This window comes from Methylomonas sp. EFPC3 (genome assembly GCF_029643245.1).
GTDB lineage: Bacteria > Pseudomonadota > Gammaproteobacteria > Methylococcales > Methylomonadaceae > Methylomonas > Methylomonas koyamae_B.
The window spans coordinates 173,015-230,236 of record NZ_CP116398.1 but is presented as its reverse complement, the minus strand read 5'-3'; the positions used below and the strand labels follow the sequence as shown (position 1 = coordinate 230,236).

Annotated in this window: 54 protein-coding genes (2 of these 54 only partly in view); 19 read left to right on the top strand and 35 right to left on the bottom strand. The window is 57.1% G+C overall.

What is annotated here, in order from left to right; all coding sequences use genetic code 11:
* From pseB to PL263_RS01015, 7 genes are all read right to left on the bottom strand, one after another.
* Positions 1–278: the 5' portion of a UDP-N-acetylglucosamine 4,6-dehydratase (inverting) gene (gene pseB, locus PL263_RS01045; protein WP_278211284.1), read on the bottom strand. The gene continues 721 nt to the left of window position 1, outside the view; the window shows 278 of its 999 coding nt (coding positions 1–278); it begins with the start codon at positions 276–278; the stop codon falls past the left edge of the window.
* Between the two features lie 43 nt (positions 279–321).
* Positions 322–870, bottom strand: a complete 549-nt coding sequence (gene rfbC, locus PL263_RS01040; RefSeq protein ID WP_278211283.1) for a dTDP-4-dehydrorhamnose 3,5-epimerase — start codon at positions 868–870, stop codon at positions 322–324.
* Positions 871–1,038: 168 nt separating this feature from the next.
* The gene (rfbA, locus tag PL263_RS01035) at positions 1,039–1,923 is read right to left on the bottom strand and encodes a glucose-1-phosphate thymidylyltransferase RfbA (RefSeq protein WP_278211282.1); all 885 of its coding nucleotides are present in this window, start codon (positions 1,921–1,923) and stop codon (positions 1,039–1,041) included.
* 2 nt (positions 1,924–1,925) lie between these two features.
* The gene (gene rfbD, locus PL263_RS01030) at positions 1,926–2,822 is read right to left on the bottom strand and encodes a dTDP-4-dehydrorhamnose reductase (protein ID WP_278211281.1); all 897 of its coding nucleotides are present in this window, start codon (positions 2,820–2,822) and stop codon (positions 1,926–1,928) included.
* Positions 2,819–3,889 carry a dTDP-glucose 4,6-dehydratase gene (gene rfbB, locus PL263_RS01025; RefSeq protein ID WP_278211280.1) on the bottom strand — a complete coding sequence of 357 codons (1,071 nt, stop codon included), beginning with the start codon at positions 3,887–3,889 and terminating at the stop codon, positions 2,819–2,821. The genes rfbD and rfbB overlap by 4 nt, the downstream gene beginning before the upstream one ends.
* Before the next feature lie 88 nt (positions 3,890–3,977).
* A complete protein-coding gene (locus PL263_RS01020) occupies positions 3,978–4,661 on the bottom strand; it encodes a HAMP domain-containing sensor histidine kinase (RefSeq protein ID WP_278211279.1) in 684 nt (227 codons plus the stop codon).
* A 2-nt stretch (positions 4,662–4,663) separates the two neighbouring features.
* Positions 4,664–6,292 (bottom strand): tetratricopeptide repeat-containing response regulator, encoded by a 1,629-nt coding sequence (locus tag PL263_RS01015; protein ID WP_278211278.1) that lies wholly within the window; start codon positions 6,290–6,292, stop codon positions 4,664–4,666.
* 125 nt (positions 6,293–6,417) lie between these two features.
* On the opposite strand from PL263_RS01015, the gene htpG reads away from it, so the two are divergent.
* The 5 genes from htpG to PL263_RS00990 all read left to right on the top strand — a co-directional run bounded on the left by htpG (position 6,418) and on the right by PL263_RS00990 (position 9,829).
* A complete protein-coding gene (gene htpG / locus PL263_RS01010; RefSeq protein WP_278211277.1) occupies positions 6,418–8,355 on the top strand; it encodes a molecular chaperone HtpG in 1,938 nt (645 codons plus the stop codon).
* A gap of 152 nt (positions 8,356–8,507) precedes the next feature.
* Positions 8,508–8,771, top strand: a complete 264-nt coding sequence (locus PL263_RS01005; protein ID WP_278211276.1) for a BrnT family toxin — start codon at positions 8,508–8,510, stop codon at positions 8,769–8,771.
* A complete protein-coding gene (locus PL263_RS01000; RefSeq protein ID WP_278211275.1) occupies positions 8,761–9,000 on the top strand; it encodes a CopG family antitoxin in 240 nt (79 codons plus the stop codon). Before PL263_RS01005 ends, PL263_RS01000 begins: the two co-directional genes overlap by 11 nt.
* A gap of 34 nt (positions 9,001–9,034) precedes the next feature.
* On the top strand, positions 9,035–9,409 hold the full coding sequence (locus tag PL263_RS00995) for a hypothetical protein (RefSeq protein WP_278211274.1): 375 nt from the start codon (positions 9,035–9,037) through the stop codon (positions 9,407–9,409).
* 69 nt (positions 9,410–9,478) lie between these two features.
* Positions 9,479–9,829, top strand: a complete 351-nt coding sequence (locus tag PL263_RS00990) for a hypothetical protein (RefSeq protein ID WP_278211273.1) — start codon at positions 9,479–9,481, stop codon at positions 9,827–9,829.
* 102 nt (positions 9,830–9,931) lie between these two features.
* Here the strand turns inward: PL263_RS00990 and PL263_RS00985 are convergent, their stop codons facing one another.
* Together PL263_RS00985 and PL263_RS00980 are read right to left on the bottom strand one after the other, a co-directional pair.
* On the bottom strand, positions 9,932–10,459 hold the full coding sequence (locus PL263_RS00985) for a GGDEF domain-containing protein (RefSeq protein ID WP_278211272.1): 528 nt from the start codon (positions 10,457–10,459) through the stop codon (positions 9,932–9,934).
* 580 nt (positions 10,460–11,039) lie between these two features.
* Positions 11,040–11,699, bottom strand: a complete 660-nt coding sequence (locus PL263_RS00980; protein WP_278211271.1) for a hypothetical protein — start codon at positions 11,697–11,699, stop codon at positions 11,040–11,042.
* Between the two features lie 417 nt (positions 11,700–12,116).
* Here PL263_RS00980 and PL263_RS00975 point away from each other — a divergent pair, with 417 nt between their 5' ends.
* Positions 12,117–13,742: a PASTA domain-containing protein gene (locus tag PL263_RS00975; protein WP_278211270.1), complete on the top strand. Its 1,626-nt coding sequence runs from the start codon at positions 12,117–12,119 to the stop codon at positions 13,740–13,742.
* Between the two features lie 106 nt (positions 13,743–13,848).
* On the opposite strand, the gene PL263_RS00970 is transcribed toward PL263_RS00975, so the two are convergent.
* Positions 13,849–15,210 carry a diguanylate cyclase gene (locus tag PL263_RS00970; protein WP_278212843.1) on the bottom strand — a complete coding sequence of 454 codons (1,362 nt, stop codon included), beginning with the start codon at positions 15,208–15,210 and terminating at the stop codon, positions 13,849–13,851.
* Positions 15,211–15,331: 121 nt separating this feature from the next.
* Positions 15,332–15,982 (bottom strand): LuxR C-terminal-related transcriptional regulator, encoded by a 651-nt coding sequence (locus tag PL263_RS00965; RefSeq protein WP_278211269.1) that lies wholly within the window; start codon positions 15,980–15,982, stop codon positions 15,332–15,334.
* 203 nt (positions 15,983–16,185) lie between these two features.
* Between PL263_RS00965 and PL263_RS00960 the strand changes: the two genes are divergently transcribed.
* Both PL263_RS00960 and recN read left to right on the top strand, forming a co-directional pair.
* Entirely contained in the window at positions 16,186–17,067 is an 882-nt protein-coding gene (locus PL263_RS00960) for an NAD(+) kinase (RefSeq protein ID WP_278211268.1), read from the top strand.
* Between the two features lie 4 nt (positions 17,068–17,071).
* Entirely contained in the window at positions 17,072–18,760 is a 1,689-nt protein-coding gene (gene recN / locus PL263_RS00955) for a DNA repair protein RecN (RefSeq protein ID WP_278211267.1), read from the top strand.
* A 15-nt stretch (positions 18,761–18,775) separates the two neighbouring features.
* Here the strand turns inward: recN and PL263_RS00950 are convergent, their stop codons facing one another.
* The gene (locus tag PL263_RS00950) at positions 18,776–19,687 is read right to left on the bottom strand and encodes a DMT family transporter (protein ID WP_278211266.1); all 912 of its coding nucleotides are present in this window, start codon (positions 19,685–19,687) and stop codon (positions 18,776–18,778) included.
* A 676-nt stretch (positions 19,688–20,363) separates the two neighbouring features.
* Between PL263_RS00950 and PL263_RS00945 the strand changes: the two genes are divergently transcribed.
* Complete coding sequence (locus PL263_RS00945) at positions 20,364–20,957, top strand: hypothetical protein (RefSeq protein WP_278211265.1); 594 nt, start codon at positions 20,364–20,366, stop codon at positions 20,955–20,957.
* Positions 20,958–21,095: 138 nt separating this feature from the next.
* Here PL263_RS00945 and PL263_RS00940 read toward each other — a convergent pair whose 3' ends face one another.
* From PL263_RS00940 to PL263_RS00930, 3 genes are all read right to left on the bottom strand, one after another.
* The gene (locus PL263_RS00940; RefSeq protein ID WP_278211264.1) at positions 21,096–24,413 is read right to left on the bottom strand and encodes an NAD-glutamate dehydrogenase domain-containing protein; all 3,318 of its coding nucleotides are present in this window, start codon (positions 24,411–24,413) and stop codon (positions 21,096–21,098) included.
* Positions 24,414–24,520: 107 nt separating this feature from the next.
* A complete protein-coding gene (locus PL263_RS00935; RefSeq protein ID WP_278211263.1) occupies positions 24,521–24,946 on the bottom strand; it encodes an ATP-binding protein in 426 nt (141 codons plus the stop codon).
* A gap of 15 nt (positions 24,947–24,961) precedes the next feature.
* The gene (locus PL263_RS00930; protein WP_140911161.1) at positions 24,962–25,294 is read right to left on the bottom strand and encodes an STAS domain-containing protein; all 333 of its coding nucleotides are present in this window, start codon (positions 25,292–25,294) and stop codon (positions 24,962–24,964) included.
* Positions 25,295–25,473: 179 nt separating this feature from the next.
* Between PL263_RS00930 and PL263_RS00925 the strand changes: the two genes are divergently transcribed.
* The 3 genes from PL263_RS00925 to PL263_RS00915 are packed head-to-tail and all read left to right on the top strand — an operon-like array spanning position 25,474 to position 29,613.
* Positions 25,474–27,114, top strand: a complete 1,641-nt coding sequence (locus tag PL263_RS00925; protein ID WP_278211262.1) for a thiamine pyrophosphate-binding protein — start codon at positions 25,474–25,476, stop codon at positions 27,112–27,114.
* A 23-nt stretch (positions 27,115–27,137) separates the two neighbouring features.
* On the top strand, positions 27,138–29,384 hold the full coding sequence (locus PL263_RS00920; protein WP_278211261.1) for a PAS domain S-box protein: 2,247 nt from the start codon (positions 27,138–27,140) through the stop codon (positions 29,382–29,384).
* A gap of 55 nt (positions 29,385–29,439) precedes the next feature.
* Positions 29,440–29,613 (top strand): hypothetical protein, encoded by a 174-nt coding sequence (locus PL263_RS00915; RefSeq protein WP_278211260.1) that lies wholly within the window; start codon positions 29,440–29,442, stop codon positions 29,611–29,613.
* Between the two features lie 24 nt (positions 29,614–29,637).
* Here PL263_RS00915 and PL263_RS00910 read toward each other — a convergent pair whose 3' ends face one another.
* From PL263_RS00910 to PL263_RS00885, 6 genes are all read right to left on the bottom strand, one after another.
* Complete coding sequence (locus PL263_RS00910; RefSeq protein ID WP_278211259.1) at positions 29,638–29,988, bottom strand: DUF4186 domain-containing protein; 351 nt, start codon at positions 29,986–29,988, stop codon at positions 29,638–29,640.
* A 7-nt stretch (positions 29,989–29,995) separates the two neighbouring features.
* Positions 29,996–31,009 (bottom strand): dihydroorotate dehydrogenase-like protein, encoded by a 1,014-nt coding sequence (locus PL263_RS00905; protein ID WP_278211258.1) that lies wholly within the window; start codon positions 31,007–31,009, stop codon positions 29,996–29,998.
* Positions 31,002–34,634 (bottom strand): pyruvate:ferredoxin (flavodoxin) oxidoreductase, encoded by a 3,633-nt coding sequence (gene nifJ / locus PL263_RS00900; protein ID WP_278211257.1) that lies wholly within the window; start codon positions 34,632–34,634, stop codon positions 31,002–31,004. Before nifJ ends, PL263_RS00905 begins: the two co-directional genes overlap by 8 nt.
* 316 nt (positions 34,635–34,950) lie before the next feature.
* Entirely contained in the window at positions 34,951–35,484 is a 534-nt protein-coding gene (locus PL263_RS00895) for a hypothetical protein (RefSeq protein WP_278211256.1), read from the bottom strand.
* 71 nt (positions 35,485–35,555) lie between these two features.
* Positions 35,556–36,032 (bottom strand): SRPBCC family protein, encoded by a 477-nt coding sequence (locus PL263_RS00890; protein WP_140911154.1) that lies wholly within the window; start codon positions 36,030–36,032, stop codon positions 35,556–35,558.
* 238 nt (positions 36,033–36,270) lie between these two features.
* On the bottom strand, positions 36,271–38,037 hold the full coding sequence (locus tag PL263_RS00885; protein WP_278211255.1) for a L,D-transpeptidase family protein: 1,767 nt from the start codon (positions 38,035–38,037) through the stop codon (positions 36,271–36,273).
* A gap of 159 nt (positions 38,038–38,196) precedes the next feature.
* On the opposite strand from PL263_RS00885, the gene PL263_RS00880 reads away from it, so the two are divergent.
* Positions 38,197–39,486 carry a hypothetical protein gene (locus PL263_RS00880; RefSeq protein WP_278211254.1) on the top strand — a complete coding sequence of 430 codons (1,290 nt, stop codon included), beginning with the start codon at positions 38,197–38,199 and terminating at the stop codon, positions 39,484–39,486.
* Here PL263_RS00880 and PL263_RS00875 read toward each other — a convergent pair.
* The 3 genes from PL263_RS00875 to PL263_RS00865 form a co-directional block, all read right to left on the bottom strand.
* Positions 39,483–39,998, bottom strand: coding sequence for an O-acetyl-ADP-ribose deacetylase (locus tag PL263_RS00875; protein ID WP_278211253.1), 516 nt, complete (start codon positions 39,996–39,998; stop codon positions 39,483–39,485). The genes PL263_RS00880 and PL263_RS00875 overlap by 4 nt on opposite strands.
* A 163-nt stretch (positions 39,999–40,161) precedes the next feature.
* Positions 40,162–40,329, bottom strand: coding sequence for a hypothetical protein (locus PL263_RS00870; RefSeq protein WP_278211252.1), 168 nt, complete (start codon positions 40,327–40,329; stop codon positions 40,162–40,164).
* A 97-nt stretch (positions 40,330–40,426) separates the two neighbouring features.
* Positions 40,427–41,131: a DUF4145 domain-containing protein gene (locus PL263_RS00865; protein WP_278211251.1), complete on the bottom strand. Its 705-nt coding sequence runs from the start codon at positions 41,129–41,131 to the stop codon at positions 40,427–40,429.
* A gap of 429 nt (positions 41,132–41,560) precedes the next feature.
* On the opposite strand from PL263_RS00865, the gene PL263_RS00860 reads away from it, so the two are divergent.
* The 3 genes from PL263_RS00860 to PL263_RS00850 are packed head-to-tail and all read left to right on the top strand — an operon-like array spanning position 41,561 to position 42,479.
* Positions 41,561–41,776: a DUF2905 domain-containing protein gene (locus PL263_RS00860; protein WP_278211250.1), complete on the top strand. Its 216-nt coding sequence runs from the start codon at positions 41,561–41,563 to the stop codon at positions 41,774–41,776.
* Positions 41,777–41,786: 10 nt separating this feature from the next.
* The gene (locus tag PL263_RS00855) at positions 41,787–42,290 is read left to right on the top strand and encodes a YqiA/YcfP family alpha/beta fold hydrolase (protein ID WP_278211249.1); all 504 of its coding nucleotides are present in this window, start codon (positions 41,787–41,789) and stop codon (positions 42,288–42,290) included.
* A gap of 15 nt (positions 42,291–42,305) precedes the next feature.
* Positions 42,306–42,479 carry a rubredoxin gene (locus PL263_RS00850; protein WP_278211248.1) on the top strand — a complete coding sequence of 58 codons (174 nt, stop codon included), beginning with the start codon at positions 42,306–42,308 and terminating at the stop codon, positions 42,477–42,479.
* A 39-nt stretch (positions 42,480–42,518) separates the two neighbouring features.
* Here PL263_RS00850 and PL263_RS00845 read toward each other — a convergent pair whose 3' ends face one another.
* The 4 genes from PL263_RS00845 to PL263_RS00830 form a co-directional block, all read right to left on the bottom strand.
* The gene (locus PL263_RS00845; protein WP_278211247.1) at positions 42,519–42,887 is read right to left on the bottom strand and encodes a hypothetical protein; all 369 of its coding nucleotides are present in this window, start codon (positions 42,885–42,887) and stop codon (positions 42,519–42,521) included.
* Positions 42,888–42,983: 96 nt separating this feature from the next.
* The gene (gene hflC / locus PL263_RS00840; RefSeq protein ID WP_278211246.1) at positions 42,984–43,949 is read right to left on the bottom strand and encodes a protease modulator HflC; all 966 of its coding nucleotides are present in this window, start codon (positions 43,947–43,949) and stop codon (positions 42,984–42,986) included.
* Entirely contained in the window at positions 43,946–44,932 is a 987-nt protein-coding gene (hflK, locus tag PL263_RS00835) for an FtsH protease activity modulator HflK (protein ID WP_278211245.1), read from the bottom strand. The genes hflC and hflK overlap by 4 nt, the downstream gene beginning before the upstream one ends.
* Positions 44,933–44,983: 51 nt before the next feature.
* Positions 44,984–48,133 carry an EAL domain-containing protein gene (locus tag PL263_RS00830; RefSeq protein ID WP_278211244.1) on the bottom strand — a complete coding sequence of 1,050 codons (3,150 nt, stop codon included), beginning with the start codon at positions 48,131–48,133 and terminating at the stop codon, positions 44,984–44,986.
* 242 nt (positions 48,134–48,375) lie between these two features.
* Here PL263_RS00830 and PL263_RS00825 point away from each other — a divergent pair, with 242 nt between their 5' ends.
* Positions 48,376–48,906, top strand: a complete 531-nt coding sequence (locus PL263_RS00825; protein WP_278211243.1) for a peroxiredoxin — start codon at positions 48,376–48,378, stop codon at positions 48,904–48,906.
* A 39-nt stretch (positions 48,907–48,945) separates the two neighbouring features.
* Here PL263_RS00825 and PL263_RS00820 read toward each other — a convergent pair whose 3' ends face one another.
* Positions 48,946–49,347 (bottom strand): hypothetical protein, encoded by a 402-nt coding sequence (locus PL263_RS00820; protein ID WP_278211242.1) that lies wholly within the window; start codon positions 49,345–49,347, stop codon positions 48,946–48,948.
* A 347-nt stretch (positions 49,348–49,694) separates the two neighbouring features.
* Between PL263_RS00820 and PL263_RS00815 the strand changes: the two genes are divergently transcribed.
* Positions 49,695–50,381 carry a hypothetical protein gene (locus PL263_RS00815; RefSeq protein ID WP_278211241.1) on the top strand — a complete coding sequence of 229 codons (687 nt, stop codon included), beginning with the start codon at positions 49,695–49,697 and terminating at the stop codon, positions 50,379–50,381.
* 447 nt (positions 50,382–50,828) lie between these two features.
* Here the strand turns inward: PL263_RS00815 and PL263_RS00810 are convergent, their stop codons facing one another.
* Positions 50,829–52,364 (bottom strand): cation:proton antiporter family protein, encoded by a 1,536-nt coding sequence (locus PL263_RS00810; protein WP_278211240.1) that lies wholly within the window; start codon positions 52,362–52,364, stop codon positions 50,829–50,831.
* A 213-nt stretch (positions 52,365–52,577) separates the two neighbouring features.
* Here PL263_RS00810 and PL263_RS00805 point away from each other — a divergent pair, with 213 nt between their 5' ends.
* Complete coding sequence (locus PL263_RS00805; RefSeq protein ID WP_278211239.1) at positions 52,578–53,711, top strand: aminotransferase class V-fold PLP-dependent enzyme; 1,134 nt, start codon at positions 52,578–52,580, stop codon at positions 53,709–53,711.
* A gap of 3 nt (positions 53,712–53,714) precedes the next feature.
* Here the strand turns inward: PL263_RS00805 and PL263_RS00800 are convergent, their stop codons facing one another.
* The 5 genes from PL263_RS00800 to PL263_RS00780 form a co-directional block, all read right to left on the bottom strand.
* Complete coding sequence (locus PL263_RS00800) at positions 53,715–54,641, bottom strand: vWA domain-containing protein (protein WP_278211238.1); 927 nt, start codon at positions 54,639–54,641, stop codon at positions 53,715–53,717.
* A 71-nt stretch (positions 54,642–54,712) separates the two neighbouring features.
* Entirely contained in the window at positions 54,713–55,279 is a 567-nt protein-coding gene (locus PL263_RS00795; RefSeq protein ID WP_278211237.1) for an MxaK protein, read from the bottom strand.
* Positions 55,273–56,256, bottom strand: a complete 984-nt coding sequence (locus tag PL263_RS00790) for a vWA domain-containing protein (protein ID WP_278211236.1) — start codon at positions 56,254–56,256, stop codon at positions 55,273–55,275. The genes PL263_RS00795 and PL263_RS00790 overlap by 7 nt, the downstream gene beginning before the upstream one ends.
* On the bottom strand, positions 56,253–57,167 hold the full coding sequence (locus PL263_RS00785) for a nonribosomal peptide synthetase MxaA (protein ID WP_278211235.1): 915 nt from the start codon (positions 57,165–57,167) through the stop codon (positions 56,253–56,255). The genes PL263_RS00790 and PL263_RS00785 overlap by 4 nt, the downstream gene beginning before the upstream one ends.
* Positions 57,164–57,222, bottom strand: partial view of an MxaS protein gene (locus PL263_RS00780; RefSeq protein ID WP_278211234.1) — the 3' end only. Its footprint extends 796 nt past the window's final position; only the last 59 of its 855 coding nucleotides appear in the window; its start codon lies beyond the right edge, outside the window; the stop codon is at positions 57,164–57,166. The genes PL263_RS00785 and PL263_RS00780 overlap by 4 nt, the downstream gene beginning before the upstream one ends.

Genomic DNA, 57,222 nt, shown 5'->3' with positions numbered 1-57,222 from the left:
TATTCCGCAGTCGGCACGATTTTGGTCGCCGCGGCGTGTACGACGTATTCGATACCGTTCAACGCGCGGGCCAGACGGTCTTTATCGCGCACGTCGCCGATGAAAAAGCGGACGCGCGGATCGTCGCCGTACAGCTTCGCCATTTCCCACTGTTTCATTTCATCGCGGGAGAAAATCACCAGGCGGCGCGGATTGTATTTGGCCAAAGTCAACGGCACGAAGGTGTGGCCGAAGGAACCGGTACCACCGGTAATCAGTATGGTTTTGTCGTGAAGCATATTAATCAAGAAAGAATTTTATAGCGCCGGCCGTCGAGCGGGTTCAAGCAAACAGTTCAGCCTCGGCTAACGACACGCCGGCTTGGTCTTTTCCGGAGAGAACCGGTTCGCCGGCATACGGCCAATTGACTTGCAGACTCTTGTCGTTCCAGGCAATACAGCGCTCGTGGTGCGGCGCATAGTAATTCGTGGTTTTGTACAGAAATTCCGCCGTATCGGACAGCGTCACGAAACCGTGGGCGAAGCCTTCCGGTATCCACATTTGCCGCTTGTTATCGGCCGACAATATTTCGCCGACCCATTGGCCGAAAGTTGGCGAGCTTTTGCGAATGTCCACCGCGACGTCGAATACTTCGCCCTGTACAACCCGGACCAGCTTGCCTTGGGCCATCGGCGGCATTTGGTAATGCAAGCCGCGTAACACGCCTTTTTGCGATTTCGAGTGGTTATCCTGCACGAAGTTGACGTCGACGCCGGTCAATTCCCTGAACAATTTTTCGTTGAAACTTTCGAAAAAAAAGCCGCGCTCGTCGCCGAACACTTTAGGGGTGAATAATACGACATCGGGAATGGAAAGACGGCTGGCTTGCATGGCTTACCTAAAATCTAAACGAAAGTGACTGCGGCTGAGCGATAGCAATTTAACGCAAGTCGCAAAACGGCTAGCCTCTATGCCACAGGATATATGAACACCAAATTTATTCGGATTTGATGTCAGTTTTGTGGGCGACCAAAAATCGCATGCGACCAGTTCGGCCAATCAAAATACTTGCTTATTCAACAATGTTAACAAATATTGACCGTAACCGTTCTTTGCCAGCGGTTTGGCCAATTTTTCGATCTGCTCGTCGCCGATCCAGCCGCTACGCCAGGCAACTTCCTCCGGGCAGGAAATTTTCAGACCCTGGCGAGACTCGATGGTCTCGATGAAGTTGCTGGCTTCGATCAGACTGGCGTGGGTACCGGTATCCAGCCAAGCATAGCCACGGCCCATGATCTCAACGCTAAGTTGTTGACGCTCAAGATAGATCCGGTTGACGTCGGTAATTTCCAACTCGCCGCGCGGCGAAGGTTGCAAATTGGCGGCGATATCGACCACTTGATTATCGTAAAAATATAAGCCGGTCACGGCGTAATGGCTCTTCGGCTGGGCCGGCTTTTCCTCCAGCGACAAGGCCCTGCCCTCCGCGTCGAAGCTGACCACGCCGTAACGCTCCGGGTCCTGTACGTGGTAGGCGAAAACCGTCGCGCCCGAGCTGCGGTCGTTTGCTGTTCGCAATTGCTGATACAAATCGTGGCCGTAGAAAATATTGTCGCCCAACACCAAGGCGCTGGGATCGGCTCCGACAAAATCGCGACCGATGATGAAGGCCTGCGCCAAGCCGTCGGGGCTGGGTTGTACCGCGTACTGCAAATTCAAGCCCCAATCGCTGCCGTCGCCGAGCAACTGTTGAAACAAGGGCGTATCCTGCGGTGTGGAAATGATCAGAATGTCGCGAATGCCGGCCAGCATCAAGGTGCTGAGCGGATAATAAATCATCGGCTTGTCGTAAATCGGCAGCAATTGCTTGGAAACCGCTTTGGTGACCGGGTACAAGCGGGTACCGGAACCGCCTGCCAGAATAATGCCTTTACGTTGACTCATGGTTACCTTCCATACAACTCGGACAACACGCGCTCGACCCCTGCCTGCCATGGCGGCAAGCGTAAATCGAATGCGGCCTGCAATTTTTCGGTATTCAAGCGCGAATTCAACGGCCGTTTGGCCGGTGTCTGATACGCGCTGGTCGGGATCGCGGTGACCGCCTGCTTCGGCGTATTCAACGCGACGCCGGCCTGGCGGGCGAAATCCAGCGCAAAGTGGGCGTATTCGTACCAAGAAGTCTCGCCGGCCGCCGTCAGATGATAGATCCCGGCGACATCCGGCGAGCGCAATGCGGCGCGGATGGCGTGAGCCGCAACATCGGCCAACAACTCGGCCCCGGTCGGCGCGCCGATCTGGTCGTCGATCACCGACAACTGCTGCCGCTCCTGCGCCAGCCGCAACATGGTCTTGGCAAAATTGTTCCCGCGCGCGGCGTACACCCAACTGGTGCGAAAGATCAAATGCCGGCAGCCGCTGGCTTGAATCGCACGTTCGCCGGCCAATTTAGTCTGGCCGTAGACATTTAGCGGCCCGGTCGCATCATCTTCCCGCCAAGCTTGATTGCCGCTGCCATTAAAAACGTAGTCGGTGGAATAATGCAGCAGCCAAGCGCCGCATTCCGCCGCTGTGTCCGCCATCGCCCGCGGCGCAGCACAATTGATGGTATTGGCCAGCTCGATTTCGGTTTCGGCCTTATCGACCGCCGTGTAAGCGGCGGCGTTGACAATTACATTGGGGCGTAGAGCCCGTATTGTAGCCGCGATGCCTTCCGGATTGCTCAAGTCACCGCAGTGCTGCCGATCCTGGCGATCCAAGGCCAGCAATTCGCCTAGCGGCGCCAGACTGCGCTGCAGTTCCCAGCCGACCTGGCCGTTCTTGCCGAACAGTAAGATCTTCACCCGGCCCGCCCGGCGTAATTTTTATCCAGCCAAGCCTGGTAATCGCCGGACAAGACATTGTTGACCCAGGCCTGGTTATCCAGGTACCACTGCACGGTCTTGCGTATCCCGGTCTCGAAGGTTTCCGCCGGTTTCCAGCCCAATTCCCGCTCCAGTTTGGTCGCATCGATCGCATAGCGGCGGTCGTGGCCGGGTCGGTCTTTGACATAGGTAATTTGCTCGGCATACGACTTGCCGTCGGCACGCGGCTGCAGTTCGTCGAGTATCGCGCACAGCGTATTTACCACATCCAGATTAGCCTTTTCGTTCCAGCCGCCAACGTTGTAGACCTCGCCCAGCTTGCCGGCAGCCAATACGCGCCGAATCGCGCTGCAATGGTCTTTGACGTACAACCAGTCGCGGATTTGCTGGCCGTCGCCGTAAATCGGCAGCGGCTTGCCGGACAAGGCGTTTTGGATGCAGAGCGGGATCAACTTTTCCGGGAAATGGTAAGGGCCGTAATTGTTCGAACAATTGGTAGTCAGCACCGGCAAACCGTAAGTATGGTGGTAAGCGCGAACCAGATGGTCGCTGGCGGCCTTGCTGGCAGAATACGGGCTGTTGGGCTGGTATTGGTTGGTTTCGGCGAACGGTGGATCGGTTTTTTCCAGCGACCCGTAAACTTCGTCGGTGGAGACATGCAGAAAGCGGAACGCCTGTTGCTCGGCAGGTTGCAGATTGTTCCAATATTCCCTAGCCGCTTCCAACAAACGAAAACTACCGACGATATTGGTCTGGATAAAGTCTTCCGGGCCATGTATCGAACGATCGACATGGGACTCGGCGGCGAAATTGACCACGGCGCGCACTTGGTGCTGCTTCAGTAGGCCCAGCACCAAATCGTAATCGCCGATATCGCCGTGCACGAACACGTGGCGGGCATCGGCTTGCAGCGCGGCCAGATTTTGCGGGTTGCCGGCATAGGTCAGCTTATCCAGATTGACGACGGTTTCGTCGCTCTGCGCCAGCCAATCCAGAACGAAATTGCTGCCGATAAAGCCGGCGCCGCCGGTAACTAAAATGCTCATATGCAACCGATATTATTGTTGTGTGTTCCTGGCGGTCTTCATCCCTCTACGCCGCCGCGGCGCTTATTGTAACTTAGTAACGGCCAAATCAAGGCAAAAACAGCCGAAACCGGGCTCCGCCCAGCCGGCTGGCATTGTCGATCTTGACGTAACCGCAGCGGCCGGCGTTTTTGTGCAACCCGGCGATCACCGACACGAAATAGAGGCCCAGACCGGTATTGCCGTTGACCCAATCCAGCTCGGCGGCGTTGGTCAAATCGGCCTGCAGAAAATGCGGCGGATAACCGGCGCCGTCGTCCTCGATCGCGATCTGCAAATAGTCGCCGTCCTGCTCGGCCGACACCAACACCGTGTGCCGAGTATAGCGTAAGGCGTTATTCAACACCGCCGCCAAGGCATTGGCGATATTGTCGAAATCGCAATAGGCTTGCAACTCGTCGGTGCAATCCAGCCGCAGCTCGACCTCGTGCAAGGTAGACAGCCGCGCTTGCTGATCCACCGCTTCCTGCAGCAAATCGAGCACCGCACATTGGTCGATGTCCAAACTGAATTTGTGAGCCCCAACCTTATATAACACGAGCAGTTGCATCAGACTATGGTTAATCCGCACCGCCTCGAATTCCAGCAGTCCCAAATCGCCGGCTTCGGTTTGGCGTTTGGCGGAGAACTGGCGGATCAACTCCAGCAAGGTGCCCAACGAATTTTTGATGTCGTGCACCGTAAATGCCAACAGCGTCGGAAACAGCGCATCGCGCTCCAAGCGGCCGGACACAGTTAGACCTTGGCAACGGCGGCGCGCTGCAATTTGCCGAATTCCAGCTGCAACACCCCCAGTTTGTGCTGCTCCACACCCAGTAACTTGGCTTTCTTGAGCAGCGTTTTGGCGCGACGCTCCTTATCTTCGTCGAACGGATTTACTTTCAAGTCGTGAATAATAATTTTCAGCATGTTTAAGATGATGGTCTTGTTTTCCGGCATCGCCGAAAATGCCTGCTCGAACAAATCCAGCGCTTCATTGAATTTACCCTGCTTGTATAGCGCCACACCTTTATTGTTGGTGGCAACCAAAACTTGTTTGGTTTTTTGAATCAGGACTTCCGAGTGGTTATGCATGCCGATCCCGCTTTGCATGGCGCGCAGATTGTTCAGAAATGGCTCGTCGTCGATATGGTTATGAATCAATCCGTGCAGGATGGCCTCGGCTTTGCCGATCTGCTCGTTCAAAAAGCACGAACGCGCCACCTCCAACTGCAACTCGCGCGGCGCTTTGCTACCCAAGCGAGCGCAAAGTTCCAAAGCTTTCTCCAAAGCCTGCTGCGCCGCGTCCTCGTCGCCCTGCGCCCGGAACAGATCGGCCTCCAAGGTCGCCGCCCGTAGTTCGGCCTCCGGCAGGTTGCCGTATTCCTGGCGCATTTCATTCAGTGTCTTTAAAGCCTCCTCGCCGGCATTGGTCTTGGCGTATAACTTGGCCAGACCGGCGTAGTCGCTACAGGAGCCGTGAACCGAATGCTTGCCCAGTTTGACTGCCGCCTTATAAGCTTTTTCGGCCGCTTCCAGATTGCCGTTTTTATCGGCCGTCTCGGCAAACTTCTTCTGCCGCAGGATCGATTGCGGCGACAATTCCAAAGCCTGCGCCAACACCTGTTCAACCTCCTGATGCCGTTCCAGCGCTTCGTAGGCTCGGGTCAGCCAGTCGTAACCCTCCATCAGCATCGGGTTGTCCGCCACCAGGCTCTGCAGGCCGGCGATGGCTTGCTCGATATCGTTGGTTTGAAAGTCGATCACAGCCAAGCCCAGACGTGCCCAGGGCAGCTCGCGATGCTGCAATACTTCACCGTAAATCTGCCGCGCGGTTTCGAAATCGCCGGCAGAGGTTGCCAACTCGGCGCGCATTTTCAGCAGATGCAGGCGCATCGTCCCGTCGCCACTTTCCAGTAAGGTGTCGCAGTGCCGGATCGCCTGCGCCAAATCGCCTTTCGCCATCGCCTTTTCGATCGCAGCCAAATACTCGCGGCGCGCAAAGTGCCGCTGCAAGCGGCTGATCAATTGCTGGGCATTGAACGGCTTGGTCAGGTATTCGTCCGGCTTGCTGTCCATTGCGCCCAGCACGGCGCCGGTGGATTGTTCGGAACTGATTAAAATGAAAATGCTGCGGTAATCGATCAATTTGCGATGCCGCGCTTCCTCCAACACTTGCTGGCCGTTCTTGCCCGGCCCCAGGTTGTAGTCGCACAACACGATCTCGAACGTGGTTTTCGCCATGGCGTTGACGGCGGCGACACCGCTGTCGGCCTCGACAATCGCATCGGCATTCAAGCCGTACAACATGTCGCGTATCGACTTACGAATCACAGGCTTGTCTTCGACAAGCAAAATCGGTTTGCCGGCTAAACTCAATTTCATAAGCGAGATTCAACTAACGAGACCATAAAACCCGCTTGCCCCGACTGCCGCGACCGCGGCCTTGAAAAATTTAACGGTCATCCCCAACTTGCCCAAGTCCACTTTACAACCAAAAGAGTATAGACATGACTGTTGAGGCAAACAAACAAACCCTAGGTTTTCAAACCGAAGTCAAACATTTGCTGCACTTGATGATTCACTCCTTGTACAGCAACAAGGAAATCTTTTTGCGCGAGCTGATCTCCAACGGTTCCGACGCCGCCGACAAACTGCGCTTCGAAGCCTTGGCCAACGACAGCTTGTACGAAGGCGACAGCGAGCTGAAAATCCGTGTTGATTTCGACGAAGCCAAAAAGACCATCACCATCACCGATAACGGCATCGGCATGAGCCGCGAGGAAGTGCAGGACCACATCGGCACTATTGCCAAATCAGGCACCAAACAATTCTTCGAACGTCTGACCGGCGACCAAGCCAAGGACAGCGAATTGATCGGTCAGTTTGGCGTCGGCTTTTACTCGGCCTTCATCGTCGCCGATAAAGTGACATTGACCACCCGCAAGGCCGGGGCGCCGGTTAGCGAAGGCGTGCGCTGGGAGTCCGACGGCCTGGGCGAATACAGCATCGAATCGGTCGATAAAGCCAGCCGCGGCACCGAAATCGTACTGCATCTGAAAGAAGGCGAAGATGAGTTCTTGAGCGCCTGGAAACTACGTTCCATCATCAAAAAATACTCGGACCACATTTCCCTGCCCATCATCATGAGCCAGGAAATCCCGGCCGAGAAAGACGATGACGGCAACGAAACCGCACCGGCCCGCATCGAAGACGAAACCGTCAACAGCGCGTCGGCGTTGTGGACCAAATCCAAGGACGACATCACCGAAGAACAGTACAACGAGTTCTACAAACATGTCGGCCACGACTTCCAGGACCCGCTGGCCCACGTCCACAGCAAGGTGGAAGGCACCAACGAATACACCTTGTTACTGTACGTACCAGGCCGCGCCCCCTTCGATTTGTGGGATCGCGACGCCAAACACGGCGTCAAGCTGTACATCAAAAAAGTCTTCATCACCGACGACGCCGAACAACTGATGCCGCGCTACCTGCGCTTCATCCGCGGCGTGATCGATACCGATAGCCTGCCATTGAACGTATCGCGCGAGATCCTGCAACAAAGCAAACAGATCAGCACCATCAAGGGCGGCGCCGTGAAAAAGGTATTGGGCCTGCTGGAAGATCTGGCCGAGAACGACGCCGAGAAATACCAAAAATTCTGGGAGCAATTCGGTAACGTCATTAAGGAAGGCCCGATCGAAGACCACAAAAACAAGGACCGCGTCGCCGGCCTGCTGCGTTTTTCTTCGACCCACACCGACGACAAGACCCAGAACGTGTCGCTGGCCGACTACGTCAGCCGGATGAAGGAAGGCCAGGAAAAAATCTACTTCATCACCGCCGACAGCTTCGCCGCCGCCAAAAGCAGCCCGCATTTGGAAGTGTTCCGCAAGAAAGGCATCGAAGTGTTATTGCTCACCGATCGTATCGACGAATGGCTGGTGTCCAGCTTGACCGAGTTCGAAGGCAAGCACATGCAATCGATTGCCAAAGGCGAACTGGACCTGGACAAGTTCGACACCGAAGAAGAGAAAAAACACCAAGAAGAAGTCAGCAAGGACTTCGAATCGGTGGTCAAGCAACTCAAGGACGTGCTCAGCGACAAAGTCAGCGAAGTCAAAATCAGCCACCGTCTGACCGACTCCCCGGCCTGTTTGGTGACCGGCGCTTACGACATGAGCCTGCACATGGAAAGGCTCATGAAGGAAGCCGGCCACGCCGGCGGCATGTTCGGCATGGGCGGCAACAGCAAACCGATCTTCGAAATCAACCCGGACCACGCCATCGTCCAGGCCCTGAAAAACGAGCAAGACGACGCGCGCTTTGCCGACATCAGCCATATTTTGTTCGACCAAGCCATCCTCAGCGAAGGCGGCCAGTTGGACGATCCGGCAGCGTTTGTGCATAAGTTGAATGGGTTGTTGCAAAACCTATTGAAGTAGGTTGGGTTTACCCCAAGGGCATAAAAGGCACTAGCCGTAACCCAACTCGTTGGCTTTCGATAGGGTTGGGCTTTTGAGCTAACCAGCAAGTAGTCACTTAAAAAGGCCGGGAAACCGGCCTTTTTACGTTTTAATGGTATAGTTTTTATATCATGTTTAAATTTGAATTCGACGAAGCTAAAAGCCGAAGCAATTTGGAAAAGCATGGTATCGATTTCATTGACGCCCAAGTGTTATGGAACGATTCCCGGCTGCTACAAATTCCGGCAAAAACGGAGGACGAGCCGCGCTTCTTAGTAATCGGCGTCATCAAGCGCAAACATTGGTCCGCAGTAATCACATATCGCGGCAACCGTATCCGCATCATTTCTGTTCGTCGTTCACGTGCCGAAGAGGTAAAATTGTATGAAAGCTGAAGAGTTCGAGAAACAATTCGACGACGACATCGACATCAGCGATTCGCTGGATTTGTCGCAAGCTCAACGCATTATGCAAACCCAAAAGCGGGTCAACGTCGATTTCCCAGCCTGGATGATCGATTCGTTAGACCGCGAAGCGGGAAGACTCGGCGTTACCCGGCAATCCGTTATCAAAATGTGGCTGGCCGAGCGGCTGGAAAAATCGTCTCTTTCAACTAACTCGTAAAGTCGGCTCCGGTTAGCGAAGCGTAATCGGAGGAATGCAAATACCCAGACAAATTCGAATATCACGTATTGTTTCCGCTATCGCGAAGCCTATTTCAATGACGGTTCTCGGACCGACAGCCGAGACACTTTCGCTACAAAACGAGCCACATCCCGACCGGCTCCCCTGCGGGTATTTTCTCGCCACTCTCTCCGGTGCCGGGCGCGGCAGCAGGGAAGAAAATCCGCACCAGTCCTCCCCCAAGACCACAATCGCGCTGTGGAACGGAGGCAATGCAAAAATATTTTGGTATCGAATCGATGTTTTATTACAATCTTGCCGAATCCGTTGCGACATTTCTCCCCCCAAGGGAATGTCGGCGGATTTTCCGCTGATGGCGGGCTTTGCGCCTGCCATCACGGTCGAGTAAACTGCGGCGGCTGGCCGGAGCTGCCGGCGATGGAAACGATGCAGTATCACTGTTTAAAGAGGCACTGGCATGATTAGGCAACATCTGGATTTAATAGCCGTAGCCGGCGTCGGAGCCGGTTTGGCAATGTACGATTTGACCATCGATCTGGTTTTCAGCGTCGCCCACTTCCTGTTCGAAATGCTGCATCTGGCATTCGAATGGTTCGAACTTGGCATCGAACATGCCGTGGAGCATACCTTTCACACCACCCGCCACGGCAGCCAGATCATCACTTTTTACATCTTGTTGGCACTTGGCGGTTCTGCGCTTTACGCGCTGTGGAAAGCATTACCGCTAATACGGCGCCGGCTGCAGCAGGCACTGATGAATGCCTGGGTGCGGCGGAAAACCGAGGCGAGCTTTATTGGCAATCGCTGACTTTGCAAAACAAACTCGGCTTGCTGTCCACGTTGCTGGGTGCGGTTTACCTGAGTACGTTTTTCGTGATGTGACGGCTTCCGGGCGGCCGCTTCAGGTCAATTAAGCTGCGTCGGCATCGGCGACGACGCAATTGCGACCGTTGCGCTTGGCGCGATACAAGGCCTGATCGACCCGCTCGAAGAACGCCTGCTCGGTTTCCGTCATCGTAAACTCGCCGGCGCCGATACTGACGGTCGTCCGAATTTGGCGCGGGAAAACCAGATTGGCGATCGTCTGGCGGACTCGTTCCGCAAATTCGACGGCATTATCGACCGGCGTATGCGGCAACAAAATCGCAAATTCTTCGCCGCCCCAGCAAGTAGCCTCGATGCAATCGAGGATTCGAAGGCCAACGTCTTTCCATTTTCCGATGATGCCCTTCTGGTTTGAATCCGACGCCCCCGATTCCGCTGACGCTCCATCGAGGCTACACTTGGCTTGTCTCAAATTGATTGTGGAAGTGTCATGGTGGCATATCGGCGTAATTCCTGACTGGGGGGAACGTACTTTTTCACGGTGACGCTGCGCGACCGCCGGGCACGCTTTCTGGTTGATTATGTCGATGAATTGCGCGCTGCTTTTGCGCAATCGCGCGCCCGCAAAGCGTTTTTAATTGAGGCGATGGTAGTTTTGCCCGACCAATTACATACCATCTGGCGTTTGCCGGATCACGACACCGATTAGCCTGGACGCTGAAAATCGATTACATCCCTATTTACCCAATCGCTGGACGGCCTGTATGTTGGTAAACGCCGCGACGGCAGCGCCTCCATTTGGCGACGGCGTTGCGAGCATACCATTCGTGACGAACAGGATTGGCAACATCATATCGATTACATTCACTTCAATCCGATGAAACACGCTTGGGTACAACGGATTCGGGATTTGCCGTTTTCATCATTTCACCGTCATGTTCGGAGTGGAATATTGCCCTTATTGATTGGGCTGGCGACGGCATTCGGAAATGGAGCCTAAAAGCCACAGAATAAACTAGATAGCCGACGTTGCGTCCCGATAAGAAGCGGTGACGGCGACAGATTTTGCAATTAAGCACATCAAAAAGTGCTTTGCGATATTTCAAGACTCCGCGTATGTGCCATTTGCGTTTTGAGCCTGACGTAAGGCCGGGATCGCTGACAGAATAAGCTGACATAAATTATCTATCCCGCTACCTATTGCCTCGTAGCCTGACACTAACCAAACCGAAAATGACAAAACCGAACAAAAATCCGCTCGCAGGCACCGGCACCGAGGCTAATTCACGTGTCCAGTTACCCGGATTACCGGTTACCGAACCGGTAAAACTGTACATTAGTTCTCCTGCATCCAAAGAACTTACGCCATTGCTAACAGAGCTTATCGACACGCCGCCAAGTAGTCCTGGCCGGCCGTATTCATGTCTGTTTAGGGCCGCATTCCAATTGCCAGTGAGATGCCCATCGGCGTCGGTATCAAATTCTATCCGCGCACTTCTTTCGTAATATGTCGAAAAATGCGGATCGACCCCGTTATTATTTGGGGTTGTGTAAAATTCCGTGGTATCGATTTTATAGTACTTTCCCAGCCCAAAGATGAAGGTAAACGGGATCCGCCCGCTGGTATAGTCGTCAACATCAAGAATAGCCCGACCCGATTTGGGCAACAAGGTTTCTTCAACGACGAAGCTGATGTTCACGCCGATATCTCCAACCCCCAGTGGGAATACGTCGGTAAAGGTGTTGCCGGTATAGGTATACCGAACCAACGCCGCTGTCGCGGGTAAGCTGCTCAAGACGAAAAACGATAATAATGCAACTATCAACGCCAAATATCGAACGAAGGTATTCATGAGATTTACCCGCATGACTGGTTGTTGGAAGACGAACACTATTGATAATACTCTCACAAACTCTAGCGTTCAAGCCAATCCGCCAGACAGCATAAATCTAGCTCATCGCTTTTATCCCAAGACTCAGATACGGGGCCAGCCCGCGTAGCGCAGCATCAAAGGGGGGCGACCGGGTTCCGACGGGACATTCGTTGTCAATTCCCCCGACCCAAGCGAAGATTACGCCGCGTCGTCAAACTACCTCAGCCCTTTGTAGGCGGTAGAGCCAACCGCACCGAGCCAGGTTTCATTTCTATTCGTTGTTATGCGTCCAAATTTCGACATGTGGTAGTTTCGCACCAGGCTCCGTAGGCAAACTTCACTCGTTTTACGAGGTAAACACGCGATCATCCTAACTTTATTTAGGAGATCATCCACATGATTCCAACCAACCGAACTTACCTACACACTATTAGTTTCGTCCTGCCGTTAATGTCGTCGGTGCTTGCAGCCGCCACGGCGGCGGCCGAGACTTCGTCGAGTTTCATCGAAATTCCGCTGGCGGCGGATATTCGATTCGATGCCACTAAGCTCCCGCGCCCCGGCACCGAGTTCCATTACGGCGAATACGAAATTCTGGCTCATGATTTTATTCTGGAAGCCGGCGAGAAACGCCGGGTCACCGGGCGGACGCAGATCAGCTTGGGTACCGCGAGCCCCAGCGAATATGGCGTAATTCCGTACCGCTGGGCGGAAGTCAACCACACAGTGCGGTGCTCCTATTACGACGCAGCGGCCGGTACCTGGAGCCAATACAGCGATCAGATCAGCGCCGGCACCAACCAGAGCGGCCTGCCCGATCAGCGTCTTACCTTCTCCAATAGCTTGCTGCTGGAAGCGGCCAACGACAAACCCGGCTTGTATCGCTGCGCGTTACTCGATTACGCGAGCCATAGCCGAACCGACGACTTCTACGCAACGGCATACGCGCAAGATACGTTTCTGGAAATCAGTGCCGCCCACGAAGAAGGCGCCACCCAGTTTACCCACAAAACCTGCAATTCCCAAGGCAACTCCGACTGCGAATATTTGGCCAACTACACCGTCGTGGAAGGCGAAGATCCTCCGGCCGGCCGATTCAGCGCAAATCAACCGTCGGGCGATCCACGAGAGATTTTGATTACTTCGGACAAACCCAAAAAGCCGGAAAACGAACCCAACCCCGACTGGATCTGGTCAGCTTCCGACGATGCAACGGCTCTGGAAGTGATGGGCACGTATCAAATCACTTCCTGCCCGTATAAAACCCGCTCCTGTAGCGCGTGGTACTGGGGACCGCGTTCGAGCTGGGGCGATTGGTCCGGCGAAGACCACGCGAATATTGTCACCCGTTTGCATTTGGATCAATTAAATCCGGATGGCAGCGTATGCCAAGCCAATCAGACTCAGCCCGCCTACTACGATATTTCCAACGACATTCACCATCAGCCGGTTAATTATCGGTTGGCAGCGCCCGTTTCGCCGACCTGCCAGGGCTCGCGAAATTTCCGGCTTGCCGTGGAGGTGCGTTGGGAATCCGGCAACCCAGTCAAAATTGACGGTGGAACGATCACCGTAATCAACTTGCAACGCAACGACACGACGACAGTACCCAATGTTTTGGGAGTTGGACAGGAACAGGCGAACACCGCTCTGCAGGCCGCCGGCCTGATTCCGGAATACATCGGGATCATCGACCCCTCTGCACCCGGCACGGTACTGAGCCGAAACGCACCGGCGGCCACCGTAGAACCGGTCGGATCGAAAGTGTCTCTGACCGTATCGCTTGGCAGTGCCACGATACCCGACGTCGTCGGCTCTTTGGAAAGCGCGGCAATCCGTAGTTTACTCGCGGCGAAAGTGACTGTCGGCAGCATCTATCGGCCGAATTCGTGCGTCGATCCCGGCTTCGTACAAAGCCAGTCCGTCGACCCCGGATCGATGGTGGCGATCAACACGCCGGTGTCGCTGACCGTGCCGACATGCAAACGTCGCGGCGGCGGTAACACGCCCTTACCTCAGTAGCTCCGGCCCGTATTCGCCACTGTCCGCAAGCCAACCGCACCCATCTCGTTCGGACTTCCGATAGCGAGACTGTTGCGGTAGTGGGCTAAGTCGTCGCCCGGCCGCTTCAGGTCAATTCGGCGGCGTCGGCATCGGCATCGGCAACGACGCAATTGCGACCGTTGCGCTTGGCGCGATACAAGGCCTGATCGACCCGCTCGAAGAACGCCTGCTCGGTTTCCGTCATCGTAAACTCGCCGGCGCCGATACTGACGGTCGTCCGAATTTGGCGCGGGAAGACCAGATTGGCAATCGTCTGGCGGACTCGTTCCGCAAATTCGACGGCATTATCGACCGGCGTATGCGGCAACAAAATCGCAAATTCTTCGCCGCCCCAGCGCGTTACGTCGTCAACGGCCCGGACCAGGCCGCGCAGAGCGGATGCCAGCACTTTCAAGACTTCGTCGCCCACCATGTGGCCGTGGCTGTCGTTGACGTTTTTGAAATGGTCGATGTCGATCAGCAACAACGAAAACGGCGTCGACCGGTAACGCCGCATGCGCTGAATTTCTTCTTCCAGCCGTTTCTGCAGCATGCGCCGGTTACCGATACCGGTCAACGGATCGCTAAGCGCCGTTTTTTCCAATCCCGTTGCTTTCGATTCCAGAAAACTGACCAATTCCTTCAGTTCGCTGGCATGGTGTTTGACCAAATCGATCCAGGTGCCGTAGGCAAATCCGACCAGCTCGCTTTGAGTGACGACGCCGACCAAACGCCGGTTTTCGTCCACGACGACCGAGCGTTTGATCTTTAAGGTCTTCAATTGCATCAAGGCGTCGTGGATGGTTGCCCCGGTGTCGGTGGTTGCGACCGGGCTGGTCATGTATTCCGTCAACGGCAAATCGGTAGCGCTGCCAGACGACAAAATCCGGAAAATGTCTTTGGTGGTGATGATGCCGACCGGGATCCCGGCGTCGATCACGATAATCGAATCTTCCAGTTTCCGCAGGTGACTCAGTACGTCTTCCAGGATCCAGTCCGGCGAAAACGTGACCGGCTCGGTGCGGGAAATCAGTTCGCCTATGGTTTTCTTTTGCACCAATACCGTCGGATCGACCGCCGAGAGGATATCGGTATAGGTCAAGATGCCTACCAGCTCGCCGCCGGCCCCTACCGCCCCCAGATAACGGTCGCCGCTATTTTCCAGCACCTCCAGCCCCACCAATATATGTTCGCTCTCGTCCAGACAGGCGATTTTGCGAATCGGCAGCTCGCCGAGGGTCACGCCGCTCCGGCCGCCTGAATGGACGTGTTGCAACAGATTTTCGACCGAAAACACGTAGTGGCCGTCCGCCTGCTCGATGACGACGCTGCTGACATTGTTCCGGCTCAGCAACTCGGAGACCTCGCGCACACTCATATCGAGCGAGGCTCGCAAGATTTGGCGCTGGGCAATAGCGCCGATAGTAGGAAACAGAGTCAATTCCATCAAAGGGTAATTCGGTTAGCAGTTGAAGTTAAACCGGTATCGCAAAAAGGATTGGCCGGACGTTTATCGGCCGGGACTCAGGCCGCCCAGTCCACTGCAGCCGCTCCGGGATAACGAGGCTTCACGCCCCCACGGAGAATTTTTTCACAAGACTCGGTACGCCGTTGATCTTGACCATAAATTCGTCGTAACCGCGCAGCAATTCGGTCACGGATTTAGCCCGCACTTTGCGCATCAAATTGGCCCGGTGAACTTTGACCGTTTTGATGGAAATATCCAGCTGTTCCGCTATTTCCCGGTTCGTCAGGCCGCTCACCACCATTTGGCAGGTCTGCAATTCTCGGCGGGTTAAACTTTTGAAGTCGCTGAGCCGGCGTCTATCGCGCTCGTGCGATGCCAACGAATTTTCCAACACCTGCTGCATCTGCTCCAGCCGAAACGGTTTCTCGATAAAATCGAACAGGCCGGAATTGATCGCCTGCACCGCCCTGGACAAACGCCCGCTACGGCTGATACAAATCCGCGGGCATTGGCCGAACAATTCGTCGAACGGGCCGTTGTCGAAGATGTCCAGAAACTCGGGATCGAACACCACGCTGGAAGCCAACTTGCCCGGATCGAAACTGTCACGGTTCTCGACAGTCCACCGACTCAATTCGTGACGACAGGCAAAATGCACCACCTCGGCCGCCAGCGGTTCGGCCATCCGCAAAATGCCCTTGTAGGAAGAGATGTCTTCGTCGACAACCAGGATTACTCGGTCGAATTTCATGGGTTGGGATCAAGCAAAATAAACTGGGGCAAATCAAATATGCCTTTAAAAATTTCCGGATTCTAGCCACATCCATTGTTTTGTCTATAGGCCCAAATAACTAGACAAGAAGCTGCTGCGCGCGACCCCGGCGCAACTTGCGCCAAGACTTTCCGCCGACCTGTTTGTATAATCCGGGCAACATTCTCAACCAACCCTATGCCATGCCAAGCCCATTCCAGCGTATCGGCCTCGTCGGCAAGTTCGGCGACCCCGGAATCGCGCCGACGCTGAACCAACTCTACCGCTATCTGCTGCGCCGGGGTTTTCAAGTGGCGGTGGAAAGCCAAAGCGCCGAATTGATCGAGAACGCCGACGTCACCGGCGTCTACATCGAGCGTTTGCCGGAGCATTGCGATCTGATGATGGCCTTGGGTGGCGACGGCACCTTCCTGGCCGCGGCGCGGGCGGTGGCCGATTTCGACGTGCCGTTGCTGGGCGTCAATCTGGGCCGGCTCGGATTTCTGGCGGATATCTCGCCGGAACAACTCTCCGGCAGCCTGGAACAGATTCTGGCGGGCAACTACAAAACCGAGCAACGCCACTTATTGAATGCAGCCATCATCCGCGACGGCACGCTGATCCACCAGCAAACCGCGGTCAACGAAGTGGTGGTGCACCGCTGGGTCACGCCAAGCATGATCGAGATTGTCACCAGCATCGACGGCGTCTATCTCAACACACAACGCTCGGACGGCTTGATCGTCGCCACCCCGACCGGTTCCACCGCCTATTCGCTGTCCGCCGGCGGTCCCATCCTGCATCCTGCGTTGCACGCCCTGGTCTTGGTGCCGCTGAATCCGCATACCTTGTCCAACCGGCCGATCGTGATCGACGACAACGTCACCATCGAAGTCCGCTTCAGCCGCGCCAAACAAATCAATGCGCTGGTGACTTGCGACCATCTGGAAATTCCGGACGTCCGCATCAACGACAAGATCGTCATCAAGAAGGCCGAGAAACCGATTACAATTCTGCACCCGGCAGATCACGATTTTTTCCATATCCTGAGAAGCAAACTCAACTGGAGCGGCTACCCCGCCTGAACCCATGCTGCTGAACCTGAACATTCTCGACCTGGCCGTGGTCGACGCCCTGGATCTGGACCTCGACCCCGGCATGTCGGTATTGACCGGCGAAACCGGCGCCGGCAAATCCATCCTGTTGACCGCGCTGGGCCTGGCGCTCGGTGACCGCGCCGATTCCGGCTACGTCCGTCCCGGCAGCAAGCGGGCCGAGATCAATATCGAATTCGATTTGAGCAAAGCCCCGCTGGTCAAACAATGGCTGGCCGACCAAGAGTTGGACGACGACAGCCAGTGCCTGATCCGGCGCACGGTCAGCGAGGACGGCCGCTCCAAAGCTTATATCAACAACCGTCCGGTCAATCTGCAGACCCTGCAGGCCCTGAGCCGGCAATTGGTGGAAATCCACGGTCAACACGCCCATTTGACCTTGCTGGACGGCGAAGAGCAGCGCCGGCTGCTGGACGGTTTCGCCAACAACCAGGCCTTATTGGAACAACTCAACGCGTTTTACCAAAACTGGCGTCAGGCGCACAAGGAATTGCAGCAACTGCTAAAAGCCGGCAGCGACCAGGCCGAGCGCGAGGAATTGCTGCGCTACCAACTGGAAGAACTGCAGCAACTGGACCTGGAAAACTTCGATTACCAGGCTCTGGCCGACGAACACCACAAACTGGCCAACCTCGGTAAAATTCTCGGCGTCGGCCAACAACAACTCGAGATTTTGTACGACAACGACCAGCAATCGGTCGCCGACATGCTGGGCCACGTCATCCACGCACTACAAGAGCTGAGCCAATACGCGGCCGAACTGAACGGCGTGGCGGAACTGCTCGGCGACGCCGAAATCCAGATCGGCGAGGCCACCCAACAATTGCGCCGCTTCCTGGAAAACCAGGAGGCCGATCCGCAACAGCTGGCTTGGCTGGAAACCCAAATCGGCGTGATCCAGTCGCTCAGCCGCAAACACAAAGTCCAGCCGGAAGAACTGCCGGCCCTGGCCGCGGGCTTGAGCGAAGAATTGCACAATCTCAGCCACAGCAGCGAACGCATCGAAGCGCTGCACGCCGATTGCGAACGTTTGCTGAACCAGTACCGCAAACTGGCCGCCGAATTGTCAGCCAACCGGCGCCAGGCCGGCGCCGAACTGCAGCAACGGATTTCAGACGCGATCAAGGAACTGGGCATGCCGCACGGCGAATTCATCGTCAAATTGCAGACGCCGGAACAGGCCGAACCGCAGCGTAACGGCCTGGACCAGATCGAATTCCTGGTCAGCACCAATCCCGGCCTGCCGGCCAAACCTTTGGCTAAAGTTGCCTCCGGCGGCGAATTGTCGCGCATCAGTCTGGCGATCCAGGTCACGACCAGCACCGACAAAACCACGCCGACCATGATCTTCGACGAGGTCGATTCCGGTATCGGCGGCGGCATCGCCGAAATCGTCGGTCAGAAACTGCGCCGGCTCAGCCGCAACCGCCAGGTGCTGTGCGTGACTCACCTGCCGCAGGTCGCGGCTCAAGCTCACCAGCACCTGTTCGTCGCCAAAAACCAGAAGGCCGCCGTCACCTCGTCCAGCGTCCGCCGGCTCAGCGAGGAGGAACGGGTGCACGAAGTGGCGCGGATGCTGGGCGGCGTCACCATCACCGAAAACACGCTGGCCCATGCCAGGGAAATGCTGGCCTCGAGCGGATCGGCCGACGACCGGCACTAAGGCCTGCGCCGCGGTTCATTTTCGCGACAGGCTCAACACCCCGGCCAACACCAGCGCCGCGCCGGCCATTTGCAAGGTGCTCAGTTGTTCGTCGAGAAACACATTCGCTAAAAACAGCGTCGCCACCGGCCCCAACGCGCCGATCAGCGAGGCATGGCTGGAGCCTATAATCCGGATCGCGGCCGACAGCATGAATACCGGCAGCACGGTCGACACAATCGCCATCCACAAACTCAATTGATAGACCCGAGCCGAGACCAGCAGCGCCTGCGGCGGATGGGTCAACAGGAATTGGATCAGTGTTGCCGCACACGCCACCAGCATCGCGTAGGCGGTAAAGCGCGACGCGCCTATCCTGGCCACCGTCTCGCCGGTGCCAATCAGATACGCCGCGTAAGTCAACGTGCTGGCAAACACAAAACCGGCACCCAACCACAAATGTTCGGCCTGCAACGTCACCTGATCGCTGAACACCACGCCGATCCCGGCGTAACTGAGCAGCAAGGCGACAATCTCTTTGCGGCCGAACGGTTTATGCAACAACAACGCTGACAACACCACGACCAAGGTCGGGTACAAAAACAGAATCAAGCGCTCCAAACCGGCAGAGATATATTGCAGGCCGATGAAGTCGAACAGACTGGACAGGTAGTAACCCAGCAGGCCCAATAACAACAACGCCGCGTAATCTCGCCGGCTCAAGGCCTGCGCCGGTTTTTGCCAGGCATGGCGCAAGGCCACGATCAGGAAAAACGGCGCCGAAAACAGCATCCGCAACGCCAACAAAGTCACGGCATCGACCGCTTCGCCATAAGCCAGTTTGACGAAAATGGCTTTGCCGGAAAAACCGATCGCGGCCAAAGTCGCCAAACCGAAGCCGAGCAAACGGCGGTGTTGAAATGAATGGGTGGAAACGGTTGTAGCCATTGGGCCTCCTGAATCGATGCGGGCCTTTGGCAAATGACGAAGCAACTGCGGCAAGCCCGCGGTTGCTTGAAAGTTTTTAGAAAAACGCAAACACCACGGCAATAGGTAAGCCCCATAGCCAGCGGCGTTTATTGACGAGAAAAAGCAGATTGGAAAGTATCATGGGCAGGATAGTAGCCGGATTTGGTCCGTTAGTACAACAAAAAATGGCTATTTGCCTTCTAAGGTTGGAACGAAAGGCGCCGGGTTTTATGTTGAGCTGCGTTATTTTGGCTGAATTTCGGTTCTCAGGAAATTCGCCGCTTGGTAGGATAAGGCGTGATTGTTTTGTTACACCCCATAAGCGACAGTTGGCTGAACTTTCCAATTACCGCTAATGGATAATAAACTGAATCTCCATTCGTGGACGTAGGCTGGGTTGAATGACAATGAAACCCAGCTAAAAGCCGTTAAAGCTGGGTATCGCTGCCGCTCCACCCAGCCTACAGCCCTTTTCAAGAAAACAACAATCACAAGTCTTAGATTTAATTTACATATAAAATCACGACAGCAAATTAATCAGAAGTTCCTTAATAACAAATCGACGTAAATTATTTTAAGTCTATCGATGACAGCATCGATGCCCAAATAAAAACCTATAGACAAAAACTCTTTGCCAAGGGACTAAAATAACAATATGACCAAAGCCAGTCTAATTTTAAAACTGCAAGATGTTCTAACTAAATACAGTGGCGACATTCCAAGATCTGAGATACTTAATATAGTCGGCACAGATAGCAATCCTGGACTCCATTCCATGAATTGCTTTTGGTGCGAAGAAAAAATTCTTTTCAAATGGCCAATTTATTCGATTTGCCAGATAAAATGTCCAGTTTGCAAAAAATCCTTTAAGGCGTATTTTGGAGCAGTTAAAGCAAAAAGATTCAAGACCACCAAAATATACCACCCTTACCCCTCATACTTTACTATTGGCACATATACTATAAGATCATTTGATAACTCTGGAGATGAGCGACAAATAGACTTCTCAATCTACGGGACAAAGAATATTGAGCTTCGGGCAAAAGATGTTTTTTGTCTAATTACAAGTGAGAATATGCCAAACCGTAAGAACCTAAAGTTTCGCGGAGAACCATATCCAGAACATGGCATGATCATAATAACAAACTTTACAGTTTCAATGAGCCACCCTCTTAGGCTTTTTGATAAAAGCGAAGAAATTCTTTCGCTTTTTAGTCACCCCCAAGAATTGCTAACGGTGAAGCAATAGGATGAACAAAAGAACAACGGCCGTACTGCGGATAAAAGGTTGCCGCAAGGTGGATTTGCGAAGCAATCCACCATGGATGACTTTCGATATATCCGCCCTGCTTGATCTTGCGGTTGAATAGGGTTTTGGCGGATTGCCTTACTCCGGCAACACCCCGCCCAAAGCGCGCACCAGCGCGACGTAACTCAACAAATTCAACGACGTCAATTTCCGGCTTTCCGCCTGAATTTTGCGGTAGCGGTTCAGGCCGGCCCGCAATTGTTTCTGTTCGATATATTCGGCGCAGGAACTGCAACCGTGGGCCAGCATTTGCTTGACCCATTCGCCGGCGAAACGGCGCAAATCCGCCTGCAATGCGGCGCAAACGCTCCTGACCCAAAAATCGCGTTGCGGAATCTGCGCCAATTGCTGCGCCAGCGGGCGAATAGCCAAGGTTTGGTCGACGGATTGCAGCAAGCGGTCGACACTGGCGAAATCGCGCCCCGATTCGCTGACCAGCGCCGCCAGCCACAAAAAGTCGGGCAGGCTTTCGATAAAAACCATCTCAGCCGCCAAAGCGTCCGCCATTCCGGCTTGCGCATACTCGCTGGCATCCGGAACGGGATAGTCGGCAAGGCGGTAGCGGCGGTAGTCTGCCAGCAACGTTTGATACAGGGCGACCGTGTCGGCGTCGGCTACGACCGCCGTCTGCCGGGCCGCAGCCCAGACGCACAAGCCGGATAAAGCCTGTTCCAGTTTCAGCAAGGCACCATAGCGGCTAGCGTTTGCCAGCTCCGGCCCGGCTGCCGCAATCCGCGTCCGCAATGCTTCGCTGGCCAACGCCTGATCGAAAGCCAGATAGGCGTCGACTACCGCCAATATGCTGCCGTTCTCACCGTCGTCGAGCGCCAGAAAGCTGCTGCCTGCCTGGTTGACGATCCGGTTGGCGATCACGGTGGCCTTGATCTCGGCCGCCAACGGATGCTCGGCCAGCTGGGCGCCGAAGCGCTCGCGCAGCGGCGCGGGAAAATAGGCCTCCAGGTAAGGCTGGTAGCAAGGCGCATCCAGGTGGGCGCGCGCTTTCTCCAATTGCCGCGCCAGAAACATTTTCGCGGCGGCCATCAACACGGCCAATTCCGGGCGGGTCAGGATCTGCCCCGGCCGACTCAGAATATCCTTGGTCTCCGGAAACGATTCGACGCCACGATCCAGAAAACCGGCCGCCTCCAGCCGCTCAGCGACCTGGATGAACAAGCCCGGATCGGCCTGGCAACGAATTTGGTCCAGCGACAGACACTGGCTTTGGGCGATGTTGTCCTGCAATACCGCGGCGCATACTGCGTCGGTCAGACTTTCGAACAAGCTTTGGCAATCCTCAACCAGGCTTTGCTTGTGCAGGCCGGCGAGCAATATTTTCAGATTGACCTCGTGGTCGGAGGTATCGACCCCGGCGGAATTGTCCACCGCGTCCGTGTTGATCCGGCCGCCGCGCAAGGCGTACTCGATTCTGGCGGCCTGGGTAAAACCCAGGTTGGCGCCCTCGCCCACCACCAGCGCCCGCAATTCGCCGGCGTCGATGCGGACGTTGTCGTTGCCGCGGTCGCCGACATCGGCGTGCCGTTCCGCACCGGCTTTAACGTAGGTGCCGATCCCGCCCAGCCACAGCAATTCCACCGGCGCCTTTAGCAGGTACTGGATCAAGGCTTCGCCGTCTATGCTGCGGTAGCGGATGCCGAGCCAGTTCTTCAGTTCCGGCGACACCGGAATGTCCTTATCGCTACGGCTATAGACCCCGCCGCCGGCCGAGATCAAATTTCGGTCGTAATCCTGCCAACTGGAACCGGGCAATTCGAACAAGCGTTTGCGCTCGTTGAACGCGGCAGCGCCGGCCGGCGGGTTCGGATCGATAAAGATATGCTGGCCGCTGAACGCGGCTTGCAAGCGAATGCAGGGCGACAGCAGCATGCCGTTGCCGAACACGTCGCCGTCCATACTACCGATGCCGACCACGCTGAAAGTCTCGGTTTGAATATCCTTGCCCATTTCCCGGAAATGGCGTTTGACGCATTCCCAGGCGCCGCGGGCGGTGATGCCCAAGGCCTTGTGGTCGTAACCATGCGAGCCGCCGCTGGCAAAGGCGTCGCCCAGCCAGAACCGGTACTCGGCCGCAACGGCATTGGCGATGTCGGAAAATTTGGCCGTGCCTTTGTCGGCCGCCACCACCAGATAAGGGTCGGGGTCGTCGTGCACCACCAACTGCGGCGGCGCGACTACGACGCCGTCTTGCAGGTTGTCGGTCAAATCCAGCATGCCGCGGATCAGGCGACGGTAGGCCTGCGGCCCGGCCTGCCTGAAGTCCTGGTTCGAGCCGCCCGGTTTGACCACGAAACCGCCTTTGGCGCCGGTCGGGATGATCAAGGCATTCTTGCTGATTTGAGTCTGCATCAGATCCAGGATTTCGGTACGGAAATCGTCGATCCGGTCCGACCAGCGGATGCCGCCGCGCGATACCCGGCCGCCGCGTAAATGGATGCCTTCCATATCCGCGGCGTGGACGTAAATCTCGTATTGCGGCCGCGGCGCCGGCATGTCGATCACGCCCAGGCTGTTGAGTTTGATCGCAATAAAATGCTCGGCAGCCTCGCGCCGCAGGTGGAAATTGCTGCGTACCGTGGCGTCGATCAAATTGAACAGGCCGCGCAAAATCCGATCGTGCTGGATATTCGCCACCGCCGCCATGGTTTGCAACAGTTGCATGCGCAACGGAAACAACACCTGCTCGTCCCTGACGGCGTAATCCTGCCATTCCGGATCGGGGCGAAACCGGGCTTCAAAATAATCGAACAGCCCGCGCGCGGCGGCGGGATTGGCAGCCAGCGCCTGCTGGATGGTGGCTTTGCTGGTCCAGTTGTGCAACTGCAGAAAATAATTGCGGTAAGTCCGCAACACGTCGCAATCGCGCCAATCCATCCCGGTCAAGGCCACCAAGCGGTTCAAGCCGTCGTTTTCGACCCAGCCCGCCATCACGGCCTGGATCGTGGCCAGCAGCTGCGGTTTGATCCGGTCCAAAGGCGGGCAATCGGCCGCCGCGGGTTCGACACTGAAACTTTTCAGATAAACCGTTTGCCGCTCCAGGCTCAACCCGAACTGGACTTGGTCCAAAACCCGCAAATTCAGGTTCTCCAGCACCGGAATGAACTCGTCCAGATAGCGTTGCCGGGTACCGTAAAAATGCAGGCGGTAAGCGTCGGTAGCGCCGGCCGGTTCCAACAATTCGGCCGATGGCACCGTTGGCCCGGACATTCGCTCCAGGTTGAGCAGATCGCGTACGGCTTGCTGCGGCGTAATTAGCGCCTGATAGTCGAAAGGCAAGGCAGAAGCGAGGTTTCGCCACAGCGCCGCGGCGTGCTCGGCGTCGAGCGCCTGCTGCAAGGCGGCGAGAAGTTGTTCGTTCCAAGAAGGGTCCTGATGCTGCATGATCGATGCCCTATGTTTTGAGGTGGCAGCCGGCTACCCGATTCCGCAGACTACGGTGCAGGCAAAAGCGGGTCGGCTTGATGGCTCCAGGATGCCACGGCGCCGGCTCATTTCAAATATTTGACCAGCTCCAGCACGTTGCAATCGGCTTGGCGGGTATAACTGACCTTATCCATCATCGACCGGATCAGAAACAAGCCCATGCCGCTTTCCGGCGCGGCGGCAAAATCGGGGCTGGGCACGGTCTCCAAATCAAAACCCTGGCCGTGGTCGTAGACTTTGATGGTCAACGTCTCGTCCAAAAGCTGGATCGTGACCCGCACCGTATCCTTGCTGGCGGCGTCGTGGGCGTGCTTGATCACGTTCGCCGCCGCTTCGGTCAGCACCAGGTTCAATTGGTAGGCCAGGGCTTCCCGGTCGCCGGCAAAGCCATCCAACTCCCTGACGACGCGCTCGCCGATGCTGCCAACCAGATCCAGATATTTGGTGTGGGTCGGGATGATGACATCGACTTGGATGGCGGTGGGAGACATGGGCAAACTCGTCGGCTAACTCGGCAGCATATCCGCGGCATCGGCATAAATCTCGAACACGCGGTTCAGCCGGGTGATCTCGAACATGGACAGCACCTGCGGCTGGACGTTGCTCAGCGCAAACTGGCCGGCGTCGGCGGCGGTTCTTTTATAGGCCGACAACAGCGCGCCCAGCCCGGAACTGTCGATGAAGCGGACGTCGGCCAATCGCACCAGAATCCGGTTTTCGCCGCTCTCGATCAATTGCGCCAGATAGTCCTTCAATTCGGCGGAATTGTGGGCATCGACCCGCGGTTCCCGAATAGTGACTACGCTTAAGCCGTGATTTTTTTCGAGTTCGAGTTTCATAGAAGCAAGTTGGGCAGAAACATTGGCGGCGGTTGTTCGGCCGCAGTCTAGCAGCAATCGGACAAAACCGGCGTGCTGCGGAAACTTCGATACCCAATCCAGTCTTACGTTCAACCTTCGCGCTGGTTTTTTCTTTCCGGCGCGGAACACTAACAGCCGTAGCTTTCCGGGAGGTGACGATGAACACGCAAAATGCCGAAAGTATCGGCCAATACTTGCTCGACCGGCTCTACGCCTTGGGCGTTAGGGAGATTTTCGGCGTACCGGGCGATTACATCCTCGGCTTCTACGACCAGATGGTGCATAGCCCGATCCGCCATATCGGCACCACCCGCGAGGACACCGCGGCCTTTGCCGCCGACGGTTACGCCCGTTGTTCCGGCCTGGGCGCCGTGGCGGTGACTTACGGCGTCGGCGCGTTGAACACGGTCAATGCCGTGGCCGGTGCCTACGCCGAATCGTCGCCGGTGGTGGTGATCAGCGGCGCGCCCGGCGTGGACGAGCAGCGCAACGATCCCTTGCTGCATCACCGTTTCGGGCCGTTTACCTTTCAACGCGAAATCTTCGAGCGCATCACCTGCGCCAGTGTGGTCCTGAACGATCCGGTGATCGCCTGTCGCCAGATCGACCAGGCGCTGGCCGCGGCGCGCCATTATTCCAAACCGGTGTACATCGAAATCCCGCGCGACCGGGTCAGAGTGGCGGGTTACTCGATGCCGGGCCCGGCGCCGGAAGTTTGCGGCAGCGACGAAACCGCATTGGCCGAAGCGGTGGCGGAAACCATGGAACTGGGCGAAAAATCGCGCTCGCCGATCATCGTTGCCGGAGTGGAGATCCATCGCCGCGGCTTGCAAGGGGTACTGGTCGACTTGGTTAACCGCTCCGGCCTGCCGGTCGCGGCCACGCTGACCGGCAAGTCGGTGATCGCCGAACGGCACCCGGCCTATCTCGGTATTTACGAAGGCACCATGAGCGCCGAATACACCCGCTATCTGGTCGAGCAGGCCGATTTGTTGCTGATGCTGGGCGTGACGTTGAACGACGTCGATACCGGCATTTATACGGCCAAACTCGACCCGCAGCGCATGGTCAGGGCGGCGCAGGACGAAGTGGTGATCAGCTCGCACCGTTACCCGCGGGTATTGCTGAAGGATTTCCTGCACGCACTGGCTAAATCGGTACCGATGCGCCCGGAAAAATTCGTTGCCGCGCCGGGTACTGTGACCGCAGCGGATTTTCCGTTGCCGGATCGCGCCATCACCACCGCGCGCCTGGTCGGCCGCTTGAATCAAGCTCTAGGCCCCGAGTTCATCGTGGTCTGCGACGTCGGCGACTGCCTGTTTGCGACGATCGATCTGCAAGTGCACGAACAGTCGGAATTTTTGTCGTCGGCGTTTTACACCAGCATGGGCTTTGCCGTGCCGGCGGCACTGGGCGCCCAAATCGCCCGCCGCGACCGGCGGGCGCTGATTCTGGTCGGCGACGGCGCCTTCCAGATGACAGGCACCGAACTGGCGACCTTTGCCCGTCTGGGCCTGGACCCGATTGTGGTCGTCTTCAACAACCGCGGTTACAGTACCGAACGCTTCATCCTGGAAGGCCCGTTTAACGACATCGGCGATTGGCGCTTCGACCGGCTCGGCGAAGTCTTCGGCCCGCTGCAAGGATACGCCGCCGGCACGGAGGCAGCGTTCGAAGCCGCGCTCACGGCGGCACTGGCCAACCGCAGCTCGCCCAGCATCATCGACGTTCGTCTTGACCCGGCCGACGCCTCGGCCGCGATGCAGCGGCTGGCAGCGCATCTGCATAGCCGGGTCTGAGGCCGACCGCGCCGAGCCGAACCATGCGCCAACTGATCGATAGTCTGGCCTTCAATCTGTTGCTGGTCGGCTACGCGACCGGCAACGGCGAAACGACAAGTCCGGTAATCGACGGCGCCAATCGAGCCGCCGCCGCGCTGCTCGGTTACGGCACGCACGAGTTATCGGGATTGGCGTTGGAGCGGATCTTGGCGCCAGCCAGCCTAAAGCTGTGCCGGGCGGCGCTGGCGCGGGCCGGCGACCGGGAATCCGCCGAATGTTTCGAAGCGGAACTTCTGGCCAGATACCACAGCTTTCCGGCCTTGGTCACGGTCAGTACGCTACCGAGCCTCCGGTCTGACTTTGGCAAAGCCTTGTTATTGATCCAAGCCATCGATCCGGCCAACGATTTTTTGGTCATGCGCCGAGTCATCGAACAAAGCGCGAGTGCGATGATGGTGACCGACGCCAGCGGCCGCATCGTCTACGTCAACCCCCGCTTCTCGCTGCTGAGCGGATATGCCGAAGCCGAATTGTTAGGGCAAACTCCCAGTTTGCTGCAATCCGGAAAAATGTCGACCCAGGATTATCAAGACCTGTGGCGGCAATTGACGGTCAGCGGCGAATGGCAAGGCGAAATTTGCAACCGGCACCAGACCGGCCGCGAATACTGGGTCGCGGAAAGCATCAGCGCGATCAAGGACAGCCTCGGCAACACCACCCACTATCTGGCGGTTGCCGAGGACATTACCGGCCGCAAAGCCGTGGAATCGGCACTGGCCGAAAGCGAACAGCGTTTCCGGCAAATGGCCGATTTATCCGGGGAATGGCTGTGGGAACAGGACCCCAAGGGTTACTACCTGTACAGCAGCATCGCAGTGGAACAAATCCTGGGGCTGACGCCGACGCAAATCATCGGTAAACATTACACCGAACTGCTGACCGCGCAAGACCAGCAAGCCCATGTCGACCTGTCGTCCAGCCAGCAGTCGTTTCATGCCCTGGTCAACCATTACCGGCATCGGGACGGCCATCCGGTGATCACCGAATCGACCGGTTTGCCGTTAATGGATGATTCCGGCACCCTGGTAAAGTGGCGCGGGGTGGATAGGGACATTACCGCCCGGATGCAATATCAGAATGCCTTGATCGAGTCGGAAAAGCGTACGCGGCTGATCATCGAAAGTTCGATCAATGCCATCGTCATCATGGATGCCGACGGCACCGTCACCGATTGGAACCGGCGCGCCGAGCAGATGTTCGGCTGGCCGGCGGAATCGGCCATCGGCCGCCGCCTGGAAGATTTGATCATCCCGCCCCGGTTTCGCGCCGCACACCGCAACGGCATGCGCCGGTTTCTGGAAACCGGTGACGGCACGATCTTGAACCGGCAAACCGAGCAAATCGCGCTCAGGCGCGACGGCAGCGAGTTTCCGGTCGAAATCAGCGTGGCACCATTGAAACTGGGCGACAGCTACATTTTCAGCGGCTTCATCCACGACATCTCCGGCCGCAAGGCGGCGGAACGGCAAATTCGCCAGGCCCAAGTGGAATTGGCGGTGGCGCAAAACGAGCTGAAGATCGCCCAGCAAATCCAGGCCGGTTTGTCGCCGGCTGCGCCGTTGAAAACCGGCGAGTTCGAGATCACCGGAGTTTGCCTGCCGGCGGATAAGGTCGGCGGCGACTATTTCGATTATTTTTACCGCGACGGCGGGCGGCTGGACATCGTCATCGCCGACGTCTCCGGCCATTCGATCGGTCCGGCCCTGTTCATGGTCGAAACCCGCAGCGCGATCCGGATGAAAAGCAGTACCGAGGCCGGGCCGGAAGCGGTACTGTCGGCGCTGAACCGGTTTTTATTCAACGACCTGAATCGGGCCGACTACTTCCTGACCTTGTTCTATCTGCAAGTCGATCCGGAACGCCGGCAATTGCATTTCGCCAATGCCGGCCACCCGCCGCCGTTGCTGTTCAACCGCCATAGCCGGGAGTTCGCCGAACTGGATGCCGACGGCCTGATCGTCGGCTTGCGCCAGGATGTTTGCTTCGAACGAAAAAGCGTCGAGTTGACCGAGGGCGATTTGATAGTGCTCTATACCGACGGCCTGATCGAAGCGGAAAACGCCGAATTAGGCTTTTTCGGCCTGGATCGGGTCAAATCCGAAATTGCCGCCAACGCCGATTTGCCGCCGCAAGCAATAATCGATGGGTTATTCGGGTGTTTGCGCCGATTCTGCGGCACCGAAAAATTCGCCGACGATATCACCGTATTGGTGTTTAAATGGCATTAGCCCCTTGGCTCAAAGGAGAAAGCTTCAACCGATAATCCCGATTTGCGAGGAGATCATGATGAATACAGTCCCCTTCTTCCCGAAATTACTGGTTTGCTGCTTGGTCTTGCTGATTTTGATCGTGTTGCACATCATCCCGCTGCCGATTCTGGAACTGACGATTTTGTACGTGATGCTGTTGCGGCCGGCGTGGTTTAAAGACTTGGTCGACCAACTTTACAGCCGCTAGCCGAATCCTTGAGAGTTGGCAGCTTCATAACAGCGCGCGCAACCAGCGTTCCAACACGGACCGGATGTAGCTAAGTTCCTCAAGACTCAGTTCCCTGCCCTGCGCAATCGAGTGCCATTTTTGCAGGCAACCGCGGCAGCAGCAGGCGGTAGCGTGTTGGGCGACGAACACCGGATGGCCGCGGTAAGGCGTTTGCTTGCCGTCGTTGAGCGGCTGGGCTGGGGCCAGACGTTTGCCGATAAAGTCGTCGGCGTGGCTTAAGATGGTTGCGATGCCCTTGGTTTGCAGATACTGCAAATCCTTGGCGTTCAAGCGAAACTGGCTGCGAAACCGGGATTTGGCCAAGCCGGCGAACAACTCGTCCAAATCCCGCATCGTTTATCTAACGCAATACGCCCGGCGCCGGCGTATAGCTGTCCAGCACGTGAATGTAGTTGGCCCTTTCATAGGCGCTGGGGTCGATCGCGTGTTGCCGGCTGACGCTACCCTTCATTTGGCTCACCGACTCGTATTCGTGTTCGATCAGCCAATCCGCCAGTTCGCTGCGAATCTCGCCCAGCTTGCCGACGCCCTGCGCCAGCAACACGCTGCATAAATGCACCACGTCTGCGCCGGCCAGCAAGGCCTTGATCACGTCGTCGGCCTGGTGAAAGCCGCCGGTCACGGCCAGCGACAATCGCACCCGGCCGTACATCAGCGCGGTCCAGCGTACCCGCAACAGCGCTTCGGCCGGCGTCGACAATTGCAGTTTCGGCACCACTTCCAAGGTGTCCAGATCGATGTCCGGCTGGTAAAAACGGTTGAACAAGGCCACCCCGTCGGCGCCGGCCTCCTGCAAACGCTGCACGAAATGCAGCGGCGAGCTGAATTGCGGCGACAGTTTCACGGCCAGCGGGATGTTGATCTGGCGCTTCAATTCGCGAACGATGTCCAGATAGCGGTTTTCGACCGTCTCGCTGCTTTCGCTAATATCCGCCGCCAGATGGTAAATATTCAACTCCAGCGCATCGGCGCCGGCGTCCTGCAAGGCTTTGCCGTATTCGATCCAGCCGCCGACCGAAGTGCCGTTCAGGCTGGCGATCACCGGAATTTGCAACGCGCTTTTCAAGCGTTGTAGATGATCCAGATACTGATCCATGTAGGTGACGATCTGCGACGGCAACGGATGAAACGAATCCGCCTCACCGTAACCGATGCCCTGCCCGAACAGGAAACGCTCCATCTGCTGCTGCTCGGCTTCGATTTTTTCCTCGAACAACGACGACAAAACGATCGCTGCCGCGCCGGCATCTTCCAGCCGGCGGGCGCTGTCCAAGTCCTTGCTTAACGGCGAAGCCGACGGCACCAGCGGATGCGCCAGTTTCAGACCCAAATATTCGGTGGCTAAATCAACCATTGTTCTGCTCCTGGGCCAGATCGGCTTTGACTTGGGCTTTGGCGGCGGCCACGCTGGTGGCGTCGCTCCATTCCAAAGCCGCCAGTTGTTGGTAATAGCGGTAGCGGTTTTTGACGTCGTGCTGGGCCTGTTTCAAGAAAGCCTCGGCGTGGTCGGGATGGCTTTGCCACAACATGCTGAAGCGGGTTTCGGTCATGACGAAGTCGCGGTACGGGATCGACGGTTCCGCCGAATCCAGTTGCATCGGATTCTTGCCTTGCTGAATCTTGGCCGGGTTGAACCTGAACAACGGCCAGTGCCCGCTCTTCACGGCCAGATTTTGCTGGCGATGGTTATTGGACAAATCCACGCCATGGGCGATACACGGCGAGTAAGCGATGATGATGGATGGGCCGTTGTGGGCTTCGGCTTCCAGGAAGGCGCTCAGCGTCTGGGTATCCTTGCCGGCATAAGCCACGTGGGCGACGTAAACGTTGCCGTAGTCCATCGCCAGCAAGGCCAGATCTTTCTTCGCGGTCGGCTTACCGCCGGCCGAGAACTTGGCCACTGCACCCATCGGCGTCGATTTGGAAGTCTGGCCGCCGGTGTTGGAATACACCTCGGTGTCCAGCACCAGGATATTGACGTTGCGGCCGCTGGCCAACACGTGGTCCAGGCCACCGTAGCCGATGTCGTAAGCCCAGCCGTCGCCACCGATGATCCAGACGCTTTTCTTGCATAAATAATCGGCCAACGGCAGCAAGGCCTGGGCGGCGGGTTGGCTTAAAGACGGTAAATGCTGTTTCAATTCGGCGATGCGTTGGCGTTGCTCGTAAAGTCCGGCCTCGTCGGATTGGTCGGCCTGCAGGATCGCATCGACCAATTCGCCGCCCAGGGTTTCGCGTAGCGACTCCAGCAACTCGGCGGCGTGCTCGGCTTGCTTATCGATCGCCACCCGCATGCCCAGGCCAAACTCGGCGTTATCTTCGAACAGGGAATTGCTCCAAGCCGGCCCTTTACCCTCGGCGTTTTTGGTCCACGGCGTGGTCGGCAGGTTACCGCCGTAAATCGATGAGCAACCGGTGGCGTTGGCCACCACCATCCGGTCGCCGAACAATTGCGAGACCAGTTTGACGTAAGGCGTTTCGCCGCAGCCGACGCAGGCGCCGGAAAATTCGAACAAAGGCTGCAACACCATCGAACCTTTGATGGTATTGGTTTTAAGCAGCCGGCGATCGTATTCCGGCAAAGACAGAAAGTAATCCCAATTTTGGCTCTCCGGTTCGCGCAGCGGCGCTTGCGGCGCCATGTTCAAGGCCTTGCGACTGGCGTTGGATTTATCGCGAATCGGGCAAATATCGACGCACAAGCCGCAACCGGTGCAATCTTCCGGCGCCACCTGGTAACTGATCGATAACCCTGGCGGGAAGTCCTTGCCCAGCATCGCCGCATGTTTGAAGGTGGCCGGCGCATTGCTCAAGGCCTCGTTCGGCACGATTTTGCTGCGGATCGCCGCGTGCGGGCAGACCATCGGGCACTTGCCGCATTGGGTACATAAATCGGTTTCCCAGACCGGAATTTCCAACGCCAGATTGCGCTTTTCAAACGCGGCGCTGCCGGTCGGGAAAGTACCGTCGGCCGGCATCGCGCTGACCGGCAAGGCGTCGCCGCGGCCGGCGATGATCTCGGCGGTGACCCGGCGGATAAAGTCCGGCGCGCTGTCGCTAATCCGCGACATGATGTCGAAGGCGCTGCTGGCCTGCGGCGGCAACGGCACTTGGTGCAGGCCGGCCAGGGTTTCGTCGATGGCTTTGAAGTTCAAGTCGACGATGCGCTGGCCTTTTTTGCCGTAGGTTTTTTCAACCGCATGTTTGATCGCGGCAATCGCTTGTTCTTGCGGCAACACCCCGGAAATCGCGAAAAAACAGGTCTGCATGATGGTGTTGATGCGCTTGCCCATGCCGGATTTCTCCGCCACCGCGTTGCCGTCGATCAGGTAAAAACGGATGTTTTTGTCCAGCATCTGTTGCTGCATCTTGCGCGGCAGGGTATCCCAAACTTTGTCGGCCGGGGCCGGGCTGTTCAACAGGAATACGGCATTGGCGGCAGCGTTGGCCAGCATGTCGTAACGTTCCAGAAACACCGCCTGGTGGCAGCCGATGAATTGGGCGTCGTTTTCGCCGATCAAATAGCTGGAACGGATCGGCTGCGGGCCGAAGCGCAGATGCGACACCGTCACCGCGCCTGACTTTTTAGAGTCGTAGACGAAATAACCCTGGGCGTACAACTCGGTTTCTTCGCCGATGATCTTGATCGTGTTCTTGTTGGCGCCGACCGTGCCGTCGCTACCCAGGCCGTAAAACATCGCTTGAAAAGTCTGGTCGTGGGCGTCGGTGCGGTAAGCGGCGTCCCAGGTCAGACTGGTATGGCTGACGTCGTCATGGATACCGATCGTAAACTGGTTCTTCGGCCGTTCGCTTTTCAACTCGTCGTAAACGGCCTTGACCATGCCCGGCGTGAATTCCTTGGACGATAAGCCGTAACGGCCGCCGACCACGCGCGGCATCTGGCTAAACTTTTCGCCCTGGCTGAAGGCTTGGGCCACGGCCGTCAGCACATCTTTATACAGCGGTTCGCCGTCGGCGCCCGGTTCCTTGGTGCGATCCAAGACGGCAATTTTTCGGCAACTCGCCGGCAGGGCCGCGATCAAATGTTGCGGCGAGAACGGCCGGAACAGCCGGACTTTGAGCAAGCCGACCGCCTCACCCTGCCGATTCAGATAATCCAGGGTTTCTTCGACTGCCTCGGCGCCGGAACCCATCAACACAATCACCCGCTCGGCATCGGCGGCCCCTACGTATTCGAATAAACGGTATTGGCGACCGGTCAGCCCGGCGAAACGGTCCATCGCCTGCTGAGCCATGTCCGGCAACGCCGCATAAAACGGATTGACCGACTCGCGGCCCTGGAAATACACGTCCGGGTTCTGCGCGGTACCGCGCAGCACCGGCTTATCCGGCGTCAAAGCCCGGCTGCGATGATCGGCAACCCAGGCATCGTCGATCATGCCGCGTATCACAGCGTCGTCGACTTCGACGATTTTGGCGACTTCGTGCGAGGTGCGGAAACCGTCGAAAAAATGCATGAACGGCACCCGGCTTTGCAGCGATACCGCATGGGTAACCAAGGCCAGATCCTGCACTTCCTGCGGCGAATTGGAGCACAGCATCGCAAAGCCGGTCATCCGCGCCGCCATCACGTCGCTATGGTCGCCGAAGATCGACAAGCCTTGTGCCGCCAGCGAACGGGCGGCGATGTGGAACACGGCCGGACTGAGTTCGCCGGCGATTTTGTACATATTCGGCAGCATCAACAGCAGGCCTTGCGACGCGGTGAAGGTGGTCGCCAAGGTGCCGGCCTGCAAGGCGCCGTGAATGGTACCGGCGGCGCCGGCCTCGCTTTGCAATTCGACGACCTGCGGCACGGTGCCCCACAAATTGGCTTGGCCGCGCGAGGCCCATTCGTCGGCCCATTCGCCCATCGGCGACGACGGCGTGATCGGATAAATGGCGATGACTTCGTTGAGTTTGTAGGCGATGCTGGCGGCGGCCTGATTGCCGTCGATGGTCAGAGTTTGCTTGGACATGGCGCGACCTTATGCGTGTGTTACGGACGGCCGTTCGGTGCGAGCCGACGGCTCTTATACTCTACTGGAGACAAGGATAGCCAAAAATCCGCTGGCTAATTTTTAGCCAATTTAAAAACGCTTCAAAGCGGACGGGCTTTTTGACGGTTTGCCCACGATTTGACCACAAGTTTATCCACAGCTTCTGTGTATAACTGTACTTTCGTACAATAGGCACCCTGTGGATATATCGTTGCGCCTCAAGGGCAAATCGGCTTAAATTTACAGTGATTCAAAATATAAGACGTTGATAAAATAGCGATAATCTAAATCCCGCCTATTCATCGCGCAGGACGATCGGCATGATTTTTTGCTCGACGTTGATCACGGCTTTATTCAGCACGAAAAAATGCTTGTCTTCGACAAACTGCACGCCCAGCATATAGAAAATCGGCCCCCAGAACGGGTTGATCATCAGCCCGCCCAGAATACTTTTCCAGGTGCGTTTCAGATTTTTCAACGGATTGAAGGCCACGGCCAGTGTTTGCTGCGGATGTTCTTCGAACACCTGCGCAATCGGTTTCAGCGCGGCCTGTTCCGAGTTGTCCAACACGGCCAGCGAATTGTTCAACTTGCGCGCCATCTTATAGAAATGCCAACGCGCCGCGCTCGCCGAAACGGCAAAGGTAATCGCCATCAACGGCAACAGAATGCTGGGCGGCAGTAACGGCGCAAAAGCCGGCGCCAGTAATACGAGTCCGTAACCCAACATGATCGTGTCCTCGCCGCGTTCGACGTCGCGGTCCAGATTTTGGACTATCGCCACGACCCGATCGCCGGAAGGTTCCAAATAACCTGATTCTTCAGCCATCTCCGCCTCCTGAAGTTTGGTTTGGTATTCGGGATTAAATGCCTGGCTCGCGCAAATGTCAATCGCGCGCGTCAGTCCGGTTTGCTTGCTGCGCCGCCCCAACGTTGCAACAGATAATCGCGCCGGGTATCGAAAATTTGCCGCAATTTGCCGCCTATCAAAATTCGGTGCATAAATCGGCCGAACCAGCCCCACGGCATCGCATAAAACACAATATCCTCGACCTCCACGCCGTCGCCGGTTTCGGTAATCGCCACTTCATGACTCCAGAATGCGAATGGTCCGACGCGTTGCTGGTAAACAAACCGGCGGGGCTGGTCGCAGTGCGTGATTTCCGACAACCAGACCATCGGCCAAGCCAAGACCGCCTTCATCCGGTAGCAAATCAGCAAGCCGCCGTAAATCTGCTCCGGCACCGGCGACGCGATATCGACGTGAAAAAAATCCGGCGTAATCCGGTTCAAGTAGTGCGGAGACGAAAAAAACGCCCATGCCTGCTTGGCGGACAAGGTTAAGGACTGGCTACGGTAAAGATAATAGACTTTCATGACGGCCCGAAGACAATGAGCGCAACGCCCTGCGTCTTGGAATTTACCGTAAAAATTTGCGGGCGCGAGCTTCGGTAGCACTCGAATTCGCAGCGAACGGCTTAAGGATGACAGGGGCGCGCGCTGATGAACCCGGCCCCGTCAATGACTGGTATGCCGAGCGGACTGGCCTGGTCGAAAAGCCTATCGACAAGACTCACGCCGACCGGTCTTTAGGGGCCGGATTGATAACGGCCCACTAACTACCTGCGGTAGCGTTGCCTTTGCTGGTCAATTGCGAGCCGGTTTCGGGAACCGATTTGTTGAGCGCATTGCGCAACGCGGCGTCGTAACCGTAGATATCCGGATAAAAGCGCGGCTTGCCGTCGCGATCAACAAATGCGGTCGCGTAGAAAAACAAGACCGGTACCGATTTTTTCAAGCTGACGCGCTGAGTCTTGGGCCCGGCCATTGCCTGCCGGATGGTATCCGGATTCCAGCCTTCCTGGTCGCTCAACACGAACTCGGCCAGTTTATCGGCCTCGGCGACGCGGACGCAGCCGTGGCTCAAATCGCGCCGGTCGCGGTTGAACGCGGCCTTACCCGGCGTATCGTGTAAATAGACCTCGGCTTTGTTCGGAAACACGAACTTCACCCGGCCCAACGGATTGTTCGCGCCGGGACGCTGGCGGGCGCGAAGCCGGCCTTGCTTGAGATCGGCGACGACATCTTCTTCCTGTTCGTCGTCGCTGTATCGCTCGACCAGTTCGATGTCCTGATCGTCCAGGAAGGCTTCGTCTCCTTCCAATTTCGGCAGAATTTCCTTGTCCATGATACTTTTCGGAATATTCCAGTAGGGCATGAATTCCAGATACTTCATGTCCTCCGCCAGCATCGGCGTCAAATTTTCCGGGGCTTTACCGACGATCACCTTCATCCGCAAAGGTTGCGGGTCTTGCGAATCCTTGAAAGCCCAGAGCTGAAAAGCCGGGATATTGACGACGATATGCGGCCCGGCCGGGGGTTCCGGCAACCAGCGTATGCGTTCCATGGCCAATTCGATAGCGGCAATTTTTTCCGGCACCGATTGGTTCAGCAAGGCCAGGGTTTGTCGGCCGATCACACCGTCGGCCTTCAAGCCCTGGCGTTCCTGAATCCGCTTGACTGCGGCGACGCTGGCTTCGTCGTAAATATCGGCGGCCTTGTCGGCATCGGCCGCCGCCGGAAGGTCAGCTTCGCCCAATTCGCGCAGTCGTCGGCGCAGTTCCGGCATCTGGGCGTCGCCCTCGCCGGGGTGCAGCGATTTGGCGAATACCAAGCCGGCGCCGGCTTCGGTCCCCGGCAATCGGCGGCGGAAGTCGGCCAGCGCACGCTTCAGCAACCGGTATTGCTCGTTATTCGGCGCGAGTTCGGCAGGCAATTGCGCCAGACTCTGCATTTGCCAATGCCGTTGCAGGACTGCCGCCAAATCCGGCTGCGGCCGCAATCCGCCGAGCTGCGCCGGATAATCCAGTTTCCGCGGATCGACCCGTCCCGAATGCAGATCGCCGGCATAACGCAGCAGCGCCGCAGACAAGGCCAAATCGTAACCGGCCAGCGCATCCGGTGCCGCAGTCTCGGCCAGCCGGGCGTATGCGGCCAGACGTTCCGCGTCGTAATGGCGGGGATTCAAGCCTTCATCGGCCGCATTCCGTAATACGGCCAAAGCCTGTTCCCGATTCTGCGCCGGGTTGGCGCCGCCAAACCACAACAAGCGATTGCCATTGGCCCGGTATAACTGAATCAGGGCCGGACGCTGCTCAGACAGCTCGGCTCCGGACAATAGCGCTGAGCCGCCGCCGTTCAGAAAGGCCTCGATGGCTTTGCCGACATCGGTTTCAGCCGCTCCGGCGGCGACACCCCAATGACACATCAGCAAAACCGTGAAAAAACGCGGCAGAATACGGAGCAAACTTAGCGAACAGAACATAGTTACGGCTTGAATCGGGTTGATCGGATTAAATCGGGCCGGCAACGAGTCCGGCATTGCCAAGTGCGTATCGCACCGTCCGGCAATTTTCATAACTTTACATTCTCTCACACAAGCTTTGTCCCCAGCCAAACTCGCCACACCGAAACTATTCCGGGCCGCGACGTCCGGCGAGTTAAAATAACGCCAAAAGAAACCGCGCTTGCCGGATAGCCAATGACTCTCGCCCCCTTGCCTAAACTGGCGCTAAACGCCGAACAACTCAACCGAAGCTGCCGCTGTGCCTCGCTGAGCCGGGAGCTGTTGCGCCGGGAATTGGCCGACTGGGACGCCGCGCACGACATATACCGAATGATTGGAGAGGAAAGGCCTCATTTGTTTGCCGAAGCGCCGGTGTTTCTGGACCGGGCCGGCCTGCAGGCGCAGTTGGCCGTCATCGCCGCGGCCGAAACAGTCATCGCCCTGCCCGCCTACCAAAAACGGGTGCTAGGCTATGCGCCGGAATCGGCGCACTTTCCGGCCAAGGCCCACGGCGTATTCGTCGGCTACGATTTCCATTTGAGCCCGGACGGACCCAAGCTGATCGAAATCAACTCCAATGCCGGCGGCGGTTTGCTAAACGCGTTGGCGATCCGGGCGCAGATGCGCTGCTGCGAAGAAGCCGGCAGCCAGCGCCCCGGCGACGGGCCGGCGTTGGCGGCAACCGGAAGCGCGCCGGAAGCGCAATTCATGCAGATGTTCGCCGACGAATGGCGCTGCGAACGCGGCGGACAAGCCTTGCAAACCGTAGCAATCGTCGACGAAGACCCGCAAAACCAATACCTGTGGCCGGAATTTCTGCTGTTTCAAGCGCTGTTCGAACGCCACGGCATCCGAACTGTGATTTTCGATCCGGCCGAGCTGAGCCATCGTAACGCGGCGTTATGGCACGGCGATATCAAGATCGATCTGGTTTATAACCGGTTGACCGACTTCGGTTTGGAACACGCCAAACACCAGCCCTTGTTGCAAGCTTATCTGACCGGCGACGTGGTGTTGACGCCGCATCCGCGCAACCATGCGCTGTATGCGGACAAAAGAAATCTGGCCTTGCTCGGCGACGCCGAATTCCTGGCCGAAATCGGCATCGACGCCGCCAGCCGCGACATTCTCCGCCGCGGTATCGCTGAAACCCGCATCGTTGAAGCGCAACATGCCGAGTGGTTCTGGCAACAGCGTAAGCAGTTATTCTTCAAACCGGCCAAAGGCTACGGCAGCAAAGCGGCCTACCGCGGCGACAAGCTGACCTTGCGGGTGTTCGACGAGATTCTGCGCCACGATTATGTAGCGCAGACGCTGGTCAAACCCAGCGAGCGGCAATTGGATGTCGGCGATTTGAAACTGGATTTACGCCATTTCGTCTATCGCGGTCAAACCCAACTGGTGTGCGCCCGGCTGTACCAGGGCCAAACCACCAATTTCCGCACGCCGGGCGGCGGCTTCGCCCAGGTGGTGGTTACGCCTTAAACCGCCTTGTTCAACAAGGCGCGGTAGATATGCAAATCCGCTTCCGAGAAACAGCAAAAGGTCACGGCCAGCCGATACGCCGGGTCACCTAAAAAGCCCACAACGGTATCGACGGCAATTTCCGCAGCCTCGCGCGGCGGATAACCGTAAATACCGGTACTGATGCAGGGAAAGGCCAGACTCTCCAGCCGCTGCGCCGCCGCCAGCCGCAGCGAATTTCTGTAACAGGCGGCTAACAGCGTAGCCTCGTTTTCCGAGCCGCCACGCCAGACCGGCCCCACGGTATGAATGACGTATTTGGCCGACAAGCGGTAGGCTTTGGTCAGCTTGGCCTCTCCGGTCGCACAACCGCCCAAGCTGCGGCACTCAGCCAATAATTCCGGTCCCGCCTTACGATGAATCGCCCCATCCACCCCGCCGCCGCCGAGCAACGAAGAATTAGCGGCATTGACGATGGCATCGACGGCCAGTTCGGTAATGTCTGAATGAATGGCGGAGATAGTCGGGTGCATGTGGTTTGGATGATGTTTGGGTTTGGCTGGATTCCGCCATTAGCCACCAGACGGAACTAAAGTGTCAATGTCAACAGTCCAGCCCAAAGCAGGCGTAGGGTGTGGTGAGTTTTTACGAACCGCACCAGTCGCGAACGATGCGGTGCACGCCGTTTACCGCATCCTACCGGGCTTTACGCTCCAACTCGGCTTTCGTTGCCTCTAGAAGCTTTACGCGCTCTTCATGAATGCCTACATCAGAATTCCACGCAACATAGCCGCCAAGCAACAGTCCTCCTATGAGGGTGATGATGGGGTTCTTCACCTTTTCGAAAGCTGTTATCGATTCCATCTGCCCTCCTATGGTTAGGCATAACGTAGAGGTAACCGGCCAGCGCGGAGCGAACCCAATAGCTGTGCTGTTGGGTTCGCTCCGGTTGACCGCCGGGTTAGTGATTGTCGCCATTCTTTGCGGAAGCCTTTCCTTGAGCCGCTGCGATAACCTTCTGCATGTGTTCGTCGCGTTCGTGACGGCGGATGTACCACTCTTCCAGAAGAACTTCGATCAGGCGTATGAGCAGGTCCGCCTCTTGCGGCTCAACATCAACGATAAGGTTGATGTCCTTCTCCATGTGCGCCCCAATATTGCCGATGCTTCGAACGGCATCAATGGCCTGCCAAGTTGTGGAGTCGATTTTGTCTTTAAGTTCGGCAATCTCATCCACTAGGCGCGCTTTCGTAATGCCCCAATAGTCCCTAATAATTCCCTGAAGGCAGCGCCTCGAAAGTGTCGCTGACGCTTTTGGGCTCAAACTGCAAATCAGACATGCTTCTTCATAGTCTTGGCGGATGGGGGGCGGAATGTAGTCTGGAAATGGCTTTGCCGATGACTGTGGTTTGAGATCCCAACGAATGATCGGCTCACCGACAACGCGAACGCCATTGGTGGTGTGCTGAGCGTTATAGAGTGAAGCGATGATCGTGAAATCCCGACATTTACTGTTGGGGCAAACAGTTGCGTAAGTATAAAGGCCCAGCAAGCCGAGCTTGTTATTCCGCTCGAAGGTGTGCAGATAGCTACTGACGTTGTCAGGTTTAATTGTTGCTACTTGCCTACAGTAAGGGCAGGTCCAGGAGTAGTCGGGCTTGGACATGAGAGGTTCCTGAAATCACTAACGATAAGGGTAACTTGACGGTGAAAGCGTAGCGACGATAGGAGCGTAGGCTGGGTGGAGCAACAGCGATACCCAGCTTTAAGGTTTCTAGCTGGGTTTCATTATCATTCAACCCAGCCTACCCCCACAAACGCAGATTCAGTTTATTATCTATTAACAGTTATTGGAAAGTTCAACCGACTGTCTTTTTTGGTCGACTTTAGCCAATCGACCTGCAGCCAAGATTATCCTCAACTGATCCGCCCACCAAGAACGCGTCCAAACGACCACATCTCGATTAACCTCAAGCGGGTTTCGGACAGCTCGCTATTTTAGCCCTCCCTGGAACAAGTCAACCCGAGCCTGGCGCTGCACAACAAACCCGGACGGCATAGAATAGCCCGGTAAGTTTTAAGAAAAGGAGTTAGCATGGAACCCGGCAAAGCCTTGATAAGTATTGGCGCCCTGCTTCTGGCCCTGGGTTTGGTCATCAACTACGCGCCTTGGCTGGTCAGTTGGTTCGGCAAATTGCCCGGCGACATTCGTATTCAAAATAAGAACAGCTTTGTGTTCATTCCGATCACGTCGATGATCGTGGCCAGTGTGCTGATCACTGTGCTGGCTAATCTGTTTTTTCGAAAATGAGGGGGAAGAGATGAATAACCTGGTGGTATACAACCACGGCAAGGACAGTATTCCGTGGGGCGAAAAAGCCCTGGCGCTGGCCGAGGTGGCCAGGAGCCGCGGTTTCGAGTTTATTAGCCCGGACTATCAGGCCAGCAACGATCCGGAATGGCGAATCGATCGACTGTTGGCGATGGATTTGCGCGGTTACCAGCGGATCGTGCTGGCCGGCTCGAGCATGGGCGCTTACGTGGCGACCGTCGCCGCCGAAACGATCAAGCCGCATGGCCTGTTTTTAATTGCCCCGGCGTTTTACCTGTCCGGTTATGCGCGCCACCGTTTCGCCCCCGGCACCGACAACATCGAGGTATTTCACGGCTGGCAAGACGACGTCGTGCCGCCTGAAAACGCTTGGCGCTTTTGCCGCGAGCACCGCGCCCGCTTGCACATGCTGGACTCGGACCACCGCCTGCTCAGCATTTTGCCGCTGATGGTGATGACCTTCGACCGCTTCTTGGCCGAACTTACGCCTTAACCGGGAGAGAAAGGTATGGCCGAATACAAAAAATACCATTGCCGCGAATGCGAACACATTTACGACGAAGCCAAAGGCGATCCGGACAGCGGCATCGCTCCCGGCACCCGCTGGGAAGACATCCCGGACGACTGGCAATGTCCGATTTGCGGCGCGCCGAAAAGCTTTTTCCAACTGCTTAATTATTAAGTCACGGTCGCTGACGGCCGACCGGACTCGGCAATCGGATCAGTACATGCCGTTACCTAACAGTGCGCCGGCCGCGGCGCCGATGCCGGCGGCCAACGGGTCGCCGCCGCCGAAGTGGTAGCCCATCGCACTGCCGACCATGCCGCCCAGCAAACCTTGCGGGTTACGTTGGTCGTACTGGTCATAACGCGGCCGCGGCGGCGGTGCATAGTACGAAGGCTCCGGAACGTATTCCACCACCGGCGGCGGCGCCGGTTGGTAGTAAATCACCCGCTCCCGGTATTCCGGGTAATAATCGTGGTGATGATGGTGGTGATGGCCCCAACGGTGGCCCCAACCTTCGTGGTCGGCCAATGCGGCCGACGAAAACGCCAAACTCAAAACGGCAATTATGGTTTTCTTACACATATCAAAGCTCCTTTTCGCAAAATGATCGTGTTGGGATGCATCATGCGAGCGGCAACTTAATTCCGACTTAACCGCGCGCGGCCGCCGGTAAAGCCGTCAACGCCCTTTGGCATCAGCGCGTTTCAACAGGCCGAATAAGTCGCTGTTGGTGGACAGCACCAGACTGGCTTCGCCGCCGATCACGGCCCGATAAGTCTCCATACTTTTCAGGAATTTATAGAACTCCGCCGCTTCCGGCTTTTGTGCGTAGGCTTTGGCGTAAATCTCGGCGGCCTTGGCGTCGGCCGCGCCTTGAATTTCCTGGACCTGTTTGTAAGCCGCGGATTCGATCTCGTTGATATCGCGTTCCTTGTTGCCGTGGATACGGGCGGCTTCGCCCTCGCCTTCCGAGCGGAAACGTTGCGCAATTTGCAGGCGCTCGCTGATCATACGCTGGTGTATCCGCTCCAACACTTGCCGGTTGTAATTGATCCGTTTGAAGCGTACGTCCAGTAATTCGATGCCGAACTCGGCCAATTTCGGCGCTGCCGCGTTGAATACATCGCGCTCGATCGCTACCCGGCCAACCCGGATCGGCCGCAACACGCCGATTCCGGCTTCGCTGGCGAGGCCTGCCAGACTCTCGTCCTGCATCGGCTTGCGATCCTTGTCGGTGCGGACCACCTCGATCAGTTCATGACGGGCGATTGCGGTACGGGTTTCGCTGCCCAGGATGTCTTCCAGCCGGGATTGGGCGCTACGCTCGTCACGCAGCCGCAGGTAGTAGCGCATCGGATCGGTGATGCGCCAGCGGGCAAAAGTATCGACCTGAACGTAGGTTTTGTCCTTGGTCGACATTTCCACCATCGGCCCGTCCCAAGCCAGATAGCGCTTGTCGAAGCTGTTGATTTGTTGCACGAGCGGCAATTTAAAATGTAAACCCGGCTCGGTGATGGGCGGCCCGACCGGCTTGCCGAATTGGGTAACGATGACCTGCTCGGTTTGGTTGACGGTGTAGGCACAGGTCAGCAAAAAAACCAGCGCGATCGCGATTAAGCCTAACGATTTTCCGGCGCCGCTCATTTCGCCACCTCGACACCTGACGGACCTGGCACCGCCAACAGCGGCAGAATCTGTTGCACCGTGTCGTCAACGATGATTTGTTGTTTGGCCTGCGGCAGCACCTCGGCCATGGTTTCCAGGTATATCCGGGCGCGAGTGACTTCCGGCGCCTTCAAATACTGTTCCAGGACTTGGTTAAAAGCGGTGACGTCGCCTTCGGCTTCGTTGATCCGTTTGAAGCGGTAACCCTCGGCGGCGCGTATCCTCTGGTCGGCCTCGCCGCGCGCCTTCGGCACCGCCTTGTTGTATTCGCCGTTGGCCAGATTGATCACGTTCTCCCGGTCCTGCTGCGCCCGGTTGACCTCGTTAAACGATGGCTGCACCGGCTCCGGCGGATTGACGTTTTTTAATTGCACCTGATTGATCGTGACGCCCAAACGATAGCGTTCGGCCAGTTCGCGTACCCGTGCCAGCACGGTTTCTTCGATCTCCTGCCGGCCGATGGTGATGATTTCGTCCACCGAGCGATCGCCGACCACTTCCCGCATCGCTGCTTCGGAAATGTCGCGCAAGGTCAGGCCGGGATCACGCACATCGAACAAATACTTTTCCGGGTCGGTGATCCGGTACTGCACGATCCATTCCACCAGCGCCGAGTTCAAATCCCCGGTCACCATTGCCCGCTCCAGCTCCGGCTCTTCGCCGGCCTGATCCGGATTGGTGAAACCGGGCGTGGCGAAGCCGAATTCCAGCTTTTGCTGGCGTTGGGTCGGCACGGTTATCACTTCATCGACTCCAAACGGTAACTTGGCATGCAGGCCGGACGGCACTTGCTCGATGAATTCGCCGAAGCGTAAGACGATGCCTTCCGACTCGGCCGGAATCGTGTAAAAACACATGCTGAAGACAATCAGGCCGCCGATGCCGAGCAGCACGGCTGCCGGCGGCACCGGCACCGGCAACGACTGCGGCCAACGGTCGAAAAGGGGTCGAGGATTGTTCATCGGCAAGCTCCGCATCGAAGCGGCCGCAACAGGCGGCCTGACGCCACAAGCTTAGCGCAAAAAATCCATCAACTGGGCGACGGTCAACGGCCGGCTGAACAGATAGCCCTGCATTTCGTCGCAGCCTTGCTGGCGCAAGAAGGCTTTCTGCTCCGGCGTTTCGACGCCTTCGGCGATGGTCGCCAAACCCAGGCTGTCGGCCAGACTGATCACTGCGCTGACGATCGCTTTGTCTTCGGCGTCGGTGGTGATATCCCGCACGAACGACTGGTCGATTTTCAGTTTGTAGACTTTGAATTTCTTCAGATAACTCAAGGACGAATAACCGGTGCCGAAATCGTCGATGGCGACCCGGATACCGCGCCGGTGCAGATTCTCCATTGCTGCAATCGCCGTCTGCGGATGGTTCATCGCCACGCCTTCGGTCAACTCCAATTCCAGATATTCCGGCGGCAAGCCTTCTTCGGCCAAGATGCCGCCAACCAAATCCGGCAGAGTCGGCTGGCTAAATTGCACCGCGGACAAATTCACCGCCATGACCAAAGGCCCCAGCCCTTCGGCCATGATTTGCCTGGCTTGGCGAACCGCGGTTCTGATCACCCATTCCCCGATCGGCAGGATCAGACCGCTATCCTCGGCGACCGGAATGAATTCTGCCGGCGATACCAGGCCCAGTTCGGGATGACGCCAACGCAGCAAGGCTTCGGCGCCGGTTATCTTGTCGGTTTTCAACGACAACTGCGGCTGGTAGTGCAACTCCAGTTCGCCGCGCTCCAGCGCGTGGCGCAGGCCGGTGACCAATTGCAGATTCCGCGCCGAATTGGCGTGCATTTCCGGCGTAAAGAAACGGCAACCGTGGCGGCCCTCCAATTTCACCCGGTACATCGCGGTATCGGCGCTTTTCGATAAGGTCTCCAGATCCTCGCCGTCGTCAGGATACAACGCGACACCGATGGACGCGCTCATAATCAAATCGTGATGCTCGATACGAAACGGTTCGGAAATCGCGTCCAACAATTTTTGGGCGATCACCGCCGCGCTATTGGCATTGGCGCCCGGCAGCAGCACGATGAACTCGTCCCCGCCCAGTCGGGTAACGATATCCTCCACCCTTAGCGCGGCACGCAAGCGCAAAGCCAATTCGACCAGCAAGGCATCGCCCACGCTGTGTCCCAAGGTATCGTTGACGTCTTTGAAGTGGTCGATGTCCAAAAACATCAGCGCCAGTTGGCCGTTAGCCCGCTGGGCCAGTCCCAACGCGCATTTCAAGTGGTTGTTTAGCTGGCTGCGGTTAGGCAAGCCGGTCAACGGGTCGTAGTTGGCCAAATGGTAAATGTGTTCTTCGGTTTGTTTGCGCTCGATGGCCAAAGCCACAAAATGCGCCACCATATCCAGCAGACGCAAAGCAAAATGATCCGGAGACGCCGGGTAGCGCTGGTAAATCGCAAAGGTACCCAGCACTTTTTTTCCGGAACCCAAAATCGGCTCCGACCAGCAAGCCCCCAGGCCGGCTTGCGCCGCCAACTCTTTAAAGTTTTTCCAATACGGATGTTGAGCGATGTCGGCAACAACAGTACGTTGACCGGTAAATGCAGTGTTGCCGCAAGAACCGACTCCGGGACCTATTTCGCATCCGTCGATCGCCCGGTTGTAAAAATCCGGCAAACCGGGCGCCGCGGCAACCCGCACCTGCCGCCCGCTTTCGTCCAACAGCAATACCGAACAAATACAATCCGGCATTGCGCTTTCCAATTTACGCACCACTTCGTCCAACAACTCCCGCAAGGAACCGCCGCTGTTCAGCCGCTCCAACATGAAAGTGCGCAAAGTTTCCATTTGCAGGGCGTGCTGGCGCTCGGCATCGCGTTCGAAGCCGGTCAAGGCGTGGTCGATGTCCATCGCCATTTCCAACAACAAATTGCGGGCCGAAAAATCGAACGCATTGACGCTATCGGCATACAGATTCAAAGTCCCGACCGGCGTGCCATTCCGGTGTAAGGGCAAAGCCGCCGATGCCAGCCAGCCGCAACGGGCGCCGCGGTCGTGCCACACCGATGTCGCCGGATCGTTCAGATAGTCCTGACACCAGTAAACCCGGTCTTCACGCAACGCGGTTCCGCTTGGTCCACAACCGGAGTCTTGTCTGGGATCGATACTAATCTCGATGTCGGCCAGATATTCCACACCGCTACCGTAACTCGCCACCGGCAGCAGGTACTGCCCGCTTGGGTCCAACATGCCGATCCAGGCCATTTTCATGCCACCGAACATGACCGCATCGCGACAAATTTGCGGAAACAATTCGGCTTCGGAACTGCAGCGGACGATGGCCTGATTGCACTGGCTCAATGCCGCGTACAGCTGAGTCAGACGTTGGGTTTTGGCTTCCGCTTCCCGCCGCTCGGCATCGACTTGCGCCAACTGGCGTTGAGTTTCCGATAACCAGCCCATCACGCTATCGCTCAAATCATCCGGTACTGGCGGCTGTTGCGCGAAATCGCCGCGACCCAAACGGGCGATTTGAGTACGCACTTCTTCCGGCGCGGCGCCCAAAATGCCGAACACACTGCGATGGACCCGCCATAACGCCAACGCCAGCATCAGGCCAGCCGCTGCCACGGCCAAGCCAAGCGCTGCTGCAATATCGCGATTGTGTTTTACCAGCAATGCCGTTCTGCTCCGCGCCATAGCGCCGGCCTCGGCGAGCGTCTGCAGAAATTCGGCCTCGGTTTGGCGATAGGCTTGGCTTTCGAGCATCGCCGCCGCCTTTAGTCGTTCCAGTTCGTCGTGTACGCCGTTTTCGACCAATTGCACCGCTGCCAATTCGATATCCGCCAACTGATCCGCTTTGGCCTGCGCCTGCGTCAGTTTCGCCAATTCCGCAGCGGTAAAGTCAGCCTCGCGCATTGAATCCGACCGCACCGCACCGCCAGCGTTACGGCTATCCCGGATTTCTCGGTGACGCTGCCGGTCGCTTAGCTCGCCGCGAATGACATAAGCAAGCGCCAGCCGCCGCGATTCGACGGCAGTTTGCCGCAACGCGTCGGCCGTACACTGCCGCGCCAGGCCCGACTGTTCGGCAGCGTCAATTCGGGTTTCGAGATGGAGATAGAGGAAAATCGAAGCGACAAGCAGCGCCAGGCTCAGCGCACTGAGCAAAACACTGTTGGTAAAACTGGAATAACGGCGCGGCCGGTTCATGGGATCCCCCCTTGGCGGTAAGCCACTGGACGCTGCTGCTTCGAACGCTGTGCTGACGAAACACTTGCTGCAAACGGCCCGATTATTCCACACTGCCGCCTGCGCCGCCGCCTGTTCGCGTCGGGAACTTAGCGCCGCGGCACAACTTTTTTGCTACCGCTCAACAAATGCTACCTAAAGCGCCGGCCTTGGCCGACAATAGCCGGCACGCTCCCACCGTCACCCTGCCGAGGAAAATATCCATGAATCGATTCAGCGCCTTATTGATCCCACTCGTACTGTTTTTCGGCGGCCTGCCGCCTGCCTTTGCCGAGCAATTGCAAATCGGCAATACCGCACCCACGTTTCAGGCCAAGACCCACGACGGCGGCGAGTTCGACCTGAACTCGCGCCGCGGCAATGGCTGGACCGTACTGTATTTTTATCCCAAAGCCGGGACGCCGGGCTGTACCGCCCAGGCCTGCGCCTTCCGCGACGCGATTCAGGCCATACGCCAGCAAGGTGCCGAGGTTTACGGCCTCAGTACCGATTCGGTTGCCGAATTGGCCAAATTCCACCGCGAGCACAAACTCGGCTTCACGCTGCTCTCCGATCCGGACGCCAGCGTCACCGAAGCTTACGGCGCGAAAATGCCGGTGTTGACCATGGCCAAACGCTGGACTTTCATCATCGACCCCGAATTGAAGGTGCGCCGTATCGACAACGATGTGGACCCGGCCCTGGACGCCCAAAAAGTCGCGGCGGCACTAAAACAACTGCAAGGCAAACCCTGATCGCCCACAACCGCCCCGGAAGCGCGGCCGGGGCTCAAATTACTGGATCCGGACCAGATAGCCGTCGGTTTTTTCGCAGCTCGGCTTGCTGTGCGCCGTGACGCTGATTCTGACGAAACCGTGCTCGATCGGCCGGTCTATCTTGCCGCGCACCTCGTAACGCCCGCTTTTGTGCTGGCTGATGTAGAGTTCCTTGGCGGTATATTCGTATTTGATATCGCCGGCACTGACATGGACCAAGATAGACGTCGGCGTCGTGTTGGCGGATGCCGACAGCGAGAACTCCTGAAACGTCTGCAAATATTTGTTGGCCGCCGGTTGAAACTCGGAAAACGCCGGCTTATCGCAATGGCTGGAACTCTGGCCGCTGCCGTAAGCGTAAACGCTGTCGGCGCCCAGGCTTAACAACAAGGCGGCGGTAAGGCGAAAAATCGTGGTCATCTATATCTCCATTGGCAGGCATTGGTTGAATTGGCTGCATAGCTTACCAAGAAAAAACGCTTTGGCCGGAGAGGGATAAAAACCATTCGGCCCGGAGCCTCGCAAACCGCGAGGGCAATGGCGTTAAATTAACTTCGGAAGGGTGTGTTGGCGGGCGCGGGGTCTGGCTGAGTTGGCTTTCGGCCAAAAGCCGCCTTTCGATAGTTAGCAAATAGTCATCTCTGATAAAGGAAGTTAAACTGTTAGTGTTTGTGTAGATATCAAGCTTCATACCTAAAGCTACATTGGTAGCCAAATGCGATAAACAAACACGATGTAATTGCTTATTCCGTTCTATTGAAAAAATTATGTATGAAAAAATCGTATTAAGTCAAAATCTTGTTGAAAAATACAGCCTTAATGAAAAGTCTAAACCAATAGCAGCAATAGGAAATGAAGAATCGAACATTTTGCTAATTGAATTTGAAGTCCATTATTCTCTGCTTCCTGATAGAGAATTTATTCTAATACTACGCAATATTAAATACCCTATTTATTCAAGGACTGAATCCTACAATCCTTTGGTTATTAGACTAAGCTCGCATTTAGCAACTTTTTATATAAATGAGTACGAATATGCAAAAACTATTAAAGATGCAGTATCCGCATACGATAGACTCTATCAGTCTAACGATGCATGGTATTGCGTATCCTTAACCAATTCAGCTAAACCAAAGCCAAAATCAGAAGTTCATACATTAGACAAGATAATTAATGCGCTTTGTCTTCATGCTCGACAGAGGTCAGTTTCCTACGCTGAGTTATCTAAAAAACTATTATCACACATCAGTAATCATGGATATGGCGAAGATGATCTAGAAGATTATATCGAGAATGACGAATGCATAGCTAAATTAAGCGAAGATGGAAAAAAGTTTATCAGTTTCTGGGGAAATCAAGGAAAACATATTGAAGGGCAATATGTAGAAATAAAGCCCCTAACTGTATCTAATTTCTTCGATTTCGATAACAATCCAGGACCGCAGGCTGGGTAGAGCAACGCGAAACCCAACTGATACTTTGAAATAGTCAAGTTTCTTTGCATCCAAATGTTTTTTGAATTTCAAAACTCTTCGGCTTCAAAGCTGGGTTTCATTATCATTCAACCCAGCCTACATCCACAAACGTAGATTCAGCTTATGCCCTATTAGCAGTCATTGGAGATCTCAACCAACTGTCGCTTATGGGTCGACATTTGCCGCTCAGGACCGTTGGCTGGGTAGAGCAACGCGAAACCCAGCAGATGCCTTGAAACAACCAGGATTCTTTGCATTCAAACTACTTTTTTATAACGAAACTTATCGGCTTCGAAGCTGGGTTTCATTGTCATTCAACCCAGCCTACGTCCACAAACGCAGATTCAGCCAATGACCCATTAGCAGTCATTGGAAATATCAACCAACTCGCTTATGGCTCGACTTTCGCCGCCCAACACCCCGTCATCACCCCTCACCCCCCAACATATTTCTGGCTAATTGGTTACCCGCTTCAACCAACGGGTGTATCACGAAGTCGGCGCCGGCACGGTTTAGTTCGGGTTCTTCGTCCTGGTGGTGGCACAGTGTGCCGATTCGGCCTTTGAAGCCGCGTTTGCGCAATTGGCTGATGGCGAGCAGACGGGTTTCGACGTCCGGCACGGTAATTACGACGCCCTTCATTCGCTCCAGGCGCAATCCGCTCCACAGCTCGCTGTCCTCGGCATCGCCGTAGACCACGCGCCGGCCCTCGGCCAACAGGTTTTCCAGCACGGTGGGGTCGGCGTCCAGGCCCACTACCCGCTGCTCCTGAGCCGACAAGGCCTGGTAGGCCGATACGCCGGTGCGGCCCATGCCGATCACCAGCCATTCGGCGACGCCGAAGGATTCCGGCAATCGGTCCGGATTGCCGGTTTTCTTTTCGAAGCGCACCAGAAACGGTTCGAACCAGGAAAACAGGACGTGCGAGTAGCGGTTCAGCGGCGCCGCAAACGCCAGCGAGCCGGCCACCGCCAGACTGATGACGGCATTCCATTCGCCGGGCAGCAAGTTGGCGTCCACCACGGCACGGGTGGTAATCAGCGCGAATTCGCTGTAAGTGGTTAACGCCAGCGTCGAGACGAAAGCGGTACGCGCCCGCAGACCGGCAAACAGGAACAAACCGAAAAACAATATGCCTTGCACCGGCAACAACGCCAACAATTGCAGCGCCATGAACACTTGTTCCCGGCTGGGGAGATCGCTGATACCGATCTGCAGAAAAAACGCCACCAGGAACAGTTCTTTCAAGCTCCACAAGCGGTCGGTCAACTCGTGGATTTTGGCATGGTTGGCCAGCATGATGCCGGTCAGTAACGCGCCGATGTCGGCCGATATCCCCGATTTTTCGGCGGCAACGCCACCGGCCAAAGCCAGGGTGACCCCCAGGAGCAGCAATAGTTCGGACGAACGGCTGGCGGCGAGCATCCGATGGGCCAGCGGCCGCAGCAGCGGCAACAAAAACAAGGCCAATGCCCAATGCGTCGGCTGTTTGCCTTCCGCCACCGCCAGCAGCCCGATCGCGACGATATCCTGCAAAATCAGAATACTCATCACGTCGCGGCCGTGCAGCGACGACAATTCGCCGTTGTCTTCCAGCACCTTGATCGCCAGCACGGTACTTGAAAAAGCCAGACTGACGCCCAGCACCAAGCCGCCGGTGACATGCCGCTCCAACCAGAAAAATACCAGCGCCGAAAAAAACGTGGTCATCAACAGGTGGGCACCGCCGACGCTGATCACCTCGCGCCGGATCAAAGACGCCGGTTTCAATTTCAACCCGACCGAAAACAACAGCAGTTCGATGCCGATCTCGGCGATGTGGTTCAGATCGGCCAACGGCGCGACGCCGAGCGCATTCAGGGCATAGCCGGCCGCCAGATAGCCGACTAACGGCGGAAACGACAACCTGCTGGCGACCAGGCCAGTCAGATAGGCTGCGCTAATCCAAATCAATTCCATCATGTTCGATAACTTTTAAAATCTGAATGTTTAGTCGCGGCAACGGTTCGCGGCCGCCAATAGCGTTTTATATCACGGCTTGGCCGACACCGAGCTTTGCCGGTAGCCGGTAAATGCCGACAATCGATTGAAATTGCGCCGCCACCCCCGTTATGATTGGTCTCGAGCCAGTCACCCGTGCCCCGCGCGGCATTCCTACCAGCCGGAGCCCCGATTATGAAACATCCCGAATTTCCGCTCAGCGACGAATTGATCTACTTGAACCATGCCGCCGTGGCGCCGTGGCCGAAACGCACCAGTGCCGCCGTCATCGCCTTTGCCGAACAAAACCGCGACTGGGGTTCGCATTACTACCCGGATTGGCTGAAAAAAGAATTGCTGATTCGGCGCCAGTTCAAGGAACTGCTCAACGCGGCGTCGGCCGACGATATCGCCCTGGTCAAAAACACCTCGGAAGCGCTGTCTTTCGTGGCCTGCGGCCTGACCTGGCAAGCCGGGGACAACATCGTTTCCAGCAACGAAGAGTTCCCCTCCAACCGCCTGCCCTGGCAAGCGCTGGCGGCCCAGGGCGTGGAATTCCGCGAAGCCGACCTGCGCAGCGCAGCGACGCCGGAAGACGCGCTGTTTGCGCTGGTGGACCAAAACACCCGGCTGCTGACCGTCAGTTCGATTCAATTCGGTTCCGGCCTGAGAATGGATTTGGAGCGGATCGGCGAATTCTGCAAGCGGCGTGGCATCCTGTTTTGCGTCGACGCGATTCAAAGCCTGGGTGCGGTGCAATTCGACGTACAGACTTGCCAAGCAGATTTTGCGATGGCCGACGGCCACAAATGGCTGTTCGGCCCGGAGGGCTTGGGCGTGTTTTACACCACACCTGAGGCGAGGGAGCGGCTGAGTTTGAGCCAGTACGGCTGGCACATGATGAAGGACACCCACAACTACGAGAACCGGCCCTGGGAGATTCACCCCAGCGCCCGCCGCTTCGAATGCGGCAGCCCGAACATGCTCGGGATTCAGGCCCTGTCGGCCAGCCTGTCGTTGTTATTGGAGACCGGGATGGCAACCGTGGAAACGCTGGTGCTGGAACGCAGCGACTTTTTACGCCACGCCATCCGCAATCAGCCGAATCTGTTGTTGCTTTCCGAAGCGGCGCCCAGACTGAAGTCCGGCATCGTCGTGTTCAAACACCGCGAAGCCGGTAACGAGACGCTGTACCGGCATCTGCAACAGCACGGCGTAGTCTGCGCCTTGCGCGGCGGCGGCGTGCGTTTCTCGCCGCATTTTTACAACTCGCTGGACGAGATCGACCGGGCCTTGGCGATTGCCGCCGACTGCCCGCCGGCTGACTAAGCCTTAGTTGCGCCAGTACAGCGCCGCCAGCGCCAACCCGGCCAACCCGGCAAATTGCCAGGCGATGTCGGTTTCGGTCTGCCCCGGTTCGGCAAAGCCGCTCTGTGCCAGCGCCAAACCCAAGCTTTCCGCATCCAGCAGGCGCTGATAGCGCAAGCCGCTGTCGCCGGCCAGTTTACGCAGATAGTCTTCGTGCAAGCGGCTCAAATGCTCGTCGCCGCTCACTGCCCGGCTGCCGAACGGCGCGTTGCGAGCGTCGTAGCCTTCGATTTTTTCCGGATTCAAATCGGACTCGCCGAAAGTGGAGCGGTGCGGTACATCTTCCGGCCGGTAAAACCCCAAACGCTTGCCGTTGGCATCGAATTTCGGAATCGGCGCCGCCTGGTCGCCGCCGACGCCGACGATCAAGCCCTTGACCTGACCTTTGAATACGGTCAAATCCGGTTGGTAGCGCGGATTCGGCGGCGGCGCTTCCTGGCCGTCACTGAAAAATACCAAACTATCCCGGCTGTTTTTGAAGGCTTCCAGCGTCGATGCCAGGCCGGAGGCGATGCGGCTGTCCGCCGCCCAGGCCATGCGCCAATCCAAGGCCGCGATGGCCGCATCGATTTCAGCAAAGCCGGCACAGACTTCGATCGGTTCGAACAACACTACCGAACGCCGTTCGGTAAACACGCCCAAACCGACTTGCGATTGGCAGGGCAAGGCCAGCAGTTGCCGGCGCAGGGTCTGCTTGACGAACTCCAGCCGGCTGACGGACTGGCCGTCGCTCTGATAGTCCTCGGTGTTCATGCTGCGGGTGATGTCGACGACGAACACCAGCCGGTACAAGGGCTGGCGGGCAACGCGGGTCGGCCCGGCCGCCGCGACCAGGGCCAACACCAGCGCCGCGGCCAACAGCCAGAAACGAAAATCCTTGACTAGCGTCATTGGCAATATCTCCGGCAGTGACAGCTTGCGACTGGATTAGCGAATGCCATGTTCCAACCTGAAGCTAGGCATTACGGCAAGCCACGCGGAAAGCCCGGCAACGAAGTCCACAGTTCGGACTTTTGCGAACCGTCGTCTTCCTGATTGCCGCTGTTGATCCGGTCCATTTCCGGCAGTAAACGCATCGCCACTTCCAGATTGTATTTGGCATCCCAAAAGCCGGGGTCGGCTGCCAGCGCCTCGCGGTAGGCCTGTTTGGCCAAGCCGACCAACGGCGTCGCACTATCGACACCGCCTGCCTTCAACTTCTCCTGGGCTTGGGCCAGATACAGATTGCCCAGATTGTAGCGGGCCTGAGCGCGCAAGGCCGGCGGCACCTGCTGCAACAACAGGTTCAAGGTCGCCAACGCATCGTCGTAACGCCCGGCTTTGCGTAAATACACCGCCCGCGCCAGTCGCAGCGCCGGATCGGCATTAGCCAAATCCTCGACCGCGACATCGCGTCCGGCCAGCAACTGCCCGATCAGCCGGTTTTGCCCGGCAATTCCGGCCCAGAGCCAGGCCTGGCTCAGTGCCACCGCCAGTGCCGCGGCCAGCGCGGTCCACCAAAAACCGTGTTTGATGCGTCTGATTAACATTTGGCCTCGCAAGCTTTAACAGCGATCAGGAGTAACAGCATCAACGCCGCGCTGCGGTAGCACAGCGGCGCCAAATCCTGCTTCGGAATCCGTTCGAAATAATGCAGCGGCTGTTGTTCCAGCCGGTTGATATCCTCGATCGCCTGCCGCATCGCGCCGGGGTCTTCCGCTTGATAGGCCTGATAGGGAATGTGCAGGCTGGAAAAGAACAAATGCAAATAGCGCTCCGGCATGGCCTGGGCGTTGTCGTCGCGCGGATCGCTCGGCTGGTCGAACAGGCCCGGGCTATTGGCGGTGCGTAAAAACACCCAGTACAAGCGTACCTGCTGGCGCTGAAACAATTCTCTGAGCTTGGCTTCGCTGTCCGGATCGATCACCGCGGCGCCGTCCGACACCAACAAAACGATACGGGCGCCGGCCGCCGGGCGTTGGTCGAAGTAGGATAAGGCCAGCGCCAAACCCTTGCTGACGTTGGTATAGGCCAGCGCCGGCCGCGCGGTTGCGGCGATGGCGGCGGCTACGGCCTGCTTGTTCTCGGTCAGCGGCGTGACGAATAGCGGCGAAGTACTGTAAGCGGCGACGCCGATCAAATCGTGTTCGCGGCGTTCGACGAATTGGCTTAGCAAACGCCGGGCGGCGGCGGCCTTGCTCTCGGCCCCGCCGGTTTCGGCGGCGGTGCCGGCAAAGGTCTGATCCATGCTGTTGCTGCGGTCCAGCAGCAACACGATATGCGCGCCATGGCCGATGCGCTCGACCTGCTGCTCGGTCCGGTAAATCCCGGCCATCCCCAGTACCAGCCCCGCCAAGGCCAACGCGCCCAGCAGCCGGATGGCGGCGTCGACCGCCAGCGACAGCCCGTCCGCCGGTATCAGGTCCAACGCCGGATGGCCGGCTACGCGCTGGCCGTAGCGCAGCAAGGGCAACGCACAGAGCAGCAGGCCGGCCAACAGCCAGGGTTGTTCGACGGCCAGATTCACCGGCTGCCCCGCTCTATGGCCCGGCACCAGCCGCACAGTTTTTGCAGGCGATCGAAATCGGCGCCGACCAAGTCCGGCTGCCCGGCAAAGAAAAACCGGTTGGAGTAATCGAAAAACCAGACCAGTTCGGATTGGATTTGGCCGAATTCGGGATGCGCCCGCAAAAACTCCGGCAGACGATGGCCGAATACCGGTGCACCGTAAGTCGCATTAAACGCGCTGTGCAAGGCAGCCAGTCCGGCGCCCAATTCGGCCGGCGCCAAGCGGCGCAAATGCTTTTCGGCGGTTTTGAACGGACTGCGCCGGGCAAACCAGGGCAGATAACCGTACTGCCGCGCCAGCTTCAAGCCCAACACCGCCGCGGCCGCCAGCGCCAATGCCAGATTGGTGCGCACGGCAGCGGTCGACAACAAGGCCGGCGGTTGATCCGGCCGTAAATATTCGCCGTCGACATCCTGCCGGGCGATCAATTCCCGCAACGGCGCCAGCGTGAACTGCCACGGCGGCACGCTTTCCTCGACGGTTTGGCCGTATTGACTGAAGCGTAAGGCAAAGCCGGGGATGGTCAGGGCTTTCACTTCCAGCGGCGCATAAAACACCTGGTATTCCAGGTCGATCCGGTACGCGTCGGCACCGGCCTCGACCAGTTCGATCCGGCGCAGATTCAACCAACGGTTCAGCGGGCCGGGCTTGGGCAGGCTGGCAGGCTGCAGTTGCACGCCGGGCCGGGTCTGCACCAGAATCCGCATCGGCACGGTATCGCCGATCTGATAACCGAACGGCCGCGGCGTCTCCAGATTGAAGGCCTCGACCGGCCGGCTCGGGCCGCCGGCACACGCTGCTGCCAACGCTGCCGCAATCGCCAACACCACCAGACGCGAGAATGCTGCTAGGTATCGGCACGACTTCACGCTGCCCGCTCCAGGAAATAACGATTGAATTGTTCGACCCGATACCCCTGTTCGA

Bases quoted from the DNA above. Each gene is read 5' to 3' on its own strand.
- rfbC (WP_278211283.1), bottom strand. From the start codon at position 870: ATGCAAGCCAGCCGTCTTTCCATTCCCGATGTCGTATTATTCACCCCT.
- rfbA (WP_278211282.1), bottom strand. From the start codon at position 1,923: ATGAGTCAACGTAAAGGCATTATTCTGGCAGGCGGTTCCGGTACCCGC.
- rfbB (WP_278211280.1), bottom strand. From the start codon at position 3,889: ATGAGCATTTTAGTTACCGGCGGCGCCGGCTTTATCGGCAGCAATTTC.
- PL263_RS01015 (WP_278211278.1), bottom strand. From the start codon at position 6,292: ATGAAATTGAGTTTAGCCGGCAAACCGATTTTGCTTGTCGAAGACAAG.
- htpG (WP_278211277.1), top strand. From the start codon at position 6,418: ATGACTGTTGAGGCAAACAAACAAACCCTAGGTTTTCAAACCGAAGTC.
- PL263_RS01005 (WP_278211276.1), top strand. From the start codon at position 8,508: ATGTTTAAATTTGAATTCGACGAAGCTAAAAGCCGAAGCAATTTGGAA.
- PL263_RS01000 (WP_278211275.1), top strand. From the start codon at position 8,761: ATGAAAGCTGAAGAGTTCGAGAAACAATTCGACGACGACATCGACATC.
- PL263_RS00995 (WP_278211274.1), top strand. From the start codon at position 9,035: ATGCAAATACCCAGACAAATTCGAATATCACGTATTGTTTCCGCTATC.
- PL263_RS00990 (WP_278211273.1), top strand. From the start codon at position 9,479: ATGATTAGGCAACATCTGGATTTAATAGCCGTAGCCGGCGTCGGAGCC.
- PL263_RS00980 (WP_278211271.1), bottom strand. From the start codon at position 11,699: ATGAATACCTTCGTTCGATATTTGGCGTTGATAGTTGCATTATTATCG.
- PL263_RS00975 (WP_278211270.1), top strand. From the start codon at position 12,117: ATGATTCCAACCAACCGAACTTACCTACACACTATTAGTTTCGTCCTG.
- PL263_RS00970 (WP_278212843.1), bottom strand. From the start codon at position 15,210: ATGGAATTGACTCTGTTTCCTACTATCGGCGCTATTGCCCAGCGCCAA.
- PL263_RS00965 (WP_278211269.1), bottom strand. From the start codon at position 15,982: ATGAAATTCGACCGAGTAATCCTGGTTGTCGACGAAGACATCTCTTCC.
- PL263_RS00960 (WP_278211268.1), top strand. From the start codon at position 16,186: ATGCCAAGCCCATTCCAGCGTATCGGCCTCGTCGGCAAGTTCGGCGAC.
- recN (WP_278211267.1), top strand. From the start codon at position 17,072: ATGCTGCTGAACCTGAACATTCTCGACCTGGCCGTGGTCGACGCCCTG.
- PL263_RS00950 (WP_278211266.1), bottom strand. From the start codon at position 19,687: ATGGCTACAACCGTTTCCACCCATTCATTTCAACACCGCCGTTTGCTC.
- PL263_RS00945 (WP_278211265.1), top strand. From the start codon at position 20,364: ATGACCAAAGCCAGTCTAATTTTAAAACTGCAAGATGTTCTAACTAAA.
- PL263_RS00940 (WP_278211264.1), bottom strand. From the start codon at position 24,413: ATGCAGCATCAGGACCCTTCTTGGAACGAACAACTTCTCGCCGCCTTG.
- PL263_RS00935 (WP_278211263.1), bottom strand. From the start codon at position 24,946: ATGTCTCCCACCGCCATCCAAGTCGATGTCATCATCCCGACCCACACC.
- PL263_RS00930 (WP_140911161.1), bottom strand. From the start codon at position 25,294: ATGAAACTCGAACTCGAAAAAAATCACGGCTTAAGCGTAGTCACTATT.
- PL263_RS00925 (WP_278211262.1), top strand. From the start codon at position 25,474: ATGAACACGCAAAATGCCGAAAGTATCGGCCAATACTTGCTCGACCGG.
- PL263_RS00920 (WP_278211261.1), top strand. From the start codon at position 27,138: ATGCGCCAACTGATCGATAGTCTGGCCTTCAATCTGTTGCTGGTCGGC.
- PL263_RS00915 (WP_278211260.1), top strand. From the start codon at position 29,440: ATGATGAATACAGTCCCCTTCTTCCCGAAATTACTGGTTTGCTGCTTG.
- PL263_RS00910 (WP_278211259.1), bottom strand. From the start codon at position 29,988: ATGCGGGATTTGGACGAGTTGTTCGCCGGCTTGGCCAAATCCCGGTTT.
- PL263_RS00905 (WP_278211258.1), bottom strand. From the start codon at position 31,009: ATGGTTGATTTAGCCACCGAATATTTGGGTCTGAAACTGGCGCATCCG.
- nifJ (WP_278211257.1), bottom strand. From the start codon at position 34,634: ATGTCCAAGCAAACTCTGACCATCGACGGCAATCAGGCCGCCGCCAGC.
- PL263_RS00895 (WP_278211256.1), bottom strand. From the start codon at position 35,484: ATGGCTGAAGAATCAGGTTATTTGGAACCTTCCGGCGATCGGGTCGTG.
- PL263_RS00890 (WP_140911154.1), bottom strand. From the start codon at position 36,032: ATGAAAGTCTATTATCTTTACCGTAGCCAGTCCTTAACCTTGTCCGCC.
- PL263_RS00885 (WP_278211255.1), bottom strand. From the start codon at position 38,037: ATGCCGGACTCGTTGCCGGCCCGATTTAATCCGATCAACCCGATTCAA.
- PL263_RS00880 (WP_278211254.1), top strand. From the start codon at position 38,197: ATGACTCTCGCCCCCTTGCCTAAACTGGCGCTAAACGCCGAACAACTC.
- PL263_RS00875 (WP_278211253.1), bottom strand. From the start codon at position 39,998: ATGCACCCGACTATCTCCGCCATTCATTCAGACATTACCGAACTGGCC.
- PL263_RS00870 (WP_278211252.1), bottom strand. From the start codon at position 40,329: ATGGAATCGATAACAGCTTTCGAAAAGGTGAAGAACCCCATCATCACC.
- PL263_RS00865 (WP_278211251.1), bottom strand. From the start codon at position 41,131: ATGTCCAAGCCCGACTACTCCTGGACCTGCCCTTACTGTAGGCAAGTA.
- PL263_RS00860 (WP_278211250.1), top strand. From the start codon at position 41,561: ATGGAACCCGGCAAAGCCTTGATAAGTATTGGCGCCCTGCTTCTGGCC.
- PL263_RS00855 (WP_278211249.1), top strand. From the start codon at position 41,787: ATGAATAACCTGGTGGTATACAACCACGGCAAGGACAGTATTCCGTGG.
- PL263_RS00850 (WP_278211248.1), top strand. From the start codon at position 42,306: ATGGCCGAATACAAAAAATACCATTGCCGCGAATGCGAACACATTTAC.
- PL263_RS00845 (WP_278211247.1), bottom strand. From the start codon at position 42,887: ATGTGTAAGAAAACCATAATTGCCGTTTTGAGTTTGGCGTTTTCGTCG.
- hflC (WP_278211246.1), bottom strand. From the start codon at position 43,949: ATGAGCGGCGCCGGAAAATCGTTAGGCTTAATCGCGATCGCGCTGGTT.
- hflK (WP_278211245.1), bottom strand. From the start codon at position 44,932: ATGAACAATCCTCGACCCCTTTTCGACCGTTGGCCGCAGTCGTTGCCG.
- PL263_RS00830 (WP_278211244.1), bottom strand. From the start codon at position 48,133: ATGAACCGGCCGCGCCGTTATTCCAGTTTTACCAACAGTGTTTTGCTC.
- PL263_RS00825 (WP_278211243.1), top strand. From the start codon at position 48,376: ATGAATCGATTCAGCGCCTTATTGATCCCACTCGTACTGTTTTTCGGC.
- PL263_RS00820 (WP_278211242.1), bottom strand. From the start codon at position 49,347: ATGACCACGATTTTTCGCCTTACCGCCGCCTTGTTGTTAAGCCTGGGC.
- PL263_RS00815 (WP_278211241.1), top strand. From the start codon at position 49,695: ATGTATGAAAAAATCGTATTAAGTCAAAATCTTGTTGAAAAATACAGC.
- PL263_RS00810 (WP_278211240.1), bottom strand. From the start codon at position 52,364: ATGATGGAATTGATTTGGATTAGCGCAGCCTATCTGACTGGCCTGGTC.
- PL263_RS00805 (WP_278211239.1), top strand. From the start codon at position 52,578: ATGAAACATCCCGAATTTCCGCTCAGCGACGAATTGATCTACTTGAAC.
- PL263_RS00800 (WP_278211238.1), bottom strand. From the start codon at position 54,641: ATGACGCTAGTCAAGGATTTTCGTTTCTGGCTGTTGGCCGCGGCGCTG.
- PL263_RS00795 (WP_278211237.1), bottom strand. From the start codon at position 55,279: ATGTTAATCAGACGCATCAAACACGGTTTTTGGTGGACCGCGCTGGCC.